The 54,956-nt window shown below is 60.5% G+C and carries 58 protein-coding genes (1 of these 58 running past the window's edge); 29 read left to right on the top strand and 29 right to left on the bottom strand.

Features of this window, described 5'->3' with window-relative positions:
- Positions 1-206: 206 nt before the first annotated feature.
- Positions 207-1,178 carry a L,D-transpeptidase family protein gene (locus LQ215_RS12915; RefSeq protein ID WP_230150303.1) on the top strand — a complete coding sequence of 324 codons (972 nt, stop codon included), beginning with the start codon at positions 207-209 and terminating at the stop codon, positions 1,176-1,178.
- 140 nt (positions 1,179-1,318) lie between these two features.
- Here the strand turns inward: LQ215_RS12915 and oprI are convergent, their stop codons facing one another.
- Positions 1,319-1,570 (bottom strand): outer membrane lipoprotei OprI, encoded by a 252-nt coding sequence (gene oprI, locus LQ215_RS12920; protein ID WP_003183784.1) that lies wholly within the window; start codon positions 1,568-1,570, stop codon positions 1,319-1,321.
- A 637-nt stretch (positions 1,571-2,207) separates the two neighbouring features.
- Here oprI and LQ215_RS12925 point away from each other — a divergent pair.
- Positions 2,208-2,489: a GNAT family N-acetyltransferase gene (locus LQ215_RS12925; protein WP_053120470.1), complete on the top strand. Its 282-nt coding sequence runs from the start codon at positions 2,208-2,210 to the stop codon at positions 2,487-2,489.
- 164 nt (positions 2,490-2,653) lie between these two features.
- On the opposite strand, the gene LQ215_RS12930 is transcribed toward LQ215_RS12925, so the two are convergent.
- Positions 2,654-3,730 carry a 3-deoxy-7-phosphoheptulonate synthase gene (locus LQ215_RS12930; RefSeq protein WP_003199364.1) on the bottom strand — a complete coding sequence of 359 codons (1,077 nt, stop codon included), beginning with the start codon at positions 3,728-3,730 and terminating at the stop codon, positions 2,654-2,656.
- 267 nt (positions 3,731-3,997) lie between these two features.
- Here LQ215_RS12930 and LQ215_RS12935 point away from each other — a divergent pair, with 267 nt between their 5' ends.
- The 4 genes from LQ215_RS12935 to cysB all read left to right on the top strand — a co-directional run bounded on the left by LQ215_RS12935 (position 3,998) and on the right by cysB (position 7,561).
- Positions 3,998-4,951 (top strand): putative 2-dehydropantoate 2-reductase, encoded by a 954-nt coding sequence (locus LQ215_RS12935; protein WP_230150305.1) that lies wholly within the window; start codon positions 3,998-4,000, stop codon positions 4,949-4,951.
- A gap of 22 nt (positions 4,952-4,973) precedes the next feature.
- Positions 4,974-5,879 (top strand): 5'-nucleotidase, encoded by a 906-nt coding sequence (locus tag LQ215_RS12940; RefSeq protein ID WP_003199368.1) that lies wholly within the window; start codon positions 4,974-4,976, stop codon positions 5,877-5,879.
- 96 nt (positions 5,880-5,975) lie between these two features.
- A complete protein-coding gene (locus LQ215_RS12945; protein ID WP_058542426.1) occupies positions 5,976-6,476 on the top strand; it encodes a universal stress protein in 501 nt (166 codons plus the stop codon).
- Positions 6,477-6,586: 110 nt separating this feature from the next.
- Positions 6,587-7,561, top strand: coding sequence for an HTH-type transcriptional regulator CysB (cysB, locus tag LQ215_RS12950; protein ID WP_003199376.1), 975 nt, complete (start codon positions 6,587-6,589; stop codon positions 7,559-7,561).
- Positions 7,562-7,568: 7 nt separating this feature from the next.
- Here the strand turns inward: cysB and LQ215_RS12955 are convergent, their stop codons facing one another.
- Complete coding sequence (locus LQ215_RS12955) at positions 7,569-8,051, bottom strand: GreA/GreB family elongation factor (RefSeq protein ID WP_003199378.1); 483 nt, start codon at positions 8,049-8,051, stop codon at positions 7,569-7,571.
- A gap of 2 nt (positions 8,052-8,053) precedes the next feature.
- On the bottom strand, positions 8,054-8,440 hold the full coding sequence (locus LQ215_RS12960) for a hypothetical protein (protein ID WP_230150307.1): 387 nt from the start codon (positions 8,438-8,440) through the stop codon (positions 8,054-8,056).
- Between the two features lie 121 nt (positions 8,441-8,561).
- Here LQ215_RS12960 and earP point away from each other — a divergent pair, with 121 nt between their 5' ends.
- The gene (gene earP, locus LQ215_RS12965) at positions 8,562-9,695 is read left to right on the top strand and encodes an elongation factor P maturation arginine rhamnosyltransferase EarP (protein WP_230150309.1); all 1,134 of its coding nucleotides are present in this window, start codon (positions 8,562-8,564) and stop codon (positions 9,693-9,695) included.
- Between the two features lie 48 nt (positions 9,696-9,743).
- The gene (locus LQ215_RS12970; protein WP_003199385.1) at positions 9,744-10,313 is read left to right on the top strand and encodes an elongation factor P; all 570 of its coding nucleotides are present in this window, start codon (positions 9,744-9,746) and stop codon (positions 10,311-10,313) included.
- A gap of 97 nt (positions 10,314-10,410) precedes the next feature.
- On the opposite strand, the gene LQ215_RS12975 is transcribed toward LQ215_RS12970, so the two are convergent.
- The 3 genes from LQ215_RS12975 to LQ215_RS12985 all read right to left on the bottom strand — a co-directional run bounded on the left by LQ215_RS12975 (position 10,411) and on the right by LQ215_RS12985 (position 12,663).
- Positions 10,411-11,424 (bottom strand): alpha/beta hydrolase, encoded by a 1,014-nt coding sequence (locus LQ215_RS12975; RefSeq protein WP_230150311.1) that lies wholly within the window; start codon positions 11,422-11,424, stop codon positions 10,411-10,413.
- A 35-nt stretch (positions 11,425-11,459) separates the two neighbouring features.
- Positions 11,460-11,879, bottom strand: coding sequence for an organic hydroperoxide resistance protein (locus LQ215_RS12980; RefSeq protein ID WP_003199389.1), 420 nt, complete (start codon positions 11,877-11,879; stop codon positions 11,460-11,462).
- 322 nt (positions 11,880-12,201) lie between these two features.
- On the bottom strand, positions 12,202-12,663 hold the full coding sequence (locus LQ215_RS12985) for a MarR family winged helix-turn-helix transcriptional regulator (protein ID WP_053120491.1): 462 nt from the start codon (positions 12,661-12,663) through the stop codon (positions 12,202-12,204).
- Between the two features lie 144 nt (positions 12,664-12,807).
- On the opposite strand from LQ215_RS12985, the gene LQ215_RS12990 reads away from it, so the two are divergent.
- Positions 12,808-13,557, top strand: coding sequence for a sulfite exporter TauE/SafE family protein (locus LQ215_RS12990; RefSeq protein ID WP_230150313.1), 750 nt, complete (start codon positions 12,808-12,810; stop codon positions 13,555-13,557).
- Here the strand turns inward: LQ215_RS12990 and LQ215_RS12995 are convergent.
- On the bottom strand, positions 13,547-14,401 hold the full coding sequence (locus LQ215_RS12995) for a LysR substrate-binding domain-containing protein (protein WP_027912697.1): 855 nt from the start codon (positions 14,399-14,401) through the stop codon (positions 13,547-13,549). The two genes, LQ215_RS12990 and LQ215_RS12995, sit on opposite strands and share 11 nt — an antisense overlap.
- Before the next feature lie 97 nt (positions 14,402-14,498).
- Here LQ215_RS12995 and LQ215_RS13000 point away from each other — a divergent pair, with 97 nt between their 5' ends.
- Together LQ215_RS13000 and LQ215_RS13005 are read left to right on the top strand one after the other, a co-directional pair.
- Entirely contained in the window at positions 14,499-14,717 is a 219-nt protein-coding gene (locus tag LQ215_RS13000) for a DUF1127 domain-containing protein (protein WP_003199394.1), read from the top strand.
- A 64-nt stretch (positions 14,718-14,781) separates the two neighbouring features.
- Positions 14,782-16,011: a winged helix-turn-helix domain-containing protein gene (locus LQ215_RS13005; protein WP_230150315.1), complete on the top strand. Its 1,230-nt coding sequence runs from the start codon at positions 14,782-14,784 to the stop codon at positions 16,009-16,011.
- 133 nt (positions 16,012-16,144) lie between these two features.
- On the opposite strand, the gene LQ215_RS13010 is transcribed toward LQ215_RS13005, so the two are convergent.
- On the bottom strand, positions 16,145-17,491 hold the full coding sequence (locus tag LQ215_RS13010; protein ID WP_003199400.1) for a class II 3-deoxy-7-phosphoheptulonate synthase: 1,347 nt from the start codon (positions 17,489-17,491) through the stop codon (positions 16,145-16,147).
- Positions 17,492-17,633: 142 nt separating this feature from the next.
- On the opposite strand from LQ215_RS13010, the gene LQ215_RS13015 reads away from it, so the two are divergent.
- Together LQ215_RS13015 and LQ215_RS13020 are read left to right on the top strand one after the other, a co-directional pair.
- A complete protein-coding gene (locus LQ215_RS13015; RefSeq protein WP_230150317.1) occupies positions 17,634-18,389 on the top strand; it encodes a spermidine synthase in 756 nt (251 codons plus the stop codon).
- A gap of 490 nt (positions 18,390-18,879) precedes the next feature.
- Positions 18,880-20,553 carry a DEAD/DEAH box helicase gene (locus tag LQ215_RS13020; RefSeq protein WP_230150319.1) on the top strand — a complete coding sequence of 558 codons (1,674 nt, stop codon included), beginning with the start codon at positions 18,880-18,882 and terminating at the stop codon, positions 20,551-20,553.
- A gap of 192 nt (positions 20,554-20,745) precedes the next feature.
- On the opposite strand, the gene LQ215_RS13025 is transcribed toward LQ215_RS13020, so the two are convergent.
- Complete coding sequence (locus LQ215_RS13025) at positions 20,746-21,513, bottom strand: DODA-type extradiol aromatic ring-opening family dioxygenase (protein ID WP_230150321.1); 768 nt, start codon at positions 21,511-21,513, stop codon at positions 20,746-20,748.
- A 103-nt stretch (positions 21,514-21,616) separates the two neighbouring features.
- Between LQ215_RS13025 and LQ215_RS13030 the strand changes: the two genes are divergently transcribed.
- Together LQ215_RS13030 and LQ215_RS29505 are read left to right on the top strand one after the other, a co-directional pair.
- Entirely contained in the window at positions 21,617-22,270 is a 654-nt protein-coding gene (locus LQ215_RS13030; protein WP_230150322.1) for a thiopurine S-methyltransferase, read from the top strand.
- A 283-nt stretch (positions 22,271-22,553) separates the two neighbouring features.
- Positions 22,554-22,679: a hypothetical protein gene (locus tag LQ215_RS29505; RefSeq protein ID WP_290369109.1), complete on the top strand. Its 126-nt coding sequence runs from the start codon at positions 22,554-22,556 to the stop codon at positions 22,677-22,679.
- A gap of 334 nt (positions 22,680-23,013) precedes the next feature.
- Here LQ215_RS29505 and LQ215_RS29510 read toward each other — a convergent pair whose 3' ends face one another.
- From LQ215_RS29510 to LQ215_RS13040, 3 genes are all read right to left on the bottom strand, one after another.
- Positions 23,014-23,139 (bottom strand): hypothetical protein, encoded by a 126-nt coding sequence (locus LQ215_RS29510; protein ID WP_256572593.1) that lies wholly within the window; start codon positions 23,137-23,139, stop codon positions 23,014-23,016.
- A gap of 267 nt (positions 23,140-23,406) precedes the next feature.
- Entirely contained in the window at positions 23,407-24,294 is an 888-nt protein-coding gene (htpX, locus tag LQ215_RS13035) for a protease HtpX (protein ID WP_003199411.1), read from the bottom strand.
- A gap of 302 nt (positions 24,295-24,596) precedes the next feature.
- A complete protein-coding gene (locus LQ215_RS13040) occupies positions 24,597-25,808 on the bottom strand; it encodes a pyridoxal phosphate-dependent aminotransferase (protein WP_230150324.1) in 1,212 nt (403 codons plus the stop codon).
- A 220-nt stretch (positions 25,809-26,028) separates the two neighbouring features.
- On the opposite strand from LQ215_RS13040, the gene msrB reads away from it, so the two are divergent.
- The 3 genes from msrB to LQ215_RS13055 all read left to right on the top strand — a co-directional run bounded on the left by msrB (position 26,029) and on the right by LQ215_RS13055 (position 27,634).
- Entirely contained in the window at positions 26,029-26,424 is a 396-nt protein-coding gene (gene msrB / locus LQ215_RS13045; RefSeq protein ID WP_230150326.1) for a peptide-methionine (R)-S-oxide reductase MsrB, read from the top strand.
- 266 nt (positions 26,425-26,690) lie between these two features.
- On the top strand, positions 26,691-27,176 hold the full coding sequence (locus LQ215_RS13050; RefSeq protein ID WP_072408021.1) for a glutathione peroxidase: 486 nt from the start codon (positions 26,691-26,693) through the stop codon (positions 27,174-27,176).
- Positions 27,173-27,634 carry a MarR family winged helix-turn-helix transcriptional regulator gene (locus tag LQ215_RS13055; protein WP_230150328.1) on the top strand — a complete coding sequence of 154 codons (462 nt, stop codon included), beginning with the start codon at positions 27,173-27,175 and terminating at the stop codon, positions 27,632-27,634. Before LQ215_RS13050 ends, LQ215_RS13055 begins: the two co-directional genes overlap by 4 nt.
- On the opposite strand, the gene LQ215_RS13060 is transcribed toward LQ215_RS13055, so the two are convergent.
- The gene (locus tag LQ215_RS13060) at positions 27,618-29,939 is read right to left on the bottom strand and encodes a hybrid sensor histidine kinase/response regulator (RefSeq protein WP_230150330.1); all 2,322 of its coding nucleotides are present in this window, start codon (positions 29,937-29,939) and stop codon (positions 27,618-27,620) included. The two genes, LQ215_RS13055 and LQ215_RS13060, sit on opposite strands and share 17 nt — an antisense overlap.
- Positions 29,940-30,102: 163 nt before the next feature.
- Here LQ215_RS13060 and LQ215_RS13065 point away from each other — a divergent pair, with 163 nt between their 5' ends.
- Complete coding sequence (locus LQ215_RS13065) at positions 30,103-30,993, top strand: ATP-binding protein (protein WP_230150331.1); 891 nt, start codon at positions 30,103-30,105, stop codon at positions 30,991-30,993.
- Positions 30,990-31,472, top strand: coding sequence for a GAF domain-containing protein (locus tag LQ215_RS13070; protein ID WP_230150332.1), 483 nt, complete (start codon positions 30,990-30,992; stop codon positions 31,470-31,472). The genes LQ215_RS13065 and LQ215_RS13070 overlap by 4 nt, the downstream gene beginning before the upstream one ends.
- Here LQ215_RS13070 and LQ215_RS13075 read toward each other — a convergent pair whose 3' ends face one another.
- From LQ215_RS13075 to LQ215_RS13105, 7 genes are all read right to left on the bottom strand, one after another.
- On the bottom strand, positions 31,473-34,421 hold the full coding sequence (locus LQ215_RS13075; protein WP_230150334.1) for an HD domain-containing phosphohydrolase: 2,949 nt from the start codon (positions 34,419-34,421) through the stop codon (positions 31,473-31,475). It abuts the gene before it with no gap.
- Between the two features lie 117 nt (positions 34,422-34,538).
- Positions 34,539-38,159 carry a transporter substrate-binding domain-containing protein gene (locus LQ215_RS13080; RefSeq protein ID WP_230150336.1) on the bottom strand — a complete coding sequence of 1,207 codons (3,621 nt, stop codon included), beginning with the start codon at positions 38,157-38,159 and terminating at the stop codon, positions 34,539-34,541.
- Between the two features lie 11 nt (positions 38,160-38,170).
- On the bottom strand, positions 38,171-38,797 hold the full coding sequence (locus LQ215_RS13085) for a response regulator transcription factor (protein ID WP_014337291.1): 627 nt from the start codon (positions 38,795-38,797) through the stop codon (positions 38,171-38,173).
- A 317-nt stretch (positions 38,798-39,114) separates the two neighbouring features.
- Positions 39,115-40,443 (bottom strand): deoxyguanosinetriphosphate triphosphohydrolase, encoded by a 1,329-nt coding sequence (locus LQ215_RS13090; RefSeq protein ID WP_003199435.1) that lies wholly within the window; start codon positions 40,441-40,443, stop codon positions 39,115-39,117.
- 220 nt (positions 40,444-40,663) lie between these two features.
- Positions 40,664-40,999, bottom strand: coding sequence for a hypothetical protein (locus tag LQ215_RS13095; protein WP_230150338.1), 336 nt, complete (start codon positions 40,997-40,999; stop codon positions 40,664-40,666).
- Positions 40,996-41,385: a phage holin family protein gene (locus LQ215_RS13100; protein WP_223473076.1), complete on the bottom strand. Its 390-nt coding sequence runs from the start codon at positions 41,383-41,385 to the stop codon at positions 40,996-40,998. Before LQ215_RS13100 ends, LQ215_RS13095 begins: the two co-directional genes overlap by 4 nt.
- A 2-nt stretch (positions 41,386-41,387) precedes the next feature.
- A complete protein-coding gene (locus LQ215_RS13105) occupies positions 41,388-41,702 on the bottom strand; it encodes a DUF883 family protein (protein WP_230150340.1) in 315 nt (104 codons plus the stop codon).
- A 339-nt stretch (positions 41,703-42,041) separates the two neighbouring features.
- Between LQ215_RS13105 and LQ215_RS13110 the strand changes: the two genes are divergently transcribed.
- Complete coding sequence (locus tag LQ215_RS13110; RefSeq protein ID WP_230150342.1) at positions 42,042-43,250, top strand: ammonium transporter; 1,209 nt, start codon at positions 42,042-42,044, stop codon at positions 43,248-43,250.
- Between the two features lie 8 nt (positions 43,251-43,258).
- On the opposite strand, the gene LQ215_RS13115 is transcribed toward LQ215_RS13110, so the two are convergent.
- Positions 43,259-44,971, bottom strand: coding sequence for a cation:proton antiporter (locus LQ215_RS13115; protein WP_230150345.1), 1,713 nt, complete (start codon positions 44,969-44,971; stop codon positions 43,259-43,261).
- Positions 44,972-45,160: 189 nt separating this feature from the next.
- Here LQ215_RS13115 and LQ215_RS13120 point away from each other — a divergent pair, with 189 nt between their 5' ends.
- The 4 genes from LQ215_RS13120 (at position 45,161) to LQ215_RS29515 (ending at position 47,049) form a co-directional block, all read left to right on the top strand.
- The gene (locus LQ215_RS13120) at positions 45,161-45,400 is read left to right on the top strand and encodes a glutaredoxin family protein (RefSeq protein ID WP_230150346.1); all 240 of its coding nucleotides are present in this window, start codon (positions 45,161-45,163) and stop codon (positions 45,398-45,400) included.
- 93 nt (positions 45,401-45,493) lie between these two features.
- Positions 45,494-45,814 carry a hypothetical protein gene (locus LQ215_RS13125; RefSeq protein WP_003199451.1) on the top strand — a complete coding sequence of 107 codons (321 nt, stop codon included), beginning with the start codon at positions 45,494-45,496 and terminating at the stop codon, positions 45,812-45,814.
- A gap of 71 nt (positions 45,815-45,885) precedes the next feature.
- Complete coding sequence (locus LQ215_RS13130) at positions 45,886-46,776, top strand: pseudouridine synthase (protein WP_230150348.1); 891 nt, start codon at positions 45,886-45,888, stop codon at positions 46,774-46,776.
- Between the two features lie 147 nt (positions 46,777-46,923).
- Positions 46,924-47,049: a hypothetical protein gene (locus LQ215_RS29515; protein WP_256211722.1), complete on the top strand. Its 126-nt coding sequence runs from the start codon at positions 46,924-46,926 to the stop codon at positions 47,047-47,049.
- 691 nt (positions 47,050-47,740) lie between these two features.
- Here the strand turns inward: LQ215_RS29515 and LQ215_RS13135 are convergent.
- Positions 47,741-47,962 (bottom strand): YgdI/YgdR family lipoprotein, encoded by a 222-nt coding sequence (locus tag LQ215_RS13135; RefSeq protein ID WP_003199454.1) that lies wholly within the window; start codon positions 47,960-47,962, stop codon positions 47,741-47,743.
- Positions 47,963-48,037: 75 nt separating this feature from the next.
- Complete coding sequence (mobA, locus tag LQ215_RS13140) at positions 48,038-48,640, bottom strand: molybdenum cofactor guanylyltransferase MobA (RefSeq protein ID WP_230150350.1); 603 nt, start codon at positions 48,638-48,640, stop codon at positions 48,038-48,040.
- Positions 48,641-48,718: 78 nt separating this feature from the next.
- Between mobA and moaB the strand changes: the two genes are divergently transcribed.
- Positions 48,719-49,258 carry a molybdenum cofactor biosynthesis protein B gene (moaB, locus tag LQ215_RS13145; protein ID WP_212796917.1) on the top strand — a complete coding sequence of 180 codons (540 nt, stop codon included), beginning with the start codon at positions 48,719-48,721 and terminating at the stop codon, positions 49,256-49,258.
- A 22-nt stretch (positions 49,259-49,280) separates the two neighbouring features.
- Positions 49,281-50,468, top strand: a complete 1,188-nt coding sequence (locus LQ215_RS13150; RefSeq protein WP_230150390.1) for a molybdopterin molybdotransferase MoeA — start codon at positions 49,281-49,283, stop codon at positions 50,466-50,468.
- A 59-nt stretch (positions 50,469-50,527) separates the two neighbouring features.
- Here the strand turns inward: LQ215_RS13150 and LQ215_RS13155 are convergent, their stop codons facing one another.
- Positions 50,528-50,836, bottom strand: coding sequence for a hypothetical protein (locus LQ215_RS13155; protein ID WP_230150352.1), 309 nt, complete (start codon positions 50,834-50,836; stop codon positions 50,528-50,530).
- Positions 50,837-50,992: 156 nt separating this feature from the next.
- Positions 50,993-51,151, bottom strand: a complete 159-nt coding sequence (locus LQ215_RS13160; RefSeq protein WP_230150354.1) for a hypothetical protein — start codon at positions 51,149-51,151, stop codon at positions 50,993-50,995.
- Between the two features lie 30 nt (positions 51,152-51,181).
- Between LQ215_RS13160 and yegS the strand changes: the two genes are divergently transcribed.
- Positions 51,182-52,099, top strand: coding sequence for a lipid kinase YegS (gene yegS, locus LQ215_RS13165; RefSeq protein ID WP_230150355.1), 918 nt, complete (start codon positions 51,182-51,184; stop codon positions 52,097-52,099).
- Here the strand turns inward: yegS and LQ215_RS13170 are convergent.
- From LQ215_RS13170 to LQ215_RS13180, 3 genes are all read right to left on the bottom strand, one after another.
- Entirely contained in the window at positions 52,083-52,742 is a 660-nt protein-coding gene (locus tag LQ215_RS13170; RefSeq protein ID WP_230150357.1) for a response regulator, read from the bottom strand. The genes yegS and LQ215_RS13170 overlap by 17 nt on opposite strands.
- Complete coding sequence (locus LQ215_RS13175) at positions 52,739-53,632, bottom strand: sensor histidine kinase (protein ID WP_230150392.1); 894 nt, start codon at positions 53,630-53,632, stop codon at positions 52,739-52,741. The genes LQ215_RS13170 and LQ215_RS13175 overlap by 4 nt, the downstream gene beginning before the upstream one ends.
- Before the next feature lie 233 nt (positions 53,633-53,865).
- A complete protein-coding gene (locus tag LQ215_RS13180) occupies positions 53,866-54,336 on the bottom strand; it encodes a hypothetical protein (RefSeq protein WP_230150359.1) in 471 nt (156 codons plus the stop codon).
- A 482-nt stretch (positions 54,337-54,818) separates the two neighbouring features.
- Here LQ215_RS13180 and LQ215_RS13185 point away from each other — a divergent pair, with 482 nt between their 5' ends.
- A protein-coding gene (locus tag LQ215_RS13185) for a chemotaxis protein CheV (protein WP_003183670.1) crosses the window boundary here: on the top strand, positions 54,819-54,956 show its 5' end (the start). It continues 786 nt past the right edge of the window; the window shows 138 of its 924 coding nt (coding positions 1-138); the start codon lies at positions 54,819-54,821; the stop codon falls past the right edge of the window.

Raw genomic sequence — 54,956 nt, forward strand, 5'->3', positions numbered from 1 at the left:
CATTCAACATTAATGCACGCAGACCCGCCGCTATCGCGAGCAGGCTCGCTCCCACAGGGATTTGTGTCGAACATATCCATAGGCGTGAACGCCTGAAACAATGCAGCGCATCGGACGCCTCTGTACCGCTCTCCCCGAAATAACAGGTGGCAGTGTACAATCGCCGTTTTCATAACCCCTTGTTCGATCTGCGAAGGATTTCCCGGATGTTGCCGCGCTTGCCTGCCGTCGCCCGCTGCCTGTCTCTTGCCGCCCTGTGTGTGGCGGGCCCCGTTGCCGCCCTGGAGCTGCCTCTGCCACCGCCGGGTGAAGACATCGTTGGCCAGGTGCAGGTCATCAAGGCCAAATACGAAGACACCTTCGCTGACCTGGGCACCACCTATGACCTGGGCTACAGCGAGATGGTCGCCGCCAACCCGGGGGTCGATCCCTGGTTGCCGGGCGCTGGCACCGAGATCGTGCTGCCGACGCGCTTCATCCTGCCGCCGGGCCCGCGCGAAGGCATCGTGATCAACCTTGCCGAGTACCGTCTCTACTATTTCCCCAAGGGGCGGAACGTGGTCTACACCTTCCCGCTGGGGATTGGTCGTGAGGGCTGGGGATCGCCGATCGCCCACACCAGCATCATCGCCAAGACGCCGAACCCGACCTGGACCCCACCGGCATCGATCAAGGCCGAACACGCCGCCGACGGCGACCCGCTGCCCAATGTCGTGCCCGCCGGCCCCGATAACCCGCTGGGTCCCTTCAAGTTCACCCTGGGCACCCCGGGCTACCTGATCCATGGTTCGAACAAGAAGTTCGGCATCGGCATGCGGACCAGCCACGGTTGCTTCCGGATGTTCAACAACAACGTGCTGGAAATGGCCGGCATGGTGCCAGTGGGGACATCGGTGCGGATCATCAACGACCCCTACAAGCTGGGCTTGAGCGGTGGCAAGGTGTACCTGGAAGCTCACACACCGTTGGACGACAACGGCAACCCGTCGGTGGTGGACAAGCACACCGCGGTGATCAACGCGATGCTCAAGCGTGAAGACATTACCAGCAACTTGCGCATGAACTGGGACGAGGTGCGGGACGTGGTGGCGGCCGAAGATGGCATGCCGGTGGAAATCGCTGTGCCGAATACCTCGGCGCCGATGGTCACCAGCGCACCGGTCGACTTGCCGCAGTAAGAGACTCGACAACAACCCGCCGACGTCTCGCGATGTCGGCGGGTTTTTTATTGCCTGCTCAAACACCGCGCACTAGCTCTCAAGTCCAAAAAAAAGCCGACCCAAAAATGGGTCGGCTCGATAACAATCCCGAAGGATTATTACTTGCGGCTAGCTTTTTCCAGCATGCGCAGAGCACGCTCGTTAGCTTCGTCAGCAGTCTGTTGTGCTTTTTGAGCAGCAGCCAGAGCTTCATCAGCTTTACGGTAAGCTTCGTCTGCACGAGCTTGGGAGCGAGCTGCTGCGTCTTCGGTAGCAGTCAGACGTGCTTCGGTTTCTTTCGATGCGCTGCTGCAACCGGTAGCCAGAACTGCGGCCAGGGCCAGAGCAGAGAATTTCAGAACGTTGTTCATCGTGTTCCCCTTCAAGGACATTCTATTAGTGACTGTCTCCCCAGACTGAGGAGTTAGCCGGCGTACATACTACCCATTACTTGTAGTAAGTAAACTGACGTAGCGCAAGAAGCAAAAAAATTGTAGGCGGTGATTCTTTTTCGAGCAACTTTTCCAAGGGGTGTTTAAAAAATATACAGCTCAAAGCCCTTGGCTGGAGCACGTCAACGAAAAAAAGTTCCGTAGCGGCGGAGAACTCCTGCAGCCTTCGCTAACGTCGTTGTTTATTGATTCGCCTACACTTTTGTACATTTTTTGTGCAATGCCCCAGGCATCTTTTATTGGTATTGGCGGTGACTTTAACTACGCGCGCTCGTCTCAAGACTCAACAACTGGCGATGTTCAGCTATTGCACCGTGACCGATTGCAGCGCGACGATGGCGCTCAATCGATAAACCCGACGAGGTTTACCCCCTTCGATGACAGGCGTGCCTTGAGCATTTGCGTCATTGGTGCCTACTATTCACGACGTGCTCAGGTTTGAGCGGATCGGTTTAGGCGCTCGGTGACCAAGAAGGCACGGGGTGGCGTAGATGTTCCTTCGCCGGAAAAACATCGGTAAGGTAGGGGTCGGCATTCAGACCCGCGAGGAGTAGTGATGAGCGAGGCGGTTACCATCCACCATGACCAGGCTGGTCATCAGTTCGAGACCAATGTGGACGGTCATCGTGCCTATCTGACCTATATGGACCTGGGCAAGCAGACCCTGGATATCTATCGCACCTTCGTGCCCAACGCCTTGCGCGGTCGGGGCATCGCGGCGGCGTTGACCGAAAGGGCGCTGCAGTACGCCGAAGAAATGGGCTATACGGTGATTCCATCCTGCTCCTACGTGGAGCGCTACATGGAGCGTCATCAGCGGCACGCGGCGAAGCTCTGAGAAAACGGATTCCCAATAAAAAAACGCCGGACTTTTCAGTCCGGCGTTTTTTTATGCTTTGAGCAGAGCAAAAGATCGCAGGCTTCGCCAGCTCCTACATCCCCGCTCCAAATATGCGTAGGAGCTGTGTAGGAGCTGTCGAGTGCAGCGAGGCTGCGATCTTTTTAGCCACGCTGCCGCTTCGGCAATACATCCTTGAGCTTGGCATGCATGCTGCGCAGGGTGTTCTCGGTGGCGCTCCAGTCGATGCAGGCATCGGTAATGGAGACGCCGTATTGCAAGTCGGCGAGGTCTTTCGGGATCGCCTGGCAGCCCCAATTCAAGTGGCTTTCGACCATCAGGCCGATAATCGACTGGTTGCCTTCCAGGATCTGGTTAGCCACGTTCTCCATCACCAGCGGTTGCAGTGCCGGGTCCTTGTTGGAGTTGGCGTGGCTGCAGTCGACCATGATGTTCGGCTTGATCTTGGCTTTGTTCAGCGCTTGTTCACACAGCGCGACGCTGACCGAATCGTAGTTCGGCTTGCCATTGCCACCGCGCAGTACCACGTGACCGTAGGCGTTGCCCTTGGTGGTGACGATCGACACGCCACCTTCCTGGTTGATACCCAGGAAACGGTGCGGGCTGGAGACCGACTGCAAGGCGTTGATCGCCACGGTGAGGCCACCGTCGGTGCCGTTCTTGAAGCCCACTGCCGACGACAGGCCGGAGGCCATTTCGCGGTGGGTCTGGGATTCGGTGGTGCGCGCGCCGATGGCCGACCAGCTGATCAGGTCCTGCAAGTATTGCGGCGAGATCGGGTCCAGGGCTTCGGTGGCGGTGGGCAGGCCCATTTCCGCCAGGTCCAGCAGCAATTGACGACCGATGTGCAGGCCGTCCTGGATCTTGAAGGAGTCATCCAGGTACGGGTCGTTGATCAGGCCTTTCCAGCCGACGGTGGTCCGCGGCTTCTCGAAATACACCCGCATGACCAGGTACAGGGTGTCGGAGACTTCCGCCGCCAGCACTTTCAGGCGCTCGGCGTATTCGTGGGCGGCCTTGATGTCATGGATCGAGCAGGGCCCGATGACCACGAACAGGCGATGATCGGTGCCGTCCAGGATGTTGCGGATGACTTCCCGGCCCTTGGTCACGGTGCGCAGGGCAGCGTCGCTCAGGGGAATATCGCGCTTGAGCTGGTCAGGCGTGATGAGGGTCTCGTTGGAGGCGACGTTAAGGTCGTTGATCGGTAAATCAGCCATCGTGTTACTCGTCAGGTCACGGGTGCCGGCCGCCAGCGATCCCCGCGCGGCGGTGCACAGCGGATTTTAAGCGCGTCGGGGAGCCGAACCTTAGCGCGTTACGAGGTGGCTCGACAATGGGCTGGGACGGGTTTAATGCCCTATAGGCTGGGGAAAAGGCCTTGGAGATGGCTCTGCAGCAGATTCGTGAACAGTTGTAATGATGATTGCATGCCATGCCGCTCGCGCTGATAGTGTGCAGGGACTTTTACCTGGAGAGTTGCAAAGATGCAGGCAGGCGTGAAACCGCGGATCGGGATGATCGGCACCGGGGCGATCGGTGGGTTCTACGGCGTGATGTTGGCGCGTGCCGGTTTTGACGTGCACTTTTTACTGCGCAGCGAATTTGCCGCCGTGGCCGAAGCCGGCTTGCGGATCGACAGTGCGGTTCACGGTACGCTGGCCCTCAACCCCGTCCAGGCGTATCGCTCGGCCGCCGACATGCCGCCCTGCGACTGGCTGCTGGTCGGCGCCAAGACCACCAGCAATGCCGAACTGGCCCCGGCCATTATCCAGGTTGCCGCCGACGGGGCAAAAGTCCTGTTGCTGCAGAACGGCCTGGACGTCGAGGACGACCTTCGACCGTTGTTGCCCGATTCGCTGCATCTGCTGGGAGGCCTGTGCCTGATCTGCGTGCATCGCGTCGGCCCTGGTGTCGTCACCCACCAGGCCCTCGGCGCGGTCAACGTCGGTTATCACAGTGGGCCTTGCGCCGATCAGCTGCAACGCATGGCGATCGTCGAAGAGGCGGCGACGTTGTTCCGCAGCGCCGCTATCGACGCCCAGGCGATGCCGGGCCTGCAACAGGCCCGTTGGCAGAAGCTGGTGTGGAATGTGCCGTACAACGGCCTTTCGGTGCTGTTGGGTGCCAGCACCACGCCGTTGATGGCCAATGAGCATAGCCGCGCATTGATCCAGGCACTGATGGCGGAGGTGATCCGCGGCGCGCAAGCCTGCGGGCATCACATCGAGCCGGGTTATGCCGAGTATCTGTTCACGATGACCGAGAAGATGCCCGACTACTGGCCGAGCATGTACCACGATTATTCCCACAAGCGTGCGCTGGAGCTGGACGCGATCTACGGCCGGCCATTGGCAGCAGCGAAAGCGGCAGGGTGTGAATTGCCGAAAATCGAAGCCTTGTACCAGGCGTTGGCGTTCGTGGACCGATATAACCGCTGAGCAGGCGAAAGAGGGGAGCGGTATGGCAAACAACATCGACGACAAACTGGTGCTGGCGATTTCGTCGCGGGCATTGTTCGACCTGCGGGAAAGCCACAAGGTGTATTTGTCCAGTGGCGTCGAAGCCTACCGGCAATACCAGATCGAGCATGAAGACGAAGTCCTGGCACCCGGCGACGCCTTCGCCCTGGTGCAAAAGCTGCTCAACCTCAACGAGCACCTGGGGCGTGCCCGGGTCGAGGTGATCCTGGTTTCGCGCAACAGTGCCGACACGGGCCTTCGAGTGTTCAACTCGATCCATCATTATGGGCTGGCGATCTCGCGCGCCGCCTTCGTTGGCGGTCGCAGCCCTTACCCGTACCTCAAGGCGTTCGGTTGCGATCTCTTTTTGTCCACCCACGCTGAAGACGTGCGCAGCGCCCTGGACGCCGGGTTTGCCGCCGCGACCATTCTCTCGGGCGGTGCCAGTCGCGCGGCCAGCGAGGAACTGCGCATTGCCTTCGACGGCGATGCCGTGCTGTTTTCCGATGAGTCGGAGCGCGTCTACCAGGCAGATGGGTTGGAAGCCTTCCAGGCCAGCGAGCGGCAGGCCGCCCGCGAGCCACTGCGAGGCGGGCCGTTCAAGGGGTTTCTGGCGGCGCTCAATGCACTGCAGCGCGAGTTCCCCGAAGACGCCTGTCCCATTCGTACGGCGTTGGTGACGGCCCGTTCGGCACCGGCCCACGAGCGGGTCATCCGGACCTTGCGTGAGTGGGATATCCGCTTGGACGAGTCGTTGTTCCTGGGCGGCCTGACCAAATCGGCCTTCCTCGAAGCGTTCGCCGCCGATGTTTTTTTCGATGACCAGACCGGCCATTGCGAACTGGCCCGGGAGGTGGTCGCCACCGGTCATGTCCCCCACGGTATCAGTAACGAAATGAAGCCCTGATTGCCTCAGGTCCGGGACGTCAAGCCGCACGTCGCAGTCCCCAAGGCGCTGCTAAGCTGAATCAATCTCCGCCATTTTGGCACGCGAGGAGGTCACATGATTCGTTCGATGCTGTACGCCACAGACCTGGGCCTGTATGCCCCTTATGTGATGCAGCATGCCTTGGCGTTAGCACGGACGTTTGAAGCCGAGTTGTATGTGGTGCATGCGGTAGAGCCGATGGGGTTGTTCGCCGAGTCGGTGTTGCAAAGCTATCTCGACGAGCAGGCGCTGAACGAATTTCACCGTCAAGGTCTGAATACGGTGATGGCCAATATCGAACAGCGAGTGCTCGACAGTTTCCGCGAGGAGTTGGGAGAGGGGCAGCAGGATTTGCAACTGATCAAGTCGGTCAGGGTGTACCAGGGCGATCCTTCCCAGGTCATCCTGGAGCAGGCTGCGAAACTCTCTGTCGATTTGCTGATCGTAGGCAGTCATTGCCAGGGGGCAAGCGGCGAAACCCCCTTGGGCAGGACCGCTGCACGGGTATTGCAGTTATCCCGGGTACCGGTCTACTTGGTACCGCTGGTACAGCGCCGACGCCAGGGAGAGGCTTGAGGCTAAATGATGGCTTTTTATAAAAAGTTCTAGATTTATTGTCGTGACCTTTCATATAGTTATATACCGTCGCTGATGCCCGTGGCGTCCAACTGCTTTGAGGGATACATATGAAGCTTCAACAACTGCGCTACATCTGGGAAGTGGCGCACCACGACCTCAACGTTTCCGCTACTGCCCAAAGCCTCTACACGTCGCAACCTGGCATCAGCAAGCAGATCCGCCTGTTGGAAGATGAACTGGGCGTCGAAGTCTTCGCCCGCAGCGGCAAGCACCTGACCCGCGTGACCCCAGCTGGCGAGCGGATCATCACTACCGCTGGCGAGATCCTGCGCAAGGTCGAAAGCATCAAGCAGATCGCCCAGGAGTTCTCCAACGAGAAAAAAGGCACGCTGTCGATCGCCACTACCCACACCCAGGCCCGCTATGCGCTGCCGCCGGTGATCAGCAATTTCATCAAGCAATACCCCGACGTGGCGCTGCACATGCACCAAGGCTCGCCAATGCAGATCGCCGAGATGGCGGCCGACGGCACGGTGGATTTCGCCATTGCCACCGAGGCCCTGGAACTGTTCGGGGACCTGGTGATGATGCCGTGCTATCGCTGGAACCGCTGCGTGGTCGTGCCCCAGGGCCATCCATTGACCAAGCTGCCGAAGCTGACCCTCGAAGCCCTGGCCGAATACCCGATCGTGACCTACGTATTCGGTTTCACCGGTCGTTCCAAACTTGACGAAGCCTTCAGCCATCGTGGCTTGACGCCGAAAGTGGTGTTCACCGCCGCCGACGCCGACGTGATCAAGACCTACGTTCGCCTGGGCCTGGGTGTGGGCATCGTCGCGAAGATGGCCGTCGATACCAAGCTCGACAGTGACCTGGTGGTACTGGATGCCAGCGAGTTGTTCGAATCCAGCGTGACCAAGATCGGCTTCCGTCGCGGCACTTTCCTGCGCGGTTTCATGTGCGATTTCATCGAGAAATTTGCACCGCACCTGACCCGGGAAGTCATGGCCAAGGCCATCCAGTGCCACAACAAGCAAGAACTCGAAGAGTTGTTCGACGGCGTCGAACTACCGGTCCACTAAGACCCTTCTAGATCGCCTCGGTGACAGCGAACTGTTGCCGGGCGCCCGCTACCACGATCTCTACTTCATCCCCTTCGAACTTGCCCAGAAGGCCGCGGCCCAGCGGTGAGCGAGGGGTGATGACGGTGATCGGCTGGCCCACCAGCGAGACCTTCAAGCCCGCCGCATCCGGCCCCAGGAAGAGCCATTGCTGGCGGCCGTCCTCATCTTCCAGCCCGATCAAGGTGCCGACCTGGATACCGCGCTGTTCGTCGTAAGGCCTTAGCGTCAGGTTCTGGCAAAGGGTGAGGGCCTGGCGGATTTCTTCCACGCGCCTGGCTTGTCCGGCGGCGAGGTAGGACGCCTCCAGGCCCAGGGTGTCGTACTTGTTCTCGGCGATGTTTTCTTCGTGGGTCGCGGTTTCGTAGGCGGTCTGCGCGGCGCGTTCGGCGATGTCGAGATCAATCTTGAGCTTGTCGAGAATCAACTGGTGGACGGTCTGTTTGTTCATGGTCATTCGCAGAATTGCAGAACGTTGGCGCGGCTTTTCTCACTGGGCGCAGTCTGGTCCTGTTGCAGCCAGAACTGGCACTTGGGGTTGGACAGGTTGCGCGGATTGTTGCGGGCCTGATCGAGCGCTTGGCGCTGTTCGTTCCTCTGCAGGTTCTGCTGGTACTGCTCGAACATCGGCGTGGGCGGCTCCGGGGACGGTTGCACCGCCGGTGGTTGTGCCAGTTGATGGACGGCAGCGGCCACCGGTGCCAGTTGTTCGTTGAACAGGAATCTGGACAGCAGCCAGCCCGTCAACACGATGGCGAGGAACCCCAGCCACAGGCCCAGGGCGATGCTGAAGGTCAATTGCAAAGCCGTAAGGCGCGAGGGTGTCGAGTGATCGGGCATGGCTGCTTCCTGGCAGGGGCATGGACAGGCGATGATTGTCGCATGAAGATTAATCGCCGTCGGCTCTTCTGCGTGATCGGTTTATTCGGGACAATCAGGCCTTTGCCACAGGGAGCCGGGAATGACCGTGCGTTGGGATATTTTTTGCACCGTCGTCGATAACTTTGGCGACATTGGTGTGACATGGCGCCTGGCTCGGCAACTGGTGGCCGAGCATCGATGCGCAGTGCGGCTATGGGTCGACGACCTGCGTGCTTTCGAACGGCTGTGCCCGGCAATCGACATCACCCTGTCCGAGCAATGGCAGCAGGGCGTGCAAGTGCGTCACTGGCCTGGGGAGTGGGCACCCACCGAAGCGGCCGACGTGGTGATCGCCGCGTTTGCCTGCCAGCTGCCGAGCGCCTACATGGATGCGATGGCCGCGCGCCAGACGACGCCCCTGTGGATGAACCTTGATTATTTGAGCGCCGAGGACTGGGTGATCGGTTGCCACGGCTTACCGTCGGTCAAATACAAACACGTGCAGAAATATTTCTTTTTTCCGGGCTTCCAGGAAGGAACAGGTGGCCTGCTGCGTGAGGCGGGGCTTCTGGAACGCCGCCGGCAATTCCAGCAGGATGCCGCGGCGCAACGAATGTTCCTGCAAGGGCTGGGCGTCAAGCGAGCGCCGGATGCCTGCCTGATCTCGCTGTTTGCCTACGAGAATGCCGGGTTGGCGAGCTGGTTCGACGCAATGGCCGCTGATGCCCAGGCGTTTCATGTGCTGGTTCCCGAAGGGCGGGTGCTGGGCGATGTCGAGCGTTGGCTTGGGGTCGACGGCCTGGCGGCCGGCGCGGTACATCGACGCGGCGCACTGACGGTGCAAGTATTGCCGTTCATCCGCCAGGACCAGTACGACCAACTGCTGTGGTGCTGCGAGTTCAACGCCGTGCGTGGCGAAGACTCCTTCGTGCGCGCCCAATGGGCGGGCCGGCCGTTGCTCTGGCACATCTACCAGCAGGAAGAAGACGTCCACCTGGAAAAACTCGAGGCGTTCCTCAGGCTCTACACCCAGGGGCTTTCCCAGGCGGCGCAAAAAGCGATCAGCGGTCTTTGGCGGGCCTGGAATGCCGGCCAGGACATGACCGAACATTGGAAAGCCACCCGTGAACAGCAGCAGGAACTGGCCGAACATGCCCAGGCGTGGTGTCTGGAACAGGCCTCGCGAGCCGATCTTGCCGCAGCGCTGGTGAAGTTTTATGTAAATTGGATATGATACGCGGCCTAGATTTTTGTAAATCCCATCCAAATTCGGATATTCGCAATGAAAACTGGTAAAGAACTGAAACCCGGGACCGTGATCCGTCTCGAAAACGATCCTTGGCTGGTTCAGAAAGCTGAGTTCACCAAGTCGGGTCGTAACAGCGCGATCATGAAGACCAAGCTGAAGAACCTGCTGACCGGTTACAAGACCGAGATCGTCTACAGCGCCGACGACAAACTGGACGACGTGATCCTCGACCGCAAAGAAGCGACCCTGTCCTTCATCAGCGGCGACACCTACACGTTCATGGACACCACTGACTACACCATGTACGAGCTGAATGCCGAAGACATCGAAAGCGTTCTGCCGTTCATCGAAGAAGGCATGACCGACGTCTGCGAAGCTGTGTTCTTCGAAGAGCGCCTGGTTTCCGTAGAACTGCCGACCACCATCGTGCGTCAGGTTGACTACACCGAAGGCTCCGCTCGCGGTGACACTTCCGGCAAGGTGATGAAGCCTGCCAAACTGAAGAACGGTACCGAGCTGTCGGTAGCTGACTTCATCGAAATCGGCGACATGATCGAGATCGATACCCGCGAAGGCGGTTCCTACAAAGGCCGCGCTAAATAAGCGAAGCCTTGTGCATGAAAAAGCCCGACCATTGAGTCGGGCTTTTTCATTTCAGGACTACGCACCTATCCTTCGCCACCAAAGCTTCGGCGTGCAGTCACTTCAGGTGCTGCTTGAGCTCTTGCGACACCTGCAACATCGCCGAACGCACCGCCGGCACCTGGCTGACCACGTTGAGCAAGCCATAGTCGTGGATCATGCCGTTGTAACGCACAGCCGTGACCGGTACACCGGCTGCGTCCAGCTTGCGGGCATAGGCTTCACCCTCATCGCGCAGGACGTCGGCCTCGGCGGTTTGTACCAGCGCGGGCGGCAGGCCCTTGAGTTGTGCGGTGCTGGCGCGTAATGGCGAGGCATAGATCTCGCTGCGTTGCCCGGCATCGGTGGTGTAGTTGTCCCAGAACCACTTCATCATGTTTTTACTGAGGAAGTGCCCTTCGGCGAACTGGTTGTAGGACGCCGTCTCGAAGCTGGCATCGGTCACCGGCCACAGCAATGCCTGGAAGCGGATCGCCGGCGTGCCTTTATCCTTAGCCATCAGGGCCACGACCGCCGCCATGTTGCCGCCGACGCTGTTGCCCACAACGGCCAGGCGCTTGCCGTCGACGTTGATCTGCTTGCCGTGTTCGGCCACCCATTTCGTCGCGGCATAGGCCTGGTTGATCGCGACCGGGTAATGCGCCTCGGGTGAGGGCGTGTAGTTGACGAACACCGCGACAGCGCCCGAGCCCGCCACCAGATCCCGAACCAGGCGTTCGTGGGTCGGGAAATCACCCAATACCCAGCCGCCGCCGTGAAAGAACATGAACACGGGCAGCTCACCCTTGACCCCAGTCGGGCGAACGATGGTCAGGCTGATCGGTTGGCCATCGACCTGGATGGTTTTCTCGCTGACGTCGGCCTTGGGCAAGGTCAGTTTCACCCCCGCCTGGGCGCCCATCAAGACGGCGCGGGCGTCCTTGGGCGACAGCTGCTCCAGTGGCTTGCCGGTGCCGGCATTGAGCACGTCGAGAAACGCCTGGGTGTTGTGTTCGACGATGCCGTCGGCGAAGGCGCTGCTGACGCTGAGGGCGAGAAGGGTGGCGGTCAGGGCTTTGCTGAGTGTGTTCATGTGCATCTCCTTGAGTTCGGGTCCAGGGTCGGTGGTCAGACGGTCACGTGCAGGCGCACATCGACGTTGCCGCGGGTGGCGTTGGAATACGGGCAGACTTGGTGAGCTGCATCGACCAGACTTTGCGCGTCGGCCTGGTCCAGCCCTGGCAGGCTGATGTGCAGGTCGATGTCGAGGCCGAAACCGCCGGGGATCTGGCCGATGCCGACATGGGCGGTAATCGAAGCGTCGTCCGGGATCTTGCGTTTGCTCTGGCTGGCCACGAATTTCAACGCGCCGATGAAGCAGGCCGAGTAGCCGGCGGCGAACAGTTGCTCAGGGTTGGTTGCCGCACCGCCTGCACCGCCGAGTTCCTTGGGCGTGGCGAGTTTGACATCGAGGATATTGTCACTGGAGATCGCACGACCATCACGGCCGCCGGTGGAGGTTGCGATTGCGGTGTAGAGCGTTTGCATGATGAGAGCCTCGTGGCTGGTTGGTGTTGTTGCGCTAAATGTTTGCGCGCTAAGTAGGTGCGAAGAGAATGTATAGCGCTAATATTTTGTGCGCAAGATAAATTTTCGAGGCGAGTTGAATTTTCGAAGCTGAAAGGGCGTGTAACCCTTGAGCTAGAGCGTTTAAGCGCAGCAAAATAATTTTAGATGGGCGAGTTACAGATCAGGGAGCGGAAGGACTGCCGCCATCGCGAGCAAGCTCGCTCCCACATTTGATTTGCGTCTGAGCATCAAGTGTGGGAGCGAGCTTGCTCGCGATAGCGGTGGGTCAGTTGGAGGTAAGTCAGAGGCTGTCTTGCAAATGCCCGCGCAGTGCCTGCAGGTCAAGCTGCAGCTTCTTCAACTGCTCCAGGGTCTGGCCGCTGGCGGCGAGGATGCATTGGGGGATGTCGAGGGCTTTTTCGCGCAGGGCGCGGCCCTGTTCGGTGAGTTCGACAATCACCACGCGTTCGTCTTCACGGCTGCGGGTGCGGCTCAGCAGGCCTTCGGCTTCCAGGCGCTTGAGCAGTGGCGTCAGCGAACCGGGGTCTGTCAGCAGGCGCGTGCTGATTTCACCGACGGTCAATCCGTCCTTTTCCCACAACACCATCATCGCCAGGTATTGCGGATACGTCAGGCCCAGGGCCTGTAGCAGCGGCTTGTAGACTTTGGTCATCAGCAAGGACGTGGAGTGCAGGGCGAAACAGACCTGGTTGTCGAGCAGCAGGGCTTCGCAGGCTTCGGGGGTGTCGCGCAGGGTGTTCATGGCAAAACCTTCAATCAATGATCGTTACGAATCTAGCGGGCGAATCTTTAATGCGCCAGATAATTCTGACGTCTGAACTGATGTTACGTTTCCCCGCCGGCGCCGACTGCGTAGGATAAGGCCCCTAAGGAAAGGGGAATCGTCTTGTTCGAATTTGTGCAGTTTTTGGTGTTTGGTGCCGTGTTGGGCACCCTCGGGGGATTGTTCGGGATCGGTGGCGGCCTGATTGCCATCCCGGTGCTGGGCGTCTGGTTCGGCCTCGACCAGCAACTGGCCCAAGGTACGGCGCTGGTCATGGTGGTGCCCAACGTGATGCTTGCGTTGTGGCGCTATCACCAGCGCAATCGCATCGAATTGCGCCATGCCCTGCCGTTGGCTTCCATGGGATTCTGCTTTGCCTGGCTTGGTTCGATCTGGGCCGTGGGGATCGACGCGAACAGCATGCGGATCGGCTTCGTCGCGTTCCTGATCGCCCTGACACTCTACAACCTGGCCCGCCTGTTCGTCGCCAACGCACCGGCTTCGGCGCAGATGCGCTATGGCTGGCCATGGCTCGCCGTGCTGGGAGCGGCATCCGGGACCATGGGCGGTTTGTTCGGTGTCGGCGGGGCCGTGGTCGCGACGCCGATCCTGACCAGCCTCTTTGGCACCAGCCAGGTGGTTGCCCAAGGATTGTCCCTGGCGCTGGCCTTGCCCAGTACCGGCGTGACCCTCGCCACTTATGCGTTTCACCATGAAGTGGACTGGAGTATCGGCCTGCCGCTGGCCGTCGGTGGCCTGCTGAGCATCAGTTGGGGGGTGAAAGTCGCCCACGCCTTGCCGGAGCGGCTGTTGCGCGGGCTGTTCTGCGGTTTCCTGGTGCTCTGCGCGGTACTGCTCACCTTCAAAGCTTGAAACCTTCGACGATGTGCTCGGCCAGGCACTCGGTGATCGGCGATGGGTTATGCAGGTTGCGGATCAGCATGATGCTGGCCTCAGGCAGTTCCGGCAGGTCTTCAGCTTCGCCCAGTACGCGCATGTCCGGGGTCAGCAGGCTTTCCAGTTGCGCCGTGATTGCCAGGCCGGCGCCCACCACCGCCATGAGCGCCGACAGGCTCGAGCTGTTGTACGCCACGCGATAATCGCGCCCCATGGCATCCAGCGCATTGCAGGCCCATTGCCGGCAGAAACAGTCACTGTTGAACATCGCCAGCGGCAACGGTGTTTGTTCATGGACGTTGAAGCAGGCGGCTTCGGCCCAGACAAAGCGTTCCTTGCGCAGCAACTGGCCGATTTCGTCACCTGGTTTGCGGGTGACGATGGACAGGTCCAGGTCCTGGCGCAGCAGCAACTGCTTGGACGATTCGCAGTGCACTTCAATTTCGATCAGCGGGTAGAACTGGGCGAAGCGTTGCAGGATGCCTGGCAGGAAGCGCATCACGTAATCGTCCGGCGTGCCGATGCGCACCGTGCCGACCATGTGCGGTTCGCGCAGGGTATTGAACACCTCGCTGTGCAGCTTGAGGATCCGCCGTGCGTAACCCAGCAGCACCTGACCTTCGGCGGTGAGCTTGACCTGGCGTCCGTCACGCTCGAACAACCGTCGCTGCAACACGTCTTCTTCCAGCCGCTTCATCTGCATGCTGACGGCAGACTGGGTGCGATTGACCAATTCCCCGGCCCGGGTGAAACCGCCCTGGTCGGCGATGGCGACAAAGGTACGCAGCACTTCCGTATCGATGCTCGGGTAACTCGACAATTGATCAATCTCCGAGATGTATTGCATAAGAAACATTCGTTGGATTGATCTTATCGTTAGCGCGAGACTTGATCCATCCCCAACGGAGGACATCACGATGAAAGGTCAAAAAGGTTATCTACTGATAGACAAACTCTCCCACGGCTTTTCCGTCAGCGCCCTGCTGCACAAGTTTAGCCGCTGGTACGAATTGCACCACGAACGCGAACTGCTGGCCGGGATGAGCGACGAGGCGCTCAAGGACATCGGCGTGAGTCGTGCCGACGTGGAGCAGGAAGTGGTCCGGCCATTCTGGGATGACCCAATGCACAAATGAGCCATCCTTTCCTACACAAACCCCTTATTGGTGAGGTAGGTTGCGAGCAGACAAGGAGATCTCCATGCCCGCGACTCTGTCCTTTACCCTCAAACAGGCCCGGCGTCTGGCGTTGGCCGCCCAAGGATTCGATGGGCGGTCGCCGCCAGCTTCGGTGCAACCCTCACGCCTCAACCGCCTGATCGAACGCCTCGGCGTCCTGCAGATCGACTCAGTCAATGCGTTGGTGCGCTCGCACTACCTCCCGCTGTTCTCCCGCCTCGGTCACTACAATCGCGATTTGCTCGATCAGGCCGCCTGGAGCCAGGGCAAACGTCGTACGTTGTTCGAGTACTGGGGCCATGAAGCCTCGCTGCTGCCGATGTCGATGTATCCGCTGATGCGCTGGCGCATGAATCGGGCGTCGGGTGGCGAAGGGATTTATCAGCAGTTGGCGCGTTTCGGCCAAGAACGCCAGGATGTCATCCGCCGCGTTCTGGCTTCGGTGCAGGAGCAGGGCGCCCTTGGTGCGGGCAGCTTGTCCACGCGCAAGGAAAAAGCCGGGCCCTGGTGGGACTGGAGTGCCGAGAAACATGCGCTGGAGTGGCTGTTCGCCGCGGGCGAAGTCACGGTGGCGGGGCGGCGCGGGTTCGAGCGGCTCTACGACTTGCCCGAACGGGTGCTACCGGCCTCGATCCTGCAGCAACCATTGCCGGACGAAGCCCAGGCCCAACGCGCCTTGTTGCTACACGCGGCCGACGCCTTGGGCATTGCCACCGAGAAAGACCTGCGCGACTACTTTCGCCTCGATCCGGCCGACAGCCGCGGGCGGCTGGCTGAGTTGGAAGAGGCTGGGGAACTGCTGCGCTGCCAGGTGCAGGGCTGGAAACAACCGGCCTGGTGCCGACCCGCGGCGAAAGTGCCTCGCAAGGTCGCCGCCAGTGCCTTGCTGTCGCCGTTCGACTCGCTGGTTTGGGAACGCGGCCGTACCGAGCGGTTGTTCGACTTTCGCTACCGGTTGGAGATCTATACGCCTGCCCACAAGCGGGTGTACGGCTATTACGTGTTGCCGTTCCTGCACCACGAGCGCATTGCCGCTCGGGTGGACCTGCGGGCGGAGCGGGCTTTGGGGCAGTTGGCCGTGCACGCCGTGCACGAGGATGCGTCGGGGCTGGACGAGGAGGGGATGCAGGCCCTGGCGCTGAATCTGAGGCGCATGGCCCACTGGCTGGGGCTGGAGCGGGTCCAGCTCAATTGCCAGCGGGTGAGTGGGGTGCGGTTGGCGGTGGCATTGGCCCAGATCGATGGTGACTGAGCTGGCCCTTTCGCGAGCAGGCTCGCTCCCACATTTGATTTGCTGTGGACACAAAAGTTGTGGTCACCGCAGTTCCCTGTGGGAGCGAGCCTGCTCGCGAAGCGATTGAGTAGGCGAAGAAGGACCTACTGATTCACCGCCGAACCTGCTTCAACGTCTCGGCAATCAGGAAAGCCAGCTCCAGCGACTGATCGGCATTCATCCGCGGGTCGCAGTGGGTGTGGTAGCGGTCCGACAGCCCGTCCTCGGTAATCGGGCGCGCGCCGCCGATGCATTCGGTGACGTTTTGCCCGGTCATTTCGATGTGGATCCCGCCGGCATAGGTGCCTTCGGCTTCGTGGACCTGGAAGAACTGCTTCACTTCACCGAGGATCTGTGCGAAGTCGCGGGTCTTGTAGCCGCTGCTGGCCTTGATGGTGTTGCCGTGCATCGGGTCTGAGCTCCACAGCACTTGCTTGCCTTCCCGCTGTACGGCGCGCAACAGCGGCGGCAAGTGTTCGCCGACCTTGTTGGCGCCCATGCGGGCGATCAGGTTCAGCCGGCCGGGGTCGTTCTGCGGGTTGAGCACGTCGATCAGGCGGATCAGGTCGTCCGGGTCCATGCTCGGGCCGACCTTGACTCCGATCGGGTTGTTCACCCCGCGCAAAAATTCGACATGGGCGCCGTCCAACTGACGCGTGCGGTCGCCGATCCACAGCATGTGGGCCGAGCAGTCGTAATAGTCGTTGGTCAGGCTGTCACGGCGCACGAAGGCTTCTTCGTAATTGAGCAGCAACGCTTCGTGGGCTGTGAAGAAGCTGGTTTCGCGCAGCTGCGGCGAGCTGTCCATGCCGCAGGCGCGCATGAAGGCCAGGGTTTCGTCGATGCGGTCGGCCAGGTGGCTGTACTTTTCCGCCAGGGCCGAATTGGCGATGAAGTCCAGGTTCCACTTGTGCACCTGGTGCAAGTCGGCGAACCCGCCCTGGGCGAAGGCACGCAGCAGGTTCAAGGTGGCGGTGGACTGGTGGTAGGACTGCAGCAACCGCTCCGGGTCCGGCACGCGGCTTTTTTCGTCGAAACCGATGCCGTTGACGATGTCGCCCCGGTAGGCCGGCAAGGTCACGCCGTCAATGGTTTCATCATTGGCTGAGCGCGGCTTGGCGAACTGCCCGGCCATGCGCCCGACCTTCACCACCGGGCAGCCGGCGGCAAAGGTCATGACGATCGCCATCTGCAAGAGCACCTTGAAGGTGTCGCGGATCTTGGCCGCCGAGAACTCGGCAAAGCTTTCGGCGCAGTCGCCGCCTTGCAGCAAGAACGCCCGGCCCTGGGTCACCTCGGCGAACTGACGGCGCAACTCCCGGGCTTCGCCGGCAAACACCAGTGGCGGATAACTGGCCAGGGTCTGCTCCACCTGCAACAGGTGCGCGGCGTCGGGGTAGCGGGGTTGTTGCTGGATCGGCAGGGCGCGCCAGCTGTCAGGGCTCCAGGGTTGGCTCATCATGATCTCTAGGTGATTTACGCTCGGACGGCCATGTTATCAGCAAATTAGTGCGTGACCTGCTCCGGTTGCTTCGCGGACAATCGCGCCTTTGTCCCGTATACGCAGGCTCAAGCCGGCAGGGCCACCATCAGGAGATGAAATGACAGAGGAGCGCGTCGAGCATTTGCTCGCCGAGGTGCACGACGAGTTCGGCATGATTCGCGTATTCGAAGTGGCCGATTACCGGTTTCTCGAGTTTGGCGATGCCATCGAGCAGAGTTGCGTGTTCACAGCCGATCCGAGCTGGCTCGAATATGACTACACCCGCGCCATGCTCATCGGCGCGTTATGTCACGAGCAGCCGGAAAGTGCGCTGTTTCTGGGGCTGGGCGCCGGTACGTTGACCCAGGCCTGCCTCAAGTTCCTGCCGTTGGAAGATGTCGAGGCCATCGAATTGCGCCCCGACGTGCCGCGCCTGGCCATCGAATACCTGGGGCTGGATGACGATCCGCGGCTGTACATCCGCGTCGGCGATGCGCTGGAACTGCTTGAAAGCGCCGAGCCGGCGGACTTGATTTTCGTCGACCTCTACACCGATGTCGGTCCCGGCGTCGGGCACCTGGCCTGGGGCTTCCTGGAAAACTGCCAGAAACGCCTCAACCCGGGCGGCTGGCTGGTGATCAACCAGTGGGCTACCGATGACGGCAAGCCATTGGGGGCGGCGCTGTTGCGCGGCTTGTACCACCGGCATTATTGGGAGCTGCCGGTGAAGGAGGGCAATGTGATCCTGATCGTGCCGGCGGAGCTGGATCAGGAGCTGGACATGCAGGGACTGGTCGCCAGGGCCGAGGGGCTGGCGCCGCGGCTGGGATACTCGTTGCTGTCGTTGATCAAGGCCATTCGCCCGGCGACTTGATCAAGCAAAGCCATAAATCCTTGTGACAAGTGAATGCTCCTGTGGCGAGGGAGCTTGCTCCCGCTGGGTCGCGAAGCGGCCCCCTTCGATTTCTGATATCAACCCAGGCGTCTGCTTCGCAGCCGAGCGGGAGCAAGCTCCCTCGCCACAGGGCTAAGTCGTCTGGAGATGAATCGTTTTAGCTGACTGTCCCAAGGCCTTGTGACAGCGAGCCCCATAACGGTGTCTGGCAATAAAAAAAGCTCCCTTTTCGGGCGAATTCCGGTATAGTGCGCGCCGGCCTTTAGCCGGGCCGCGTCAAGGTAGCGCAATTCCCCGAAGTCAGCTTCGGTTGCCTGTCCGCACAACGGATGCTTCCACGACGTTCTTTTTCATTCATTCGTTTTCGCAAATCCCCGCCGACAAAGCAGCCAGGGCGACTCTTGAGTCTCAACACGGCATGCGCAGCTTTGGAGCATGGGTCTTTGCGGATGCACTTAGAGGCAGACCCATGACCCAGGAAACCGGCGGCTTCGCCGCTTTTAATCTCAACCCGAACATTCTTGCTGCCGTCACTGCGACCGGCTACGAAGAACCTTCGGCGATTCAGCAGCAATCGATCCCGATCATCATGGCCGGCCACGACATGATTGGCCAAGCGCAAACCGGTACGGGTAAAACCGCTGCGTTCGCCCTGCCGATCCTGCATCGCATCGATCCTGCCAAGCGCGAACCGCAAGCCCTGATCCTGGCGCCAACTCGTGAGTTGGCGCTGCAAGTAGCAACCGCTTTCGAAACCTATTCCAAGCAGATGCCTGGCGTTACCGTTGTGGCCGTTTACGGCGGTGCCCCGATGGGCCCACAGCTAAAAGCCATCCGTAATGGCGCGCAGATCGTTGTCGCCACTCCGGGTCGCCTGTGCGATCACCTGCGTCGTGACGAAAAAGTCCTGGCCACCGTGAACCACCTGGTTCTCGACGAAGCCGACGAAATGCTCAAGCTGGGCTTCATGGATGACCTGGAAGTCATCTTCAAGGCCCTGCCGGAGACCCGCCAGACTGTATTGTTCTCGGCCACCTTGCCGCAATCGATCCGTGCCATTGCCGAACGCCACCTGCGCGATCCGCAACACGTGAAGATCCAGACCAAGACCCAGACTGTCACCGCGATCGAACAGGCTCACCTGCTGGTTCACGCCGACCAGAAGACTTCCGCCGTTCTCAGCTTGCTGGAAGTGGAAGACTTCGACGCCCTGATCATGTTCGTGCGCACCAAGCAAGCGACCCTGGACCTGGCCAGCGCCCTGGAAGCCAAAGGCTACAAAGCCGCTGCGCTGAACGGTGACATCGCCCAGAACCAGCGTGAGCGCGTGATCGACTCCCTCAAGGATGGCCGCCTGGACATCGTTGTGGCGACCGACGTCGCTGCCCGTGGCCTGGACGTTCCGCGCATCACCCACGTATTCAACGTGGACATGCCGTACGATCCGGAGTCCTACGTTCACCGTATCGGCCGTACCGGCCGTGCCGGTCGCGAAGGTCGTGCGCTGCTGCTGGTTACCCCGCGTGAGCGTCGCATGCTGCAAGTGATTGAGCGTGTAACTGGCCAGAAGGTGGCTGAAGTTCGTCTGCCGGACGCCCAGGCCGTTCTCGATGCCCGCATCAAGAAACTGACCAACAGCCTGTCGCCCCTGGTGGCTGACGCCGAATCGACCCACGGTGAGCTGCTTGATCGCCTGACCGCCGACATCGGTTGCACCCCACGCGCCCTGGCCGCCGCACTGCTGCGCAAGGCCACCAATGGCCAAGCGCTGAACCTGGCTGCAATCGAGAAGGAACGTCCCCTGGTGCCGAACAACGCACCGCGTGGCGATCGTCCTGAGCGCACTGGTGATCGTCCGGACCGTGGTGACCGCGAGCGTCGTGCGCCGATCCCGCTGGCCGAAGGTCGTGCTCGCTGCCGTACCGCGCTGGGTGCCCGTGACGGCATCGCTGCCAAGAACCTGCTGGGTGCCATCCTCAACGAAGGCGGCCTGGCCCGCGAAGCTATCGGCCGCATCCAGGTGCGTGACAGCTTCAGCCTGGTAGAGCTGCCGGAAGATGGTCTGGAAAAGTTGCTGACCAAGCTCAAAGACACTCGTGTGGCTGGCAAGCAGCTCAAGCTGCGTCGCTATCGCGAAGATTGATCGGCTCTTGGGCTGATTGATCGAACATGAAAAATCCCCGACTGGTTCGGGGATTTTTTTTGCCTGTCGTTTGGTGTTCTGTCATGGAAAGTGGTGTGGAGGCCAATCGCGAGCAAGCTCGCTCCCACAGGGGGGCGTGAGCGGCGAAAATCCAATGTGGGAGCGAGCTTGCTCGCGATTGAAGCGACCCGGTCAGTCGAACCGATAGATGTCCATCCCCAGCGTCCCCATCGTGAACCCCGCATGGGCAACACTGAACGTGCCCCCCGCACCCCGGGCAAAATACAGCGGCAGCAAGTGCTCATCGCTGGGATGACTGCGCACGGCGTTCGGCGCCTGGCGACGGTAATCATGCAGCGCGGCCTCGTCGTCGGCCGCCAGTTTCTCAACTATCCATTCGCGAAAGGCCTTGGCCCAGGGCTCGATGCTGTCAGGGCCTGCGTTCCAGTCCAGGTCGCGCAGGTTATGGGTGATGCTGCCGGAACCGATCAGCAAGATGCCCTGTTGGCGCAGGTTCGCCAGGGCCTGGCCGACCTGTGTCTGCAACACCGGTCCCTGGCGGCTGGGCAAGGAAACCTGCACCACCGGGATGTCGGCCTCGGGGTACATCAAGGACAATGGCACCCAGACGCCATGGTCGAACGGCCGTTGAGGATCGAGGCGTGCCGGCAGATCCGCGGCGTTGAGCATGTCTGCGACTTGCGTCGCCAGTTGAGGATCGCCAGGCGCAGGGTACTGCACCTCATACAGGGCTGGCGGAAAGCCGCCGAAGTCGTGCCAGGTGCGCGGCTGCGCATTGGCGCTGACCAACAGTTCGCTGCTTTCCCAGTGGGCGGACACGATGACGATGGCCCTGGGCTTGGGCAATTGAGCGGCCAGGCGAGCCAATGCCGGACCGCTGTCGCCAGGCTCCAGGGCGAGCATCGGTGAGCCATGGGAGATAAACAGGCTGGGCAGCATGAAGGAGCTCCTGAGCGTTAAGATGGGTCATCTTCCGTCAGGTCACTGATCTAAATCTAATATAAGTTTTAACCTGTTTTGATCGAATTTTTTGGAGTGAATCATGGAACCCGAGTTTTGGCACAAGCGCTGGTCATCGAACCAGATCGGTTTTCACTTGCCAGAGGTGAACCCTTACCTGCAACGTTTCTGGCCGCAACTGGGGCTGGCCCAAGGCAGTCGGGTGCTGGTGCCGTTGTGTGGGAAAAGCCTGGATCTGCTGTGGCTTGCCCATCAGGGGTATTCGGTGCTGGGCGTGGAGTTGTCGGAAAAAGCCGCCACGGATTTTTTCCTTGAGCATCAGCTTGAGCCGGTAGTGAGTGAAGAGGGTGCTTTCAAGGTGTTCCGTGCTGGTGATATCGAGATTCGCTGCGGTGATTTCTTTGCCCTGGGCCCGCAGGATGTGGCCGATTGCACGGCACTGTACGACCGCGCCGCATTAATCGCGTTGCCCCTGCCGATGCGCGAGCGGTATGCGGCCCATCTGCAGAAGATCTTGCCCAATGGCGTCGGATTGTTGATTACCCTGGATTACAACCAGGATGAAATGCCTGGCCCACCGTTCTCTGTCGGGGATGATGAGGTGCAGCGGCTGCTGGGAGGTGCCTGGCAGTTGGAGGTGTTGCAGGAGCAGGATGTGTTGGGGGAGAGTTGGAAGTTTTTGCAGGCGGGTGTGAAACGGCTGGATGAGCGGGTGTATCGGGTTTCCTGGCGTTGATGTTGCGTGTTTATGCGCGTGCCCACCGTTGATCCGCTGTGAACAATGACTCTGTGTTCATCGAGGATCCCCCTGTGGGAGCGGGCTTGCTCGCGAAGGCGTCAGTGCGGGCGGTACATAAACCAGTAGTCAAAAAAAGCCCGCATTATTTTAGTGGGGGGTATATCCGTTGCTGCGGTAACGGCTGCTTATGGTTCCGCTCTTACAGCGGCTCACTTTTGAAGAGCGCAAAAGTAAGCAAAACGCTTTTGCCCCACCACTTGGTGCCTCGCCTAGGCTCGGCATGCCCTCACTCCGGCATTGCTCCGTGGGCCGCCGCGAAGGGCCATCCATGGCCCAGCGCGGCTACCTCGGCGTCCATGCCGAGGTGCCCACTGCGCAATGCCTGCGTTCGGCCAGCGTGGTTTAACGGGGCGCCCCAGATCAAGATCCAAAGCAAGAGCAAGAGCAAGATCCAAAGCAACGGCGGCGGGGCACATGCTGGTATCTATGTGGCTGACCTACCGCTATCGCGAGCAAGCTCGCTCCCACAGTGGGCCTGCGGTGAACACAAGACTCATGAACACTCAAGATCCCCTGTGGGAGCGAGCTTGCTCGCGAAGAGGCCGGCACATCCAACATTTTCATTGGCTGACATACCGTCTTCGCGGGCAAGCCCGCTCCCACAGGAGAAACGCGGTCCCACCAAGAACCAGGTCGGCTACCAGGCCGCCTCGCGGTGGACTTTGATCTCGGGCGCCCCGTTAAACCACGCTGGCCGAACGCAGGCATTGCGTAGTGGGCATCCCGGCATGGATGCCGGGATAGCCGCGCTGGGCCATGGATGGCCCTTCGCGGCGGCCCACGGAGCAATGCCGGAGAGAGGGCATGCCGAGCCTAGGCGAGGCACCAAGTGGTGGGGCAAAGCGTTTTTGCTTACTTTTGGCGCTCTTCCAAAAGTGAGCCGCTGTAAGAGCGGAACCATAAGTCGCCGTTACCGCAGCAACGGATATACACACGACCCATCCGGAAAAAGGCGAGTAGATTTTTCCAAAAAAGCCAAAAAAAAACGACGCTTTCCATTTCTGAAGAAGCGCCGTTTTTCCTAAAGGAACAGCATTACGCATTTCTGCGGGTTTTCTCTTGAGGCTAACCGATCAACCCCGACGACGCAGTGCGTCAATGCGCTCTTCCAAAGGCGGGTGACTCATGAACATGCGAGCCAGGCCCTGCTTGATGCCACCGTTGATGCCAAAGGCATTCAGGGTGTCAGGCATGTGCACCGGCAAGCCTTGCTCGGCGCGCAGGCGTTGCAGGGCGCCGATCATGGCGCTGGTGCCGGCCAGGCGTGCACCGGCGTCGTCGGCGCGAAACTCGCGCTTGCGCGAGAACCACATGACGATGGCGCTGGCGAGGATGCCCAGTACCAGCTCGGCGAAGATGGTCGCCACGTAGTAGGCGATGCCCTGGCCTTCTTCGTTCTTGAAGATCACCTTGTCGACGAAATTACCAATGATCCGCGCGAAGAACATCACGAAGGTGTTCACTACGCCCTGGATCAGCGCCAGGGTCACCATGTCGCCATTGGCAACGTGGCCGATCTCGTGGGCCAGCACGGCCTTGACTTCATCGGGCGAGAAGCGTTCGAGCAAACCCTGGCTGACGGCGACCAGTGCGTCGTTCTTGTTCCAGCCGGTGGCGAAGGCGTTCGCCTCGTAGGCCGGGAAGATACCGACTTCCGGCATCTTGATACCGGCTTCGCGGGACAACTGCTCGACGGTTTGCAGCAGCCATTGCTCGTGGCGAGTGCGCGGCTGGCTGATGATCTGGGTGCTGGTGCTCATCTTCGCCATCCACTTGGAGATGAACAGCGAGAACAGGGAACCGGCGAAACCGAACACCGCACAGAAAATCAGCAGCTGATTGAGGTTGAGATCAACCCCATTGGCCGCCATGAACCCGTTGAAGCCGAAGAGGCTCAGGGTGATGCTGGCAATCAGCACGACCGCCAGGTTAGTGGCCAAGAACAGCAGGATGCGCATCATGGTTGTGAAAATCTCCTCGTGCTAAAGATGTAGCGTTATGCGGGGTATATAAGGTGCTGCCGCGGGCTATTCAACTCGCCGACTATTTCAAACTGTGTCCTACAAGCGTCCTAAATGCTTGAAAGACTTTTCTGAAAGTGACCAGGGAAAAGAAATGCGGTGCCTGCCCCCCGTGAACGTTGAGCCCCGATGCACAATGACCGTCCGATCCCCAGTGTAGAAGGCCCGACGTAGTCGGCTGAACGGATATGTTGCTGAATCAAACAGCGTGCGAGGCGAGGGCTCCCCGCACGCGGTCTGGTTTATTGACGATAGGACTTGAGGAAATTGCCGATCCGGCCAATGGCCTGGTCGAGGTCATCGACCCGCGGCAGGGTCACGACGCGGAAGTGATCCGGCCACGGCCAGTTGAACGCCGTGCCCTGGACCACCAGCAGCTTCTCGGACAGCAGCAGGTCGAGGACGAATTTTTCGTCGTTGTGGATCGGGCAGACCTTCGGATCGATCCGCGGGAAGGCATACAGCGCGCCCATCGGCTTGACACAGCTGACGCCGGGAATGTCGTTGAGCAGTTCCCAGGTTCGATTGCGCTGTTCCAGCAGCCGGCCCTGGGGCAGGACCAGGTCGTTGATGCTCTGGTAGCCGCCCAGCGCCGTCTGGATCGCATGCTGGCTCGGCACGTTGGCACACAGGCGCATGTTGGCCAGCATGTCGATGCCTTCGATGTAGCTATGGGCGTGATGCTTGGGGCCGGAAATGACGACCCAGCCTGAGCGGAAACCCGCTACCCGATAGGATTTGGACAGGCCGTTGAAGGTCAGGCACAGCAGGTCCGGTGCCAGGGATGCAGTGCAGATGTGCACGGCGTCGTCGTAGAGGATCTTGTCGTAGATCTCGTCGGAAAACACCACCAGGTTGTGCTGGCGGGCCAGTTCCAGCATGCCCAGCAGTACTTCCCTGGAGTACACGGCGCCGGTCGGGTTGTTCGGGTTGATGATCACCAGTGCCTTGGTATTGGGCGTGATCTTGGCCTTGATGTCCGCCAGGTCGGGAAACCAGTTGGCCTGTTCGTCGCACAAGTAATGCACCGGGTTGCCACCGGACAGGCTCACGGCAGCGGTCCACAGCGGATAGTCCGGCGCCGGTACCAGCACTTCGTCGCCGTTGTTGAGCAGGGCTTGCATGGACATCACGATCAGCTCGGACACGCCGTTACCCAGGTAGATGTCCTCGATGCCGACGCCTTCGACCTGCTTTTGCTGGTAGTACTGCATCACGGCCTTGCGGGCGCTGAACAGGCCCTTGGAGTCGCTGTAGCCCTGGGCGGTCGGCAGGTTGCGGATGACGTCCTGGAGGATTTCATCGGGCGCTTCGAAACCAAAGGGGGCCGGGTTACCGATGTTCAGCTTGAGGATGCGATGGCCTTCCTCTTCCAGGCGTTTGGCGTGCTTGAGCACCGGGCCGCGAATGTCGTAGCAGACGTTGGCGAGCTTGTTCGATTTGCTGACCTGCATGGCGATGTGTTCCCGAAAATGAACGATCCAGGCGGCGTATGAACTACCGTACTGGGAATCCTGCGTCTGTGCCCAGGCCAGACGCGGTATAGGCGCCACAATCCGTTTGAATGCGCATGACGTGACTGCCAGACTGGCGTCTGACGAGGCGCAATCATACGTGCCGCCCGATCTGCGGAAAAGCGTCGGATCGGGCTTTTTCAATTGCCGAGGTAGGACGATGGAAAAGCTGGAAAAAACCCTTGAAGAATGGCGCTCGATGCTTGACCCGGAGCAGTACAACGTCTGTCGGCTGAAGGGCACCGAACGGCCATTCTCCGGTAAATACAACGCCACCAAGACCGACGGCGTGTACCACTGCATCTGCTGCAACGAGCCATTGTTCGATTCGACGACCAAATTCGATTCCGGCTGTGGCTGGCCGAGTTTCTACGCGCCGATCGAGGGCAGCGCGGTGGTGGAGGTGCGGGACGTCAGCCACGGCATGATTCGCACCGAGGTGGTCTGCGCCAGATGCGATGCCCACTTGGGCCACGTCTTCCCCGACGGCCCGCCGCCCACGGGTTTGCGGTACTGCATCAACTCGGTGTGCCTGGATCTGGTCCCCCGAGAATAAATAGCGCGCAGTCCCTTGTGGCGAGGGGATTTATCCCCGTTGGGCTGCGCAGCAGCCCCTAGAACTATAACTTCGTTGTTCCTGGCTGATTGCATTCAACCTTTGAGGGCTGCTGCGCAGCCCAACGGGGATAAATCCCCTCGCCACAGGTTTGTGTTCGTCAGCAGACTGCCGGTACCAACGCTGCCGTTACAAATAATTAAATTGCATGCAATTTAATTGCTCGCTATCTTCAGCGTCCTCTTCTTCCCATCCGGAGCCTTGCCATGAGCGACAACCTGCTGAGCATCCCATGCACCACCATCAAGGGTGAGCAAAAGACCCTCGCCGATTTCGCCGGCAAGGCCGTGTTGGTGGTCAACACGGCCAGCCAGTGCGGGTTCACCCCGCAGTACAAGGGGCTTGAGGCGCTGTGGCAGACCTACAAGGACCAGGGCCTGGTGGTGTTGGGCTTTCCCTGCAATCAGTTCGGCAAGCAGGAGCCGGGCAACGAGGGGGCGATTACCGAGTTCTGCGAGCTGAACTTTGGCGTGAGTTTTCCCCTGTTCAAGAAAGTCGAAGTCAACGGCGCCAACGCCCATCCGCTGTTCGTCCAGCTTAAACAGCGGGCGCCCGGCGTGCTGGGGTCCAAAGGCATCAAGTGGAACTTCACCAAGTTCCTGATCGGCAAGGACGGCCAAGTGGTCAAGCGTTTTGCCCCGACCACCAAGCCTCAGGACCTGACCGGTGAGATCGAAGCGCTACTCAAATGAATGACCTGTCAGTCGATTCGCTGAAGCTCGACAGCCAGTTGTGCTTCAAGCTGTACGCTGCTTCGCGTGCAGTGATCCGGGGCTACAAGCCAATGCTTGATCAACTCGGCCTGACCTATCCGCAATACCTGGCGATGCTGGTGCTGTGGGAATGGCAGGACACGGCCCCGCCACAGCCGACGGTCAAGGCCCTGGGTGAGCGTTTGCTGCTGGATTCGGGCACGCTGACGCCGCTGCTCAAGCGCCTGGAGCAACTGGACCTGGTCCAGCGCCAGCGTTCGGCACGGGACGAACGAGAGGTGCACTTGAGCCTGACGGCTGCTGGGCGAGCCTTGCGTGAACAGGTCGGCCCGCTCAAGGCCCGCCTGTTGTGCGACAGCGGCATTGACCTGGACCGCCTCGGAACGCTGCGAGACGGTCTCGATCACCTGTTGGGCCAGATCAAAGCGCGGACGTAGTCGGCACCCACTGGTCCAGCACGGCCGCCAGTTCTTCGCGACGGAACGGCTTGGACAGGTAGTCGTTCATGCCGGCCGCACGGCAGCGCTCGCGTTCCTCGGGCATCGCGTTGGCCGTCAGGGCGACAATCGGCAGGTCCGACCAGCGCCCGCTTTGGCGGATCTGCCGGCTGGCTTCGTAACCATCCATCACTGGCATGTTGCAGTCCATCAACACCAGGTCGAACACTCGCTGTTCCAGTTGATCCAGGGCTTCGGCGCCGTGGGCCGCGACGGTGACTTCGCAGCCCAGCTTTACCAGCATCCCCTTGGCCACCAGTTGGTTGACCGGATTGTCCTCCACCAGCAGCACCCGTCCACGCCGGGACGGCGCCAGGGCTTCGATCTGGGCGTCATTGATGACGGTCGCCTCGCTTTGCATGGCGCGCCGCAGAATCTGGTACAGCGCATGGCGCGCCAGCGGCCGGGCCTGTTGGATCAGCGGGGCGAGGGCGGCGGCTTCTTCGCTGGGCATGAAGCTGCCATAGGCGGTCACCAGCAGGATCGGCGCGTCAAAGGTTGGCCGCAGGTTGAACAGGCATTCCGGACAGTCCGTGATCAGCACGTCAGGCTTGAGGCCCAGCACTCCGTCATCGATGGAGCGCTGCACATAATCCAGGCCCCATCCCGGCAACAGCATGCCCAGCAACTCGGCCAGGCCGCTGCTGCTGGCGGTGATCGCGACGACGTTGCCGCGCAATGGTTCGACCGGCGTTGCCGGGAGATGGCAGGGCAGGGGCAGGTCGGCACAGAACTGACTGCCAAAGCCGGCTTCGGAGCTGATCGTCAACCGACCCTGCATGGCTTCGCAGAGGTTGTAGGTCAGTGCCAGGCCCAGCCCGGTGCCACCAAACTGGCGGGTGATCCCGGCGCCGGCCTGGGTGAACGGCTGCAGGATTCTCGCCTGGGCTTCCTGGGGGATGCCGATGCCCGTGTCGCAGACGTCGATGCGCACGCCGCCCTCGTAATGGCTCAACTTCACGTCAACCCGGCCGAAGCGCGTGAATTTCAACGCATTGGACAGCAGGTTGCTGACGATCTGGCGCACCCGGGTCGGGTCGCCGAGTACCTGCGCCGGGAATTGCGGGTCGATCAGGCAGGCCAGTTCAACGCTGGGGGCTGCGTTCTGGGACAGCAGGTTGGCGGTATCCTCCACCAGGGAACCGAGGTCGAACGGAATGCGTTCGAGCTCCAGTTGCCCGGCGTCGAATTTCGACAGGTCGAGGATGTCGTTGAGCAGTTCGACCAATACCTTGCCCGAGTCATGGGCAATCGATAGCTGCTGCTGTTGTTCGGCCGTCAGGGGACCGTCCAGGGACAGGGCGATCATTCCCAGCAGGCCGTTGAGCGGTGTGCGGATCTCGTGGCTCATGTTGGCGAGGAACACAGAGCGAGCCTCGGCCATGTCCAGGGCCGTGCGCCGGGCCACTTCCAGTTCCTCGTTGGACTGGCTTAGGCGGGCGTTGCTGGCCTTGAGTTCGGCGGTGCGTGCCGAAACGATGTTCTCCAGTTGCGCGAGGTATTCGGTGAGACGATTTTCGGCCGTGCGCCGCTGCTGGATTTCAGTGGAGATATTTTCGAATTGCTGGTTGGCAACGGAAACCAGCACGCCGATCTCATCGGACTGGTGGCCGGCTGGGCATTCCAGGTGGCTCTGTTCGCTGCTGCTCGGATCGCGGCTGCTCAGTTCGCGGATGACCCGCACCAGGGGCTTGGTCAGCATCACGTAGAACAGTGCCAGCAGCAGGCCGGTCAGGATCAGGCTGCGGGCGAAGCCGTTGAGCAAGGTGACTTCGGCCCGGCGCAGGAAACGACTGCCGAACGCATAGGTGTCGACGTCCAGTCGCAGCATGCCCAGGGATTCGCTGGGCAAGTGATCCAGGTAGAGCCGGTCCTCGAACTGACGCTGGGCGCCGAACAGGAAGTCGCTGATGAACCGGTAGCTGCTTTGCAGCTCGGGTCGCTTGACGCTGGCGAGCACGGTATTGTTGTTGTCGATCAGCTCGGCCCCGATGATGGCCGGTGAGCGCAACAGGCCCATGGACAGCTCCTGGGCGAGTTCGGCGTCGATGTTGTAGGCGATGCGTGAGGCCGGGTTGTGGCTGATTTCCAGCAGCGAGAGGATTTCACGGTTGATCGACGCGTCTTCGCTGGCATAATCGATGCCGATCTGCATCAGACTGAGCAAGGTGCCCAGCACGAAGCCCACCAGGACGGTCAGGCGGGCCTGCTTGTAGGAAAGCCGTTGGGTGAATCTGATGTCCATTGAGTGATGAACCACTTACGTTTCCCTTCGCCGGTCAAGCATAGCTGATCATCTCTGAAGTCCGGTGCGGCCGGTGTGTATTGTGTGAAGTAGACACGCCATTGGATACGGCGTTTCGTTGCTGTAGCGCCATCATTACTGTGAACCTGTCCAAGGAGAAGACGTGGACTCGCGATTGAATGCTTTTCTTGAGCGTGCCGATGCCGTGCTGGCCCGGATCGAGCCTTTGCTGCCGGCGCCCCGGCCCACCATCGACTGGACCCAGACCCTGGCCGCCCGCTGGCAGCGTGATGGCCGTAGTGGCTACCTGTTGCCGCTGCAGGTCAGCCTGGACATGCGCCTGTCGGACCTGATCGGCGTGGACCGCCAGGTCGAACAACTGGGCCGCAACACCCGGCAGTTCATCGATGGCATGCCCGCCAACCATGCCTTGCTCTGGGGCTCGCGTGGCACCGGCAAGTCGTCCCTGGTACGCGCCCTGTTGGCTGAACATGCCCAGCAGGGCCTGCGCTTGATCGAGATCGAACGCGATCACCTGGCCGATCTGCCCCGGCTGGTCGAGCAGGTTGCGAAACTGCCCCAGCGCTTCGTGTTGTTCTGCGATGACCTGTCGTTCGAAGCCGGGGAAGGCGATTACCGGGTGCTCAAGAGCGTGTTGGATGGATCCCTGGAGCAGGCGCCGGACAATGTGCTGCTGTATGCCACGTCCAACCGTCGTCACTTGGTGCCGGAAAAGGAAAGCGACAACGAGAACTGGAAACGGGTCGACGGCGAACTTCACCCCAGCGAAGCAGTAGAGGACAAGATCGCCTTGTCCGACCGCTTTGGCCTGTGGCTGTCGTTTTATCCGTTTACCCAGGAGCATTTCCTCAACGTGGTGGAACATTGGATCGGCGAACTGGCGGCCAAGGCCGGGCTGGCCTGGCAGCGCGACGAAGCGCTGGATGTGCTGGCGGTGCGCTGGGCTACCGGTCGCGGCAACCGCAACGGACGTTGCGCTTATCAGTTTGCCCGTTATTGGGTAGGCCTTAAATTGTTGGAGCACAAGGCATGATCGATTTGAAGGGCAGTGGAGTCGGCCTTGACGGCTACGCGTTGTTATCGGCACAGCTGGAATCCTTGCTGGCCGATGAGCGTGACTTCATCGCCAATGCCGCGCAGTTCTCGGCTTTGCTGTCCAGTCAATTGGATGATCTGAACTGGGCCGGCTTCTACCTCAATCGCAACGAAGAGCTGGTCCTGGGACCGTTCCAGGGCCAGATCGCCTGCGTGCGGATCCCCTTTGGCCGCGGCGTGTGTGGTACGGCGGCCGCAACCCGGCAGACCCAGCGCGTCGAAGACGTCCATGCCTTCGCCGGGCACATCGCCTGCGACAGCGCGTCGAACAGCGAGCTGGTAGTGCCGCTGGTCAAGGATGGGCGCCTGATCGGCGTGCTCGACCTGGACAGTCCGAAGCTGGCGCGCTTTACCGAACATGATCAAGCCGGCATCGAGCAGTTGGCCGCGATATTCCTGCGCCTGACGGATTGCTGATCATACCTTCAACCCTGCCTTGACCAGCAGGCCGTGGGGATCGACTTCATCGACCTGCTGCGGGTCGAGGAACTGGTGGGCGTAGCTCAGGTAGATTTTTTCATCGATGAACAGCCCGAACAGCTCGGGATCGATATGGGCGTCACGGCACATGGTGGCCATGATGCCCAGGGCCTCGCTCAGTTTCTTCGCTTTCTTGTAGGGACGGTCAGCTGCCGTCAGCGCTTCGAAAATGTCGGCAATGGCCATCATGCGCGCCGGCAGGCTCATCTCTTCGCGTTTGAGGCGCTTGGGATAACCACTGCCATCCATCTTCTCGTGATGACCGCCAGCGATCTCCGCCACATTGTCCAGGTGACTGGGGAAGGGCAACTGGCTGAGCATCAGGATCGTCTGCACCATGTGATGGTTGATGACGTAGCGCTCCTCGCGGGTCAGCGTGCCCCGGGGGATGCTCAGGTTGTAGAGCTCGCCGCGGTTGTATTTCCAGGCCGGTACATCGAGCTGGAAGCCCCACGGGTTGTCCGCCGGAATCAGTTCGGCTTCGTGGTGCTCGAGCAGGTGCTCGGGCTTGTCTGCCAACAGCGGCTCAGTGACCGGTAGTGTTGGCTTGGGCGTGCGGCCCTGGCGTCGGTTCTCTTCCCAGGAAACCCCCAGGCGGTCGTCGAGCGTGCGGGTCCAGGGGCGTTGGGCAATTTGTTGCAGGCGTTGCAGATCGGCCTCGGCCATGGCTTCGGAGCCCAGGTTGCAGCGGGCGACAAAAGCAAAGTCGTCATCCAGGGCCGTCAATGTCGCATCGCGCCGCTGCGCCAGGGATGCCGGCTCGCCGCCGCTGGCCACGGCCTGCCAGTAATCGACCCAGGCGTCGCGCTTGAGCACCTCGAAGCGGGTGCGTATCTCGTGGATCCGGTCGTTCAGGGTTTCCAGCTTGGTGGCTTTGTCGACCACGTATTCGGGGGTGGTGACCTTGCCGCAATCGTGCAGCCAGGCGGCGATGTGCAGGGCTTCCCATTCATCCTCCGTTGGCCGATAGGCGTCGAATGCCGGTGCCTGGCTGGCAGCGGCGGCCTGGGCGAGCATCAGGGTCAAAACCGGCACCCGCTGGCAATGGCCGCCGGTATAGGGGCTCTTGGCATCGATCGCGCCGGCCAGCAATTGAATGAAGGCGTCCAGCAACTGCTTTTGCCTGGCTTGCAGGCGCTGGCCCTCGATGCTCACGGCGGCGACACCGGACACCGCCTGCAGGAAGGCGATGCGGTCGGGCTGCAGTTTTTCCAGGTCCGCTTCGGTGCCGCTGTCGGTGATCAGCAGTACCAGTACGCCGACGGTTTCCTGGTGGCGATTGCGCAGGCGAATACCGATCAAGTGGACCCGCGGCGAGTCCAGTGCCCGCAGGACGCTCTGCAGATCGCCCGCCTGTTCGAAGCCCAGGGAGGCCACGAGGTTGTCCGAGATGGCCAATTGCTGGAGCCATTGCGGGCTGTCGCCAGCCTGGAACGCATGACTGCGCAGCTTGAAGGCGTCGAGGTCCCTGGGTGTGCCATCGATTACCAGCCCATAGGGCTTGACCCGATTGTCGTCGTTCTCGCGCAGGTAGATCAGGCCGGCCTGGGCCTGGCCGATTTTCACGGTTTCAAATAACACCCGTTCCAGCAACGGGGCGAAGCGGGTTTCGGCGCGCAGGCTGGCGGTGATTTCAAAAAAACTCGCCAAGGTTTCTTTCATGCGCGCCATCGACACGCTCAACTGATCGACTTCCAGCACCGGGGAGCGACGGGACACCGGGTAGTTGAAGTCAAAGCTGCGAATGGCATCGGCCTCCTGCACCAGTTCGCGCAAAGGCTTGACCAGGATCCTGGAGGTCAGCCAACCCAGGGGCAGGCACAGCAGCAAGGTGGCGAGGGTGATAAGCGCGCCTTGCCAGCGCATGCGATAGGCATTGTCCAGCAGTTCATCCTCAGGGACCAGCAACGCCAGTTCCAGGCCTTGGGGCCCGCCTTCCTGCATGTGGCTGCGAGAAACGATCCACTGGCGTCCAGCCGCTTCCAGGCGCGTGGTGTCGGTGTTGTCGTCGAGCGCGGCAGCGATGGCCGGGCTGAGGTCACGGGCCTTGATCAGGTGTGCCGACTGGGCGTCGGCGAGCAGCCGGCTGCTGTCGGGGTAGCCCACTGCGTTGCCCGTGGGATCGAGCAGGACGATTTCGGTGCCGGTGGTCACCTTGTGCTTGGCCAAGGTCTGGGACAGGGCCGCCAGGGTCAGGTCGGCGCCGATGACAGCCTGCTCGCCACTGCGCCGGGCGAGGGTGGTGCCGACGTTATGGGTGGAGAAAAAAACGTAGGGCTCGGTGGTGATCTGCTCGGTGCTGCCGGCGGCGCTGCGAAACCAGCTGCGGCTGCGTGGATCGTAGGTCTCGTCGGCTATGTCCCGGCGCCCGATGAGCGTCAGCGTCTGGTCGTAGAACAGCGACTGGGAAAAAACCGGGCCTTGCTCGGTGGCCCGCTCAACGGTCCAGACCTGGTAGGCCGCCTCGGTGGGGGCCTGCAGGGCGGCTTTCAGGGCCGCGGTGCGCAGTGGCCGGACCATCAGGAAGTTGCCGTGATGATCGCCCAGGTATAACGACGCCAGGTTCGGGTTGTCCCGCAGTGCCTGGCTGAAGGGCACGAGCAGGGCCAGGCGTTGCGCCATCTGGGGCGTGCGCGTCGCCGGATAGTCGGCCAGCAGGCTCAACAGGTGGCGGATGGGTTCGTAGGTGTCGTACAGATCCAGGCGCACATCCTGTTCAATACGGTTGAACAGTTTTTCACTGCTGGACAGGATGATTTGCGTGGTTTGCCGATAATTGAAAATCCCCAGTACCACGCCGGTCAGCAACAGAAGCAGGGTAAACATCACGCTGATGTGGACGTGCAGGGGGAACCGGCGTTTTTCCGGACGCGGTGCGCTGGGCATTGCAGTCACTCCAAGTGTCAGGGGGCGTTCTCGATGGGTGTTCCCGCGTGCAGGGGAAACCGCTCGAGACCCCCCCCAGGTACGCACTGCTGAGCGAATAGCATAGTAAATGCTGGATTATTTTGCCTTGGCGATCTCCGTTTCGAGGGCCCGCTCCAGTTCGCTCATGGCGCGGTCAAGGGCGTCGACGCAATCGCTGATTCGCCCAGGTACCTGCGTCTGGTGACAAGCGTGCTCCAACGCCTCGCACCGCTGGATCAGCGAGGTCGCCTGGACGATGCGGGCGACGCCTTTTATCTTGTGCGCTATTTCGCTCAGCGCTTGCCGGTTTGCGTCGCGGGCGACGTCGAGCAACTCCTGGCGGTCCGAGCGGCTGCTGCTGAGCAATTCAGCGAGCAGGCGCTGGTTGGACGAAGGGTCGCCGCCGGTCAACGCCTGCAGGCTTTGTACGCTGAAAACCGCTGGGTGGCCGCTGGGTTTGACCGCTTTGATCCATTGGCTCAAGGCGCTCAGGCTGATCGGCTTGAACAGGCAGTCGTCCATCCCCGCGTCCTGGCAGCGTTGTTTTTCCTCCGGTTGTGCATTGGCGGTGAACCCCAGGAGGGTACAGGGTGGCCGTTGCTGCTCGGACTCGTGGCGACGAATCGACCGGGCCAATTCATAGCCGCTCATGATGGGCATGTTGCAATCGGCGATGACCAGGTCGAAATGGTTTTTTCGCCAGACCTCGAGCCCGTGGGCACCATCATGGGCGACCTGATAATGATGGCCCAGGTACTCCAATTGTTGCGACATCAGCAGGCGGTTGGCGGGATGATCATCCACGATCAGGACATTCAGGGTGGCCTGGGCCGTTTCGATGACCGGTTCAGGTGGGGGGCTGACCGGCGCTGTCGACAGGACGCTCAGTTGCAGGTGGACCTGAACCTGGGTGCCGACGCCAGGTTGGCTGCTCATGTGCAGGCTGCCGCCCATCATCTGGCACAGGTTGCGACTGATCACCAGCCCCAACCCCGCGCCGTTGCGGGCCATCCGGTTGGTGTTATCGACCTGGGCAAAAGGCTCGAACAACCGTTGCAGGTCCGCCGGACCAATACCAATGCCGCTGTCGTTGACCGCCAGGTGCATCTGCAGGACGTCGTCACTGTCGGTTGGAGACAGCTGGACCTTGATCTCTACTTGGCCCTGCTCGGTAAATTTGAGGGCATTGCTGATCAGGTTCGACAGCACCTGTTTGAATCGCAACGGGTCCATCAACACGTCAGGGCTGCCCTCGGCGGCGTCGAATCGCAGGGACAACACCAGGTTTTTCTGCCGGGCCACGCCCTCGAATACCCGTATGACCGATTGCAGCAGGGCCCTGAGATTGACTCGCTCGGGGGCCAGGCTCAGGTGGCCGGATTCGATACGGGCGATGTCCAGGATGTCGCCAATCAGTTCGAGCATACCGGAGGCTGACTCGTACGCGACTTCGATGGTCGAGCGGTCCACGTGGCCTTTGTCAGCGTGTTTCAGGGCCAGCTCCAGCATGCCGATCACTGCGTTCATGGGGGTGCGGATTTCATGGCTCATGGTTGCCAGGAACGTGCTTTTGGCGCGGTTCGCGTCATCGGCCTGTTGCTTGGACGCACGCAGCTCCTCGAACAGCTGGCGCCGTTCACTGATGTCGATCCAGCCGCCGATGATGCCTTGCACTTCGGCGGCGGAGTTTCGGTAGGGGAGGATCCAGTGATAGATCGTCAGTTTCCTGTCCCCGATGTGCAGGGGCCGATCCATGATCAGGGCGGTGCCTTCGGCCATGACCCGTTGGTAGTCCGCCTGGTACTCCTGCGCTTCGAAGGCGTTGCTCATGGAACCTGGCATCAGGTTCTTGCCAATGACGTCTTCGCGTTTGACGTCGAACGTTTGCAGGTAACTGTCGTTGCAGCTTTGCAGGATGCCGTTGCGATCCCTCACATAGATGGGGTGGGGGGTGCCGTTGAGCAGCGAATGCATGAATTCGAGTTGATCATTGAGGGCCAGTTCCGCCCGTTGGCGTTGCCTGATCTGGTGCTGCATATAGGCGTTCCATGCCAGGGAAAACAGCAGCAACACGCCGACGCCCGCGCCGATCTGGAGGAACAGGCGGTTGTAGGTGCGCCAGGTGTGTTCCGAGGGGGAGACGTAACCGCGCCAACGGTTGTTGATCACGCCCAGTTCGTCAGGGTCGATGCTGGTCAGGGCCTTGTCGAGGATGGCGTTCAACTCTGTAGCGTTTTTTGCCGTGGCCAGCGCGAACATGGCCTGTTGGGTGCCCACCGTGCTGCTGATTTGCAACCTGTCGCGCCATGCGTAGGAAGAAATGAAGTAGTTGGCCATCACCTGCGAGTTCACGCTGCCGTCGACCTGGCCATGGGCAAGCATTTCCACGGCGCGCAAGGGGCCGTCCGTTTCGATGATCTGGATGTCTGGGTACTGGCTGCGTAGCCATTCAATGATCGGATTACCCTGGGCGATTGCCAGGCTGGCGTGGCCGAACTGATCGAGTGTCGTGGGCGTGTCGGACTGTTTGCGAGTCAGCAGGACGAACGAGCTGTCGACATAGGGGCGGCTGAACTTCAACTGGAGTTGTCGTTCACCGCTGGGCAAAAGTGCGGCGATCATGTCGGCTTGATCGTTGAGGACCGCAGCAATCATTTCGCTGTCGTTCTGGCGGCGCTGGATGTCCAGGCGCAGGCCGGTGCGCAGCCGGATCAGTTCCAGCAGGTCGGCACTGATGCCGCGAAAGTCCCCGTCCGCATCGAAGAAGGTGAAGGGCGCGGAGGTTTCGTTCACCACCACCCGGACCACCGGATGCCTCGCCAGCCAGCGTTGCTCGCGGTCGGTCAGTTGTATCCTGTGGTCCGTGAGGTACAGATCGCTGCCGGCACTCCAGCGCTTGGAGATGGCGGCTTGTTCGGCAATGGAGACCTGGTTCAGCGTAGCGTTGATGACTTCCAACAGGCGGGTATCGCTACGTCGTACGGCGAAACCGAACCCATGGGATTCATGTTTGCCGAAGCTGGCCATGCGGATATTGCTCAGGTAGCCCTTGTTGATCATGTAATGGGTGGAAAGGGTATCGCCGAGGAATACATCGGCCTGGCCGAAGGCGACGGCGTTGATGGCATTCTGGTAGGACGGATAGGTGGTGATGATTGCCTTGGGGTAGAGTTTTTCAATTTCCCGTAGCGGCAGATAGTGATAGACCATGCTCAGCCGCAACCCCTCGAGATCGTCGGTCAGGGATCGGCTTTCATTCGTTCGGGTGACGAGAACGGGTTGGTCCACAGCGTACGGCGTCGACAGCACAATGTCGGGGTTGCGGGCTTCGAAACCGTTGGCGGTGCCAAGCATATCGATTTGCCCATCCTTGAGTGCGGCCATGGCCGCCTCGCGGGAACCGAAGCGCAGGACGCTCATGGGCAGGCCGGTGGCCTTGGCGATGATGCCGGCATAATCGGCCGTCAGGCCTTCGTAGTCGCGTCCGCTGGTGGAGAGATCGAAGGGCGGGTAATCCGGGGCGGAAGTTCCCAGGACCAGCGCTTGCCGATCCTGTATCCAGGCGCGGTGAACATCATCCAGCTTGACCTCGGTATGGGCCATGGTCGAGCGACCCAGCAGGATATATTGCTCGGGCGCATTCGCAGCCGCCGCGAGCATTCCTGCATATAGCACTGCACTGATCAGCAGGAGACATTCGGTTATGCGTCTGAGCATCCTGTTTTTTCTCACACCAGCGCGTTGCGCTTCGCCATTTCAATCAGCTCGACCAAGGACTTGACCTTGAGCTTCTGCATCAGCCGTTTCTTATAAGTACTAACGGTTTTATTGCTGAGAAACATGCCCTTGGCTATTTCCTTGTTGGTACGACCCTGGGCAAAAAGTTGCAGCACCATCAGTTCCCGATCATTGACACTTTTGAAAAGGTCCAGCTCGATACTGCGTGGGTCATCCGGGCGTACCGGATTCAGCGCCTGGCTGGGAAAATAGTTATAGCCGGACAATACCGCTTTGATTGCGCTGACAAGTTCGCTGAGGTCTTCCTGTTTACACACGTAGCCAGAGGCGCCGGACTGCATGCATCGAATGCCGAAGAGCGTCGGCGACTGGGCCGTGAGCACCAGCGTCTTGAGCGGCGTGGTCATGGCGTTGAAGCGCGAGAGAATTTCCAGCCCGTCGAGTTTGGGAATACTGATGTCCAGGATAACCAGGTCCGGCATGCATTCGCGCACCATTTGCATCGCGTCGACGCCGTTGTCAGTTTCTCCAACGACCTTATAGCCCTCATGCTCCAGAAGCATCCGAACGGCGAGGCGGATGACCGGATGATCGTCGACAATGAAAACGGAGTTCATGAATAAATTACCCTGCGAACTTGAATAAAGCGCGCACCTTAGCCCACTTACAACCAGGGCCGTACGAAGAGACAGGCATGCAACTTCAATTTCAGAAGTTTCCTACAAAAAAAGAGGCAAGATATTACGATGTAATAGGGTTTTTAGTAGGCGGATGAAATAGGGCGGAGGGAGGCTGGTCGTTTGTGAAAGGATATTTCTTTCGGTGGGATGTTTATGCAAACAACTGGGGCACGGGTTTGTTCAATAGTGCGTGCAAGTTCACGTTGTGAAACTTGCACGATGAACCATTGTAGGAGCGGCAGATCCCCGATCGCTCATTGGCGCGTGCGGCCGGTCATCTCCTGGGCCATTTCGCTGGCGTAGCTGTCAGTCATCCCGGCGATGAAATCGATCATTCGCAGGAAAGCGCTATGCAAAGGGCCGTTGGGATCCGGCGCGTTGTTCCCCAGCAGGTCGAGAATGCGCCGATTCTTGAACGAAGGCGTACGGCCCCCATGCTGTTCGAGAGCGGCTCCGCAAAATCCGTTGAGCAGGATTTCCAGCGTGGTATAGGCGCCGATTTCATGCAGGGTCTTGCGCTTGTCCTGGAAAATTTTCCGCCGCGCCATGTCCTTGGCATTCAACACACAGCGTTTTGCCGGGCCGTGCATATGCTCCACCAGATCCCCCGGCAACGTGCCGGCAAGCAAGGCTTCCTGCTGTTCGACAAACGCCCGGGCGGCGGCGTTGGTCAGGTGTTCGATGGCCTTGCCCCGCAGGATCGCCAGTTTGCGTCGCCGCGAGTCCAACGGCCCCAGCTGCCGGTAGGTGTCCGGAAGATCGTCGCCCACCAGGTCCAGGAGCAGCGATTCCACTTGGGGGTACTCCAGGAGATCCATCTCCACGCCATCTTCCAGATCGATCAGCGCATAGCAGATGTCATCGGCGGCCTCCATCAGGTACACCAAGGGATGCCGTGCCCAGCGTTGATCCTCGATCTGCGGCAAACCGAGCTTGTGGGCAATCTGTTCCAACAGCGGCAGTTCGCTCTGGTAGCAACCAAACTTGTGCTTCTTGTAGCCCAGCGAGTCCGCGTGGCGGGCCGTCCAGGGGTATTTCAAATAGGTGCCGAGGGTGGCATAGGTCAGCCGCGTTCCGCCGTCGAACTGATGGTATTCAAGCTGGGTGAGGACGCGGAATCCTTGGGCGTTGCCTTCGAAGTTGAGGAAGTCGTTGCGCTCGGCTTCGCTCATTGCATCGAGCCAACCACGACCGGCGGCCTGCTGGAACCAATAGCGGATGGCATCCTCGCCGGAGTGACCAAATGGCGGGTTGCCAATGTCGTGGGCCAGGCAGGCCGATTGCACCACCATGCCCAGGTCGCTTGGCTCGCACCAGTCAGGCAAGGCATTGCGGATGGTTTCTCCCACGCGCATGCCCAGGGATCGCCCGACGCAGCTGACTTCCAGGGAGTGGGTCAGACGCGTGTGGATGTGATCGTTGCTGGAGACCGGATGCACTTGCGTCTTGCGTCCGAGGCGGCGGAAGGCACCGGAAAAGATGATGCGGTCGTGGTCCTTGTGGAAAGGACTGCGGCCCAGCTCTTGCGGACTGTGCAGCGGTTTTCCAAGGCGTTCGCGAGTCAGCAGGGTGTGCCAATCCAAGGCCGGTTGCTCCGTTTGATGATGTCGGTGTCCTAGCTTCCCGGTTCGTGGGCTGCCCTGCAAGGCTTATGGGGGAAGGAGCTGCCGAAGGCTGCGATCTTTTGGTTCACTCAGGAATCAATTGGCTGGGGCAAGATCGCAGCCTCGTTGCACTCGACAGCTCCTACACCGCGCTTATTATGCAATCGCGCGGGGGTGAGCTCGCCACGAATGTCGGTCCTCAGGGCTTGCGCAGGTCCTTGGTCAGCTTGATCAACGGCAGCAATGTCGTTGCCAGGCGGATCAGGCCCGTCAAGCCACCGCTGCCACCAGAGCGGGTCCGTTTGCCAGTGAGAAAACCGAGCAGGGACACCGCCGCCACGCCCCACAGTGGCGCGTGCTTGATACCGAAGCCTTCGTGCCAGCTTTGGGTCAAGCCGCGCACCCGTTGCAAGGGTTGTAGCAATTGGCGCGTTTCCTGACGGATTTCCTGGCGATGCATTTCCATGCGCAGACGCACCAGCGCCTTGCGCATTTCCTGTCGTGTCCGGGCTTGAGGAATATCAGGCAGGCTCATGGCAATAGGCGCTCCCGGTCATTGGCCAGTTCTTCGAGAGTGGCGTGGAATGGAGAGGACTCGTCATAGATCGCTGCCTTGAGCCGAAGTCCGCAGAACAGCGCCGCCAGCAGATAAAACAGGCACAAGCCGATAATGCCGGCCAGACGATAGGTGTCCCATACCAGGATCAGCACCAGCGCCGAAAGCCCGACCAACAGCAGCAGGCCGAACACCAGCGCAAGGCCGGCGAACAGCAGGAGGCTGACGGTGCGTGCCTTCTGTTCCTGCAACTCCATGCCGAACAATTCGACGTGGCTGTGCAGCAAGCCAAGGAACGCCGCACCCAGGCGGCGTGCTGTAGGTTTTGTGCCCGCTTCGGACGAGCCGGATTCGTCGATACCCATCATCAGCGCCGTGTCGCCAGCAGACCAATCAGAAAGCCAACGCCTGCCGCAATGCCCACGGATTGCCAAGGGTTGGCCTGTACGTATTCCTCGGTGGCGACCACCGCAGCCTGACCGCGTTCGCGTACGGAATCTTCCGTCAACTTGAGCGTTTCGCGGGCGCGCAGGAGGGTTTCGTGAATCTGGCCGCGCAGTGCATCAGCTTGATCGCCTGCCAGCGTCGCGGTGTGATCGAGTAACCGTTCCGTGTCGCTGACCAGCGTCTGGAAATCTTCCATCAGGGTTTCTTGAGCAGTCTTTGCCTGGGTTCTGGCCATCGTTGGTTCTCCGTAAGTGACGTCTGAAACGTTCGAGTATGAGCCTTGCTGGAAGGTTCAGTACAAGTGACTGGTACAACTTTTGCTCAGGCTTTTGCCATGTACTGGTGCATCAGCCTGTGCCAGTGCGCTGAAGCTGGGCGAAAGCCCGAAAAACCTTAACCCAAATAATCAAAACCCGCGAAGCACCTCCAAGCGGGATTTCGTTTCGTCCGTTCTTGCGCACCAAAGCGGTTCGTCGGCCTGCGTCGGGCCAGCGAATCGTTTCAACTTGGTGCGTTCACGAGGCGAGCGAACCGGTTTGGTGCTTTTTTCAACTTTTTCAGGTCTGCCAATACCATGGAAAATATGCAAAGTGCCGTGGACAGTCTGGTCCACAGCTCCAACACGCTGTTCATCCTGCTCGGCGCGGTCATGGTCCTGGCCATGCATGCCGGCTTTGCGTTTCTTGAAGTGGGAACGGTCCGGCAAAAGAACCAAGTCAACGCGTTGTCGAAAATCCTTAGCGATTTCGCCGTCTCGACCTTGGCCTATTTCTTTATAGGCTATTGGATTGCCTACGGCGTGACCTTCCTGCAACCGGCGGCGGTGCTCAGCGCCGATCATGGCTACAGCCTGGTGAAGTTCTTCTTCCTGCTGACCTTTGCCGCCGCGATCCCAGCCATCATTTCCGGCGGGATTGCCGAGCGTGCCCGGTTCGCACCGCAGTTGTGCGCCACGGTGTTGATCGTGGCGTTTGTCTATCCGTTTTTCGAAGGCTTGGTCTGGAACGGCAATTTTGGCCTGCAGGCCTGGTTGCAAGCCCAATTCGGCGCCAGTTTCCATGACTTCGCCGGCTCCGTGGTGGTGCATGCCATGGGCGGCTGGCTGGCGCTGGCTGCCGTACTCTTGCTCGGCCCGCGTAACGGCCGCTACCGGGACGGCCGCCTGGTGGCGTTTGCGCCCTCTAGCATTCCGTTCCTGGCCCTGGGTTCGTGGATCCTGATTGTCGGCTGGTTCGGCTTCAACGTGATGAGTGCCCAGACCTTGCCCGGGGTGAGCGGCCTGGTGGCGGTCAATTCGTTGATGGCCATGGTGGGCGGTACCGTGGCGGCATTGATTGTCGGGCGCAATGACCCGGGCTTCCTGCACAACGGCCCGCTGGCCGGGTTGGTCGCAGTCTGTGCCGGTTCCGACCTGATGCACCCGGTCGGTGCGCTGGTCACGGGGGCCATTGCCGGTGCCTTGTTTGTCTGGTGCTTCACCGCGGCCCAGGGCAAGTGGAAGATCGACGATGTGCTCGGCGTCTGGCCGCTGCATGGGCTGTGCGGGGTCTGGGGCGGCATTGCTTGTGGTGTCTTTGGCCAGAGCGCCTTGGGCGGCCTGGGCGGGGTCAGCCTGGTCAGCCAATTGATCGGCACGGCGCTGGGAATTGTCGTCGCCCTGGCCGGCGGGTTTGCGGTCTATGGCGTGATCAAGGTCGTGCTGGGTCTGCGCCTGACCCAGGAAGAAGAGTATTACGGCGCCGACCTGTCGATTCACAAGATCGGCGCGGTCAGCCAGGACTGAGCGTCGCACTATGGCTCCTTGTCCTGGTTGCCAGGATAAAAGCCATGGAGCAGGCGATAGCGGTCGTGACGAACCTGATCCACATGATGCCGGACCTGCTGCTCGGGCAGGCCGAGCATGATCAGGGCGTGGGAGGCCAGCATCAGGCTCGACTCCAGCAGCTCCGGGACCACTTCGCTGGCCCCGGCAGCCTGCAACTCGGCCAGTTGGCTGTCGTCACGGGTGCGCACCAGGATCGGCACCTGATGGTTGACCTGTCGGGCCGCCTTGAGCACGGTGATGGCGATGTCGGTCTTGTCCACCGCGATCACCAGCAGCCTGGCGCGGCTCAAGCCAACGGCCGCAAGCAGGTCACCTCGTCGCGAATCCCCGTAATGCACGCAATTTTCCCCGACGGTGGCCTCCCGGATGATCACCGGATCGTCATCCAGGGCGACGAATGCCTGGCCTTCGCGGCGCAGGAACCGCCCGATGGACTGGCCGACGCGCCCGTAGCCGCAAATGACCACGTGGCCCGACAAGCCGGCGTTGAGTGCGCTGATCTGGTCCAGTTGCGCCTCTTCGTTGGGTTTGCGATGCAGGCGCGCGGCGATGCGTGGCGCCACACGCAACAATAGGGGAGTCAATAGCATCGAGCAGAATGTCGCGGCCAGCAGAAGGCCGCTGATGTCGGCGGGCATGAGGCGGTTCTGCTGCATCAGGGCCATCAGGGCAAAGCAGAATTCACCGCCCTGGGCCAGCGCCAGGCCACTGCGCCAGGCGGTTTCAACGTCGCTGCCGCGCCATTTCACCAGGACGGCGACCACGCAGCCCTTGATGAGCATCAAGCCGAGGGTCAGCCCCAGGATCAACAAGCCGTCATCGAGGAACAGCTGCAAGTCGATCAGCATGCCGATGCTGACGAAGAACAGCCCCAGCAGGATGTCGCGGAACGGGCGTATGTCGGCTTCGATCTGGTGCCGGTAGTGGCTTTCCCCCAGCAGCATGCCCGCCAGGAAAGCCCCCAGGGCCGGCGACAAGCCGAGCAGGTGGGTTAGCCACGCCGTCAGCAACACGATCACCAGGGCCAGCAGCACGAACAGTTCTGCGGACCGGGACGCCGCCACCTCATGGAATAGCCGGGGCAACAGCAGCCGGCTGGCCAGCAGCAGGCCCCCGAACAGAACCAGGGTCTTGCCCAAGGTCAAGGGCAGCGCCCAGTACCACGGGTGGTCGCTGCTGCCGGCGAATACCGGCACCAGGGTCAACAACAGCACCGCGACAACGTCCTGGAACAACAAGACCCCGATGGCGTTTTGGCCGTGGCTGCTGAAGATCTCTCCCAGGCTGGTCAACTCCTTGCTGACGATGGCGGTGGAGGACAAGGCCAGCCCGGCACCGAGCAGCAATGCGGCGATCAGAGGCGCGCCGCCCAACGCCAGCAATCCCGCCAGGAGCGCCCCCGAGCACAGCACCTGCAGGCTGCCGAGGCCGAACACGACCCGACGCAGTTCGAGCATTTTCGACAGGGAAAACTCCAGCCCCAACGAAAACAGCAGGAACACCACTCCGAGCTCGGCCAGGTCTGGCAGTTCTTCGCTGTCGTTGACCCAATCCAGCGCGGTAGGCCCGACCGCCAGCCCGACGCAGAGATAACCCAGCACGGGTGGCAGGCGCAGCCGCCTGAACAAGGCGATGACCACCAGGGACGAGGCAAGGATGATCAGCAGGTTGGCAAACAAGGGGAACTCCGTTTCAAGGCTACAACGCACAGCGTAGAGGGGAAAATGCGACAAGCGTCGCTGGAAAAGCATTGGCGCTCAGTGATTTGCATCAGCGTTTTACCGAAACACCTTGAAGCGAGCCAGCGACTCGACGGTTTCCCGGCTCGGGCCTAGAATGACCGTCTATCTTTTTCGGGTCTACCCGCCATGCTTCCTGAATGCCAGTTGTTCGGTACCCTGGGGTGTCATCTATGCGAAGTTGCCGAAGGGGTGTTGATGCCTTTCGTCGAACATGGGTTGTTGGTGGAACTGGTGGACATCGCCGAGAACGAGGCCTTTTTCGAAGCCTATGAGTTACGCATCCCGGTCCTGCGCAGGATCGATACGGGGGCGGAGCTGGAGTGGCCTTTCGATGACTCCGACCGAGTGGCTGCATTTCTGCGTTGATCCATTTCCTGGCTCGCCTCAGCGCGAGGCCATTGGCGAAAGTCGCATTCTTCGGTTACTGTATGTTCATACAGTTATCTGGAGTGCGTTCCCTTGGTCAATGTCGAACAACTGAAAAGCAGCGTGAACAGGATGTCCGCGGACGTTGTGCGCGAGGCAGTCCTGGAGCTGCGCCTGGATGGCTTGGTTACCGAAGGCAAGACCCCCTTCAATAAATTGCATTTCAACACCTGTTTCGCCGAGATCGAAGCGTTATTCCAGCGTGCCGGCTATCACAAACAGTTGGATGTGGTGGGTTACCAAGGCCTGTTGTACGCGCTGTACGATCCGGGTCGCTGGGAGGCGGTGGAAGTACTGCGCTGGTTGAAGGAGTTCACCGAAGCGGCGGCAAAATCGACGTCGGTCACGGCGTAAAGCAATCATCGCTGGGCTGGCTGGTGCGACTGTCGGATAATGCCATCCTGCAAAAAGCCCAAGAGTGTTCAATGTCCGGTTCATCGTTTTCCGCCGCTCATCATCAGGCCAGTACGCTTTATCTACCGCCCGGTTCCTGGCAGACGGTACTGGAATGCTTATGCGAGCATTTCAGCGCCATCAGTCGCGAGCAGTGGCTGGACCGGATCGCTCGGGGCCGGGTATTGGACGGGGAGGGCAAGGCCATCCAGGTCGACTTGCCCTACCGCGAAGGCCTGCGCATCCACTATTTCCGTGAAGTGCCCGATGAGAAGCCGATCCCGGTGGTGGAGTCGATCCTGTACGCCGACGAGCACCTGGTGGTGGCGGACAAACCGCATTTTCTGCCTGTCACCCCCGCGGGTGAATACGTCGAGCAAACCTTGTTGCGACGGCTGATCCGGCGGCTGGACAATCCTCATCTGGTGCCCCTGCACCGCATCGACCGGCACACGGCCGGGCTGGTGTTGTTCTCGGCCAACCCGAACACCCGCTCGGCGTATCAGTCGTTGTTCCCGACGCGACAGATCGAAAAACGCTACCAGGCCATTGCCCGTGCGTTGCCTGGGCTGACCTTTCCGCGGGTGCATAGAAGCCGGATGATCGATGGTGAACCGTTCTTCCGAATGCAGGAAGGGCCCGGCGAGCCCAACACTGAAACGGCCATTGAAGTGCTGGAAAGGAACGGCGAGTTGTGGCGCTATGGCTTGTATCCGGTTACGGGTAAGAAGCATCAGTTGCGGGTTCACATGAATGCCCTTGGGGCGGGGATCTGCAATGATCCGTTTTATCCTGATGTGCTTCGGGATGTTGAGGATGATTACTCGAATCCTTTGAAGCTGCTGGCTCAAGGGTTGCGTTTTGTTGATCCGGTTACTGGGCAGGAGCGGGTGTTCGAGAGCGGTATTTCGTTGCGGTGGTAGTTTTTTGTTCGGGGTATGGTGTGTATATCCGTTATTTAGGTAATGGCGGCTTATGGTTCCGCTCTTACAGCGGGTCACTTTTGGAAGAGCGCCAAAAGTAACCAAAAGCGCTTTGCCCCACCACTTGGTGCCTCGCCTAGGCTCGGCATGCCCTCACTCCGGCATTGCTCCGTGGGCCGCCGCGAAGGGCCATCCATGGCCCAGCGCGGCTACCTCGGCATCCATGCCGAGGTGCCCACTGCGCAATGCCTGCGTTCGGCCAGCGTGGTTTAACGGGGCGTCGAGATCAAGATCAAGATCAAGATCAAGATCAAGATCCAAAGCAAAGCAAAGCAAGAGCGCGGCGCGTCCAGCATCTGTGTGGCTGAGCCACCGCTATCGCGAGCAGGCTCGCACACATGGGGCTGTGGGTATTCACAACATCAGCACACGACACAAAAACCTGTGGGAGCGAGCTTGCTCGCGATGAGGGCAGCAAGCCGAACATCCATGTAGCTGATCCACGCCTTCGCGAGCAAGCCCGCTCCCACAGGAGAAACGCGGTCCCACCCAGAACCAGGTCGGCTATAAGGCCGCCTCGCGGTGGACGTTGATCTCGGCGCCCCGTTAACCACGCTGGCCGAACGCAGGCATTGTGGAGTGGGCATCCCGGCATGGATGCCGGGATAGCCGCGCTGGGCCATGGATGGCCCTTCGCGGCGGGCCCACGGAGCAATGCCGGAGTGAGGGCACACCGAGCCTAGGCGAGGTGCCGAGTGGTGGGGCAGAAGCGTTTTGCTTACTTTTGCGCTCTTCAAAAGTGAGCCGCTGTAAGAGCGGAACCATAATCAGCCGTTACCAAAAAAACGGATATACACCCAAAACCAAGCCCCAAACCAAGCCCAAAACCAAGCCAAAAAAAACGGCGCTCCCCTCTTCAGGAAGCGCCGTTTTTTCTAGCGACATCGGGCAGCAGCGTTACAGATTACAAATCCTTAACGGTACGAACCTGATCCTTGTTCACGCGAGTCTGCTTGCCATCCAGTTGCTCGAATTCGTAGAAGCCGCTTTCTTCATCGTAATGTGGGGTATCGACGGCCTGGATTTCGCGACCGTCATTCAAGGTGATCACTGTTGGCGAAGCGCACCCGGCAAGGGTGGCGAGGCCCAGAGCGAGCATGAACGTGGCGAGGGTCCGTTGTGTCATGGTGTTTCTCCAAAATGGATTCTTCAAGTTACTGACCTTCAGACGTATACATCGCGCGCAAGTTCCTGACTAGTGTCAATCTGACACGCCTTTGTGTCGGGCCAGTAACTCCGGGGTGTTCAGATTGGCCAGGCGGGGATCGTCGGCTGGGCATTGCAGTGCAACCGCGTGCAGTGCGCGCATGATACGACCGGGGCTGCGCTCGCCTTCGCGCCAGGCGTGTTCGAAGCTTGCCGCCAGGGCCAACGGGATGACACACAGCAGCGGCTCCCAGTGCTCGCCGTGCCGCACCATCAGCGGTTTGTCGGGGTGCTGGCTGGCTGTCTTGCGCATGTTGTCGAGCAGGCTCGAGTCGATTTGCGGTACGTCGCACGGCAGCACCAGCAAATACGGATGCTTTGCAGCCTTGAGGCCTGCCCGGATGCCTGCCAGCGGCCCGGGAAAGTCACCTTCCTCGTCATGCACCAACTGATCGGCATACATCGCATAATGTTGCGGGTTGCGGTTGCAGGAGATGATCAGGTCGTCGCTCATGGCCCGGGTCTGGCGATGCAGATGGGCAATCAGCGGTTCGCCCTGCCACGGCACGAGGCCTTTGTCCTGGCCGCCCATGCGTTGTCCGCGTCCGCCCGCCAAGAGCAGGATGGAGCAGGGTGGCAGTGACGTATTCGAGGTCATGGCGTGTCTCCGCACGGGCGAAAAAATGAAGCGCTGTGATATAACACCGGGCTGTTTCCTTCACAACTGGACGAGCCTATGAAAGCCAAGGCTGATGTACCTTTCGTGCCGCTCAATATCGCGGTGCTGACTGTCAGTGATACCCGTACCCTGGAAACCGATACGTCCGGGCAGGTCTTCGTCGATCGGCTCACGGCGGCTGGTCACAATCTGGCGGAGCGGGTCCTGCTCAAAGATGATTTGTACAAGATCCGGGCGCAAGTCGCGACCTGGATTGCCGAGGAGGTGGTGCAGGTGGTGCTGATCACCGGCGGCACCGGTTTCACGGGGCGTGACAGCACGCCGGAAGCCGTCACGTGCCTGCTGGACAAACAGGTCGATGGCTTCGGCGAGTTGTTCCGACAGATATCCGTGGCCGACATCGGCACTTCCACCGTGCAGTCCCGCGCGCTGGCAGGCCTGGCCAATGGCACGCTGGTGTGTTGCCTGCCGGGTTCGACCAACGCCGTGCGTACCGGATGGGATGGCATCCTGGCCGAACAACTGGATGTGCGGCATCGGCCGTGCAACTTCGTGGCTCATTTGAAACAGGCAGCGCCTTGTGAATCCCGTGGGTAAACCGGGCAAGGCCGGCGCCTTGATGGCCGTTGAGGTCGCGTTGGAGCGACTGCTCGAGATGGCGGCGGCCACGCCGATTGTCCAGCGCGAGCCTTTGCCTTTGGCCGCGGCGCTAGGGCGAGTGCTCGCCGAGGATCTGGTGTCGACCCTTGATTTGCCGCCATGGCCCAACAGCGCCATGGACGGTTATGCCTTGCGGCTGGCTGACTGGAACGGCGAGCCATTGAAGGTCAGCCAGCGGATTTTTGCCGGGCAGGCCCCGGAGCCGTTGGCCGTTGGCACGTGTGCGCGAATCTTCACCGGGGCGCCGGTCCCTGCAGGCGCCGATTGCGTCGAGATGCAGGAAAATGCTGTGGTTGAAGATGACCAGCGGGTGCGGTTTACCGAGCCGCTGGTCATCGGACAGAACATTCGCCCTCAAGGACAGGAAACCACTGTCGGGGAGCAGGTTCTCTCTGCCGGCACTCGCCTGGGGCCGATCGAACTGGGGCTGGCGGCTTCCTTGGGCTGTGCATCGCTGCAAGTGGTACGCAAAGTCCGCGTCGCAGTGCTGTCCACGGGGGATGAGTTGGTCGAGCCCGGTCAGGCGTTGGGCCCAGGCCAGATCTATAACAGCAACCGCGTGCTGCTGTGTGGCTGGCTGCAACGCATGGGTTGTGAAGTGATTGACGCGGGTATCCTGCCCGACGATTTATCGGCTACCCGCGAGCGCCTGGCGCAGTTGTCTGATGTCGATCTGATCCTGTCCACCGGTGGGGTATCGGTGGGGGAGGCGGACTTCCTGGGCCTCGCCTTGCGCGAGGACGGCGAGCTGGCGCTATGGAAACTCGCCATCAAGCCGGGTAAGCCGCTGACGTTCGGGCATTACCGTGGCGTGCCGGTCATTGGCCTGCCTGGAAACCCTGCCTCGACCCTCGTGACGTTCGCACTGCTGGCACGGCCCTACCTGCTAAGACGCCAGGGCGTTCAGTCGGTGGCACCGCTCAAGTTCAAGGTGCCGGCCGGTTTCGCCTGGCCGAAGGCGGGCAGTCGACGAGAATACTTGCGAGGCCGCATGGAGAATGGTCGAGCGATCATCTATCGCAATCAGAGCTCGGGTGTCCTGCGCAGCGCGGCTTGGGCCGAAGGACTGGTCGAAGTGCTTGAGGGGCAGACGCTGGTTGAGGGCGATGAAGTGCGCTTCATTCCCTTGAGCGAAGTCCTGGGCTAGCACTGCGGCAGGTGTTCTGCGGCCCGAGTCGGATGCTCGGGCCTTCACGCGCCTCACCTTCATCGCGTGAGCAGCATCACCAGTTGATCGAATCGATTGTTCGCAATCCAGCCCAGCAGGCCGAGCACCACCGCTGCAGCGCCAGCCGAATAGGCCAGCCTGTGGCGGATCACCTTTACGTCGGTGCGAATTTCATCCATGTCTTTGCGGATGTATTTGAGGTGGGTTTCCAGTTCAACGACGCGTGGTTCCAAATCAATTCCTCCGACGGGATTACTGCAACTTTTGCATTCGTTCTGAGTATCGGCTTGCCCGCTTCCAAAGGACGCGCGCTGCCGGGGCAACAGCTTGTATTCACGGTTATGCATGGGACGGTTCATCCCCTTGGCCATAACTGTTCGAACGACTGTTCCGGCCCCAGCGGGCCGTGACGTTTCCATCCATGGGTAGTGCTTCCTTGTGTGATGAGAGTTTTAGCGTTCCAGCAAAACAGAAGGCCAAGGTGTCTCAATACCGCTAGAGGGTCAATTGAGCTGATTCGCCAGATCTTGTAAGAAAACTCTTCGAATCAAGGCGTTCCGGTCAAATGAGCTGCCCTGCGGGTTTTCCCGGGACAAGCCTTCCTGCTTTTTTTCAAAAAATTGAGGCGCGCCGGGCTTTTTCGGTCGATTGAGCGGTCCCATTTCCTGAACCTTCCAATCACGGAGACAACGATGAGCAAAGGCAAGGCGCTGTTGATTTTGCATGGCAAGCAAGCGCTCAACGAAGAGGTTCGCACCGCCGTGATGCTCAAGCGTGAGCAGGGCTGGGACCTGGCGGTACGGTTGACTTGGGAGGCGGGTGATGCCCAACGATGCGTCGATGAGGCGCTGGAGGCCGGGTATACGCGACTGATCGCCGGCGGCGGTGATGGGACCTTGCGTGATATCGCCGAAGCGATCGTCCTCAATTCCAGTGATGCCAGCCTGGTATTGCTGCCGCTGGGCACTGCCAACGATTTCGCCCGGGCGGCCGGTGTTCCGTTGGAGCCTGCGCAGGCCCTGGATTTGCTCGACGTTGCGCCACAGGCCGTTGATGTGGGCGAAGTCTGCGGTCGGATTTTCCTGAACATGGCCACCGGCGGTTTCGGCAGTCAGGTGACGGCGAACACCTCCGAGGACCTGAAGAAAGTCCTGGGAGGCGCGGCCTACCTGTTCACCGGCCTATCGCGATTCAGTGAGCTGAGTGCCGCCTATGGTGAGTTGCAAGGTCCCGATTTCCACTGGCAGGGCGATTTGCTCGCGCTGGGTATCGGCAATGGCCGGCAGGCGGGGGGTGGCCATGTGCTGTGCCCAGAGGCGTTGGCCAATGATGGGTTGCTGGACATCAGCATCTTGCCGGCGCCTCAGGAAGTGGTCAGTACGTTGAAGGACTTGCTGGCGGGTGGCCTGGGCATCGACAACATGTTTGTCCGCGCGCGCTTGCCATGGGTGGAGATCAAGGTCGCGCAAGGCCTGGATATCAACCTCGATGGCGAGCCGTTGCAGATAGACGCCCTGCGCTTCACGGTCCACCCAAAAGCGTTGCGCGTGCACCTGCCGCCCGATTCGCCGCTGTTGGGCGGCGCGACGGCGCTCAATCGTCCAGGCTGATGATCTGTTCGCGCACCGCGAACAGTACGAGGCCGGCCACGTCATGGATCTGCAGGCGCTTCATGATTTGCGCCCGGTGGGTCTCCACGGTCTTGATGCTCAGGTTCAGGCCGTTGGCTATTTCCCGGGTGGACTTGCCACGCACGATCAGCCGCAATATTTCCAACTGGCGTGCCGTCAGGTTATGAGCCCGAGCGGGATCCGACTGATGCTTCTGGACGCGGGTCAGCGCCTGGTTGATCACCGTATGGGCGATGGCCGGGCTCAGGTAGCGTTCGTTGTTGCGCAGCGCTTCCAGTGCATGTTTCAGCTCATTGGCGGTGGTGTCCTTGAGCAGGTAGCCATGGGCGCCGGATTCCAGTGCCTGCATGATCAGCGCCGGATCCGTATGCATGGACAGGATCAGCACCTTGCTGTGGGGGCGCACCCGCTTGAGCTGTTGCAAGGCGTCCAGGCCGCAGGTGTCCTTCATGGAAATGTCCAGCAGCACGATATCGGGGTTCAACCGTTGGACCAGTTCGACCAATTGCGTGCCATCACTGGCTTCGCCGATGACGGCATAGCCCGGGATATCCATGACCAGCGCGCGTACGCCGGCCCGGATCAGGGAGTGGTCATCTACCAGGAGCAAATTACAAATCAAAGGAAAACCTTATTCTTACTGGCTCGTTCCAGGGCTCGCGGTGCCCAGGGAAAGCGTGCTTCGATGTGCGTGCCTTTACCGGCCTCGCTGACGACCTTGAGGGTGCCGCCCAATTGTTCGACCCGCTCCGACATGCCGGCCATGCCCCGTTGACCTTCGCGAGCGGGGTGGATGGCCGGGACAAACCCCTGGCCATCGTCGCTGATCAGCAGCGTCAGGCCTTCAGGCAGGCGTTGCAAGCGTACCAGCAGATTCGTCGCCCGGGCATGACGCAAGATGTTGGTGACCGCTTCCTGGGTGATCCGGAACACCGCGACCGACATTTCCTCCGGAATGCCCGCCATGCGCTGTTGGCAATCGAGGCTCCACTTGACCGGGGCGTTGGCCAGCGTCTTGAGCAGGTGTGCCCGCAGGCTGGCTTCCAGTCCAAGGCTGGTCAGTTGCCGGGGGTTGAGGATCGCCGATACGTCGCGGACCTTGTTGAGGGTTTCGTCCAGGGTCTCGCAGAGTAGCGCGCACTGGCCTTGCAGTTCTTCCGGCGTTCGCCGCTTGAGCCATTCGCCTTGCAGTTTCGCCGCGGTCAGCAACTGGCCAATGTCGTCGTGCAATTCGCGGCTGAGCCGATGGCGTTCGTTTTCCTGGACCTCAAGCAACCGGTCGGCCAGTTCCTGGGGCTGGAACTTGATGGATTTGCGTGACAACCGATGGTGGATCCAGACACAGGTCATGGCCGCCACATTCAGTACCAGCAGGCTCAACGGCACCGTAGGGGCGAACAGGTAGGCCAGCAGGCAGCCGACGGCCGAGCAAATGCACAGTAATAATGTGAAGCGACGGGCGTTTTCTCGGGAGGGAGGCCAGGTGATGAATGACTTGAGGCTGGCGTACATAGCGGATGGAGCCAATGAATGTTCGCTGCGGGCTGGCCGGTCAGCGCATCTGACAGGCCCGGTCGGGTAAACGTTTCAGGTCGAGGGCAGCTTCGGTCGGCGGCTTTTATGGCGCTGTCTTGAAGTGGCTGACGCGCGAGATAGTACCACTTCGCCTATCGTTGGTCGCGCTCGGCATGGCGCGGTGAAAGCGCTACGTACCAGGCACGCCGCACCGGGTCGGCATCATCGTCTCAGGCTTGTTTCTGGGAGTAGGGTACCAACGCCAGCGGACGTGATGCTGCCAGTGCCTGGCCGGGGCTTTGGCCTACCTGGAAAGCGAAGGCCTCGATCAACGAAATCTGTTCACTGCTGTCCAGTCCCAACTGGCCGGTGGTGTGATCGACCAGTTCCAATTGCCAGGCCATCAGGGTTAGACAATCCTTCAGGGCGTCCAGGGCCTGGTCATGCAACTCCATGTGGTTTTGCGCGTGACTGAGCAGACCATGGATGTGCAAGGAAAACTCCGAAACGGCTTCCAGCGCCAAGGCACTGGCCTTGTTCGACAGTTTCAGCAAGGTGCTGAGCATGCAATCGATGGCGTCCTTGTCGTTGTTGATCAATTGCAGATGGCTCAGGCATTCCTCCGACTTGGCCAACAGCGTCTCGGCCTCGACCAGAAGCTCGGGAAGACGCTGACTCCAGTTCTTGCGATCGTTCGGCATGCTTATCTCCACAACATCATGTCAGGCGAAAGAAAACCGCTTATGGCGAACGGCTGGATCTCAAGGTCGACCGCGGTCGGACGCACGGCGACACGCCCCGGCCGTTGCGCGAAAGCTAATTCGCAAACAATTGCACGGGTGGGATCGGCCGAAAGGCTGGAGGTCCGATGTCCTGTGGTCGCGCACAAAAGCCTGACTCCGTTCAGCAATGAGAATGGCGTCACATTAATGGCTATTGGATAACGGGAATATCAGGTTGGACCTGATTGTGCCTAGGGGAATCCCTTAGACAGCGGAACTTTGCACGCAAACCAGGGTCGCGCGGCAGGGAGAAACGGCAGATGAAATCATGAAGCCAGTAAAGCATGATGTTAATGTGACATCAATGCCCCGCGCTTGTATTTTATCCGGGGGTCAAGATTCGGCTCGTGCAGTCGATATCTCTTTTATTGGATTCATCCGAACAAGCCCAGGAGTCATCGATGGCCGGCATTCTCGACACAGTAGATCAACGAACCCAACTGGTGGGTGAGAATCGCCTGGAAATTCTCATGTTCCGCCTGGCGGGTCGACAGTTGTTCGCCATTAACGTGTTCAAGGTCCAGGAAGTGCTGCAACTG

Source organism: Pseudomonas brassicacearum, assembly GCF_918698105.1.
GTDB lineage: Bacteria > Pseudomonadota > Gammaproteobacteria > Pseudomonadales > Pseudomonadaceae > Aquipseudomonas > Aquipseudomonas brassicacearum_F.

Bases quoted from the DNA above. Each gene is read 5' to 3' on its own strand.
- LQ215_RS29510 (WP_256572593.1), bottom strand. From the start codon at position 23,139: ATGCCCTCTCTCCGGCATTGCTCCGTGGGCCGCCGCGAAGGGCCATCC.
- cysB (WP_003199376.1), top strand. From the start codon at position 6,587: ATGAAGCTTCAACAACTGCGCTACATCTGGGAAGTGGCGCACCACGAC.
- LQ215_RS13055 (WP_230150328.1), top strand. From the start codon at position 27,173: ATGAATGACCTGTCAGTCGATTCGCTGAAGCTCGACAGCCAGTTGTGC.
- LQ215_RS13040 (WP_230150324.1), bottom strand. From the start codon at position 25,808: ATGCAGGTCAGCAAATCGAACAAGCTCGCCAACGTCTGCTACGACATT.
- LQ215_RS13050 (WP_072408021.1), top strand. From the start codon at position 26,691: ATGAGCGACAACCTGCTGAGCATCCCATGCACCACCATCAAGGGTGAG.
- LQ215_RS13005 (WP_230150315.1), top strand. From the start codon at position 14,782: ATGCCCGCGACTCTGTCCTTTACCCTCAAACAGGCCCGGCGTCTGGCG.
- LQ215_RS12925 (WP_053120470.1), top strand. From the start codon at position 2,208: ATGAGCGAGGCGGTTACCATCCACCATGACCAGGCTGGTCATCAGTTC.
- LQ215_RS13180 (WP_230150359.1), bottom strand. From the start codon at position 54,336: ATGCCGAACGATCGCAAGAACTGGAGTCAGCGTCTTCCCGAGCTTCTG.
- LQ215_RS13135 (WP_003199454.1), bottom strand. From the start codon at position 47,962: ATGACACAACGGACCCTCGCCACGTTCATGCTCGCTCTGGGCCTCGCC.
- LQ215_RS12945 (WP_058542426.1), top strand. From the start codon at position 5,976: ATGATTCGTTCGATGCTGTACGCCACAGACCTGGGCCTGTATGCCCCT.
- LQ215_RS12940 (WP_003199368.1), top strand. From the start codon at position 4,974: ATGGCAAACAACATCGACGACAAACTGGTGCTGGCGATTTCGTCGCGG.
- LQ215_RS13000 (WP_003199394.1), top strand. From the start codon at position 14,499: ATGAAAGGTCAAAAAGGTTATCTACTGATAGACAAACTCTCCCACGGC.
- LQ215_RS12960 (WP_230150307.1), bottom strand. From the start codon at position 8,440: ATGCCCGATCACTCGACACCCTCGCGCCTTACGGCTTTGCAATTGACC.
- LQ215_RS13085 (WP_014337291.1), bottom strand. From the start codon at position 38,797: ATGAACTCCGTTTTCATTGTCGACGATCATCCGGTCATCCGCCTCGCC.
- LQ215_RS13070 (WP_230150332.1), top strand. From the start codon at position 30,990: ATGATCGATTTGAAGGGCAGTGGAGTCGGCCTTGACGGCTACGCGTTG.
- LQ215_RS29515 (WP_256211722.1), top strand. From the start codon at position 46,924: ATGCCCTCACTCCGGCATTGCTCCGTGGGCCGCCGCGAAGGGCCATCC.
- LQ215_RS13015 (WP_230150317.1), top strand. From the start codon at position 17,634: ATGACAGAGGAGCGCGTCGAGCATTTGCTCGCCGAGGTGCACGACGAG.
- LQ215_RS13130 (WP_230150348.1), top strand. From the start codon at position 45,886: ATGTCCGGTTCATCGTTTTCCGCCGCTCATCATCAGGCCAGTACGCTT.
- LQ215_RS13025 (WP_230150321.1), bottom strand. From the start codon at position 21,513: ATGCTGCCCAGCCTGTTTATCTCCCATGGCTCACCGATGCTCGCCCTG.
- moaB (WP_212796917.1), top strand. From the start codon at position 48,719: ATGAAAGCCAAGGCTGATGTACCTTTCGTGCCGCTCAATATCGCGGTG.
- LQ215_RS13100 (WP_223473076.1), bottom strand. From the start codon at position 41,385: ATGGGTATCGACGAATCCGGCTCGTCCGAAGCGGGCACAAAACCTACA.
- htpX (WP_003199411.1), bottom strand. From the start codon at position 24,294: ATGATGCGCATCCTGCTGTTCTTGGCCACTAACCTGGCGGTCGTGCTG.
- LQ215_RS13060 (WP_230150330.1), bottom strand. From the start codon at position 29,939: ATGGACATCAGATTCACCCAACGGCTTTCCTACAAGCAGGCCCGCCTG.
- LQ215_RS13020 (WP_230150319.1), top strand. From the start codon at position 18,880: ATGACCCAGGAAACCGGCGGCTTCGCCGCTTTTAATCTCAACCCGAAC.
- oprI (WP_003183784.1), bottom strand. From the start codon at position 1,570: ATGAACAACGTTCTGAAATTCTCTGCTCTGGCCCTGGCCGCAGTTCTG.
- yegS (WP_230150355.1), top strand. From the start codon at position 51,182: ATGAGCAAAGGCAAGGCGCTGTTGATTTTGCATGGCAAGCAAGCGCTC.
- LQ215_RS13150 (WP_230150390.1), top strand. From the start codon at position 49,281: ATGGCCGTTGAGGTCGCGTTGGAGCGACTGCTCGAGATGGCGGCGGCC.
- msrB (WP_230150326.1), top strand. From the start codon at position 26,029: ATGGAAAAGCTGGAAAAAACCCTTGAAGAATGGCGCTCGATGCTTGAC.
- LQ215_RS12970 (WP_003199385.1), top strand. From the start codon at position 9,744: ATGAAAACTGGTAAAGAACTGAAACCCGGGACCGTGATCCGTCTCGAA.
- LQ215_RS12975 (WP_230150311.1), bottom strand. From the start codon at position 11,424: ATGAACACACTCAGCAAAGCCCTGACCGCCACCCTTCTCGCCCTCAGC.
- LQ215_RS13110 (WP_230150342.1), top strand. From the start codon at position 42,042: ATGGAAAATATGCAAAGTGCCGTGGACAGTCTGGTCCACAGCTCCAAC.
- LQ215_RS13105 (WP_230150340.1), bottom strand. From the start codon at position 41,702: ATGGCCAGAACCCAGGCAAAGACTGCTCAAGAAACCCTGATGGAAGAT.
- LQ215_RS12930 (WP_003199364.1), bottom strand. From the start codon at position 3,730: ATGGCTGATTTACCGATCAACGACCTTAACGTCGCCTCCAACGAGACC.
- LQ215_RS13120 (WP_230150346.1), top strand. From the start codon at position 45,161: ATGCTTCCTGAATGCCAGTTGTTCGGTACCCTGGGGTGTCATCTATGC.
- LQ215_RS13080 (WP_230150336.1), bottom strand. From the start codon at position 38,159: ATGCTCAGACGCATAACCGAATGTCTCCTGCTGATCAGTGCAGTGCTA.
- LQ215_RS12980 (WP_003199389.1), bottom strand. From the start codon at position 11,879: ATGCAAACGCTCTACACCGCAATCGCAACCTCCACCGGCGGCCGTGAT.
- LQ215_RS13030 (WP_230150322.1), top strand. From the start codon at position 21,617: ATGGAACCCGAGTTTTGGCACAAGCGCTGGTCATCGAACCAGATCGGT.
- LQ215_RS13155 (WP_230150352.1), bottom strand. From the start codon at position 50,836: ATGCATAACCGTGAATACAAGCTGTTGCCCCGGCAGCGCGCGTCCTTT.
- LQ215_RS12915 (WP_230150303.1), top strand. From the start codon at position 207: ATGTTGCCGCGCTTGCCTGCCGTCGCCCGCTGCCTGTCTCTTGCCGCC.
- LQ215_RS12985 (WP_053120491.1), bottom strand. From the start codon at position 12,663: ATGAACACCCTGCGCGACACCCCCGAAGCCTGCGAAGCCCTGCTGCTC.
- LQ215_RS29505 (WP_290369109.1), top strand. From the start codon at position 22,554: ATGCCCTCACTCCGGCATTGCTCCGTGGGCCGCCGCGAAGGGCCATCC.
- LQ215_RS13010 (WP_003199400.1), bottom strand. From the start codon at position 17,491: ATGAGCCAACCCTGGAGCCCTGACAGCTGGCGCGCCCTGCCGATCCAG.
- LQ215_RS13095 (WP_230150338.1), bottom strand. From the start codon at position 40,999: ATGAGCCTGCCTGATATTCCTCAAGCCCGGACACGACAGGAAATGCGC.
- LQ215_RS12935 (WP_230150305.1), top strand. From the start codon at position 3,998: ATGCAGGCAGGCGTGAAACCGCGGATCGGGATGATCGGCACCGGGGCG.
- mobA (WP_230150350.1), bottom strand. From the start codon at position 48,640: ATGACCTCGAATACGTCACTGCCACCCTGCTCCATCCTGCTCTTGGCG.
- earP (WP_230150309.1), top strand. From the start codon at position 8,562: ATGACCGTGCGTTGGGATATTTTTTGCACCGTCGTCGATAACTTTGGC.
- LQ215_RS13160 (WP_230150354.1), bottom strand. From the start codon at position 51,151: ATGGGACCGCTCAATCGACCGAAAAAGCCCGGCGCGCCTCAATTTTTT.
- LQ215_RS12955 (WP_003199378.1), bottom strand. From the start codon at position 8,051: ATGAACAAACAGACCGTCCACCAGTTGATTCTCGACAAGCTCAAGATT.
- LQ215_RS13175 (WP_230150392.1), bottom strand. From the start codon at position 53,632: ATGTACGCCAGCCTCAAGTCATTCATCACCTGGCCTCCCTCCCGAGAA.
- LQ215_RS13075 (WP_230150334.1), bottom strand. From the start codon at position 34,421: ATGCCCAGCGCACCGCGTCCGGAAAAACGCCGGTTCCCCCTGCACGTC.